This is a genomic window from Halomonas sabkhae, assembly GCF_030409265.1.
GTDB lineage: Bacteria > Pseudomonadota > Gammaproteobacteria > Pseudomonadales > Halomonadaceae > Halomonas > Halomonas halmophila.
This window is the reverse complement of record NZ_JAUFPM010000021.1, coordinates 1-57,266: the sequence shown is the minus strand read 5'-3', so window position 1 is coordinate 57,266 and position 57,266 is coordinate 1. Positions and strand designations below refer to the sequence as shown.

Here is a 57,266-nt window from a genome sequence, read left to right as displayed (position 1 = left end):
GGTGTCTCCACCGAAGCTGGCCAGGTCATCGACCGGGTTCACGGTCACATTGACGGTGGCGGTCTCGGTCACGCCGCCCGAGGTCACCGTATAGGTGTAGCTGTCGCTGCCATGGAAGTCGTCGTTCGGCGTATAGGTCACCTGACCATTGCCGTCGATGCTCACCGCACCATTGGCGCCCTGGGTCACCGCACTGACAGTCGGCGAGCCCTCGAAGCTATCATTGCCCAGCACATCAGTAGTCACCGGCGTGTCTTCGTCGGTGGTGGCGTTATCAGCCACGGTCTGTAACACGGAATCGTCGTCTTCCGCTGTCTCGGCATTACCCTGAAAGGAGGTGGTGGAAACGTCAGCCTGCCCGTCGAGCTGAAAGCCATCAAGGTCAAACGTCAGGGAACCAACCTGCTCCGTGATACGCGCAATGCGCACGAAGTCATGACCGCCGCCACCCTGGCCCCCGCCAGCACCAGCACCGCCGGCGGCAGGGTCCTCGAGGTATTGCAACAAGTCGCCACTTTCCTGCTCCAGAGCCGTCAGCATGGTCTGCAAGTCGTCGTCGCTGACACTCGACTCGTCAACCGATGCCGGTACTGAAGCATCCATCTCGGGGCTTAGAGAGACGACTTCGCCACCATCGATGGTGGTAGGACCGAAGGCATCTCCCATATCGAGCTGGACACTGCCATTGTCAGAAGTGACGAGCGTCTCGCCCTCCTCAAGGGTGTCACCTTCCTGAAGCTCTCGAAGATTTCCCTGACTGTCTCGCGCCCAAGCCTGACCCGTGATGGATACGATAGTGGCGATGGCCATTGAGTGGCTCCTCCAGCGCAGATGCAAGGCACTGCGCTTTTATAGGTATAGGTGTGATATCTACTAAAGGCTAAACCAAAAATCGACTTAGCAACATTGTCCCGAAGGACTAGATAACAAATTCACCAGAAACCACTAATTTAAGCCACAATAAAATATTAGAACTAATTCATGGAGTGATACAGCTCAGCCTTCGGCACCGAAAGCTTGACCAACAACTGGGTCCGCCCGCGCAGGCCCAGCTTACGATATATCGCGCCGAGATGTGCCTTGACGGTCCTCTCGGCAATACCCAATTCCTGTGCGATTTCCTTGTTGCTGCGTCCACGCGCCACCAGCAAGGCCACCGCCCTCTCGCGCTGTGTCAGGGCCTGAAGAATTTCAGACTCCTCGGGCTCCGGCTCCCCAAGTGCTTGCCAGGTAGTTCTAAGAAACTGAGCCATTAATTCCGGATACACCCAGACACCATTATGCGATGTAACAAGGCTCATCTGACGCAGAACCTCGGGGGATGACAAGGCATGAGCATATCCCCGCGCACCGGCACCCAAGGCATCCAGCGCCTCCCGAGCATCGGGAGCAAGACTCAGCACACATACGATGGCCCCTCGCTGACTCAAGGTCGCTACCAACTGGTGCCAATTGGCCAGTCGGCTGGGGACCCAGACACAATCACCCGACGCCACCTCCTGTAGCGCCTGGTCAGGGTCTTGCGTCAAGGCATCCCCGAAGGCCTCTCGCCAACGCGGCACCTCCTCTTTGCCCGAGGGGCAAATGAAGACTTGAACCATCTGAACTGTCTCCCTGGTATTGAGTGGCCCACTCGACACTGAGCCTCGAATTCGCTGCCAGAGGCGTAACGAACCTCAGATGTTTACAAACCACGGCACTCGCCCATGTGGCGTTGACATCAGCCTCGCCCTCGAGCCCGATCACAACGCTCATTTACCCGCTCGTAAACGCCACCCTTACGGTTGGTGTCATCTGGCCTGGCCATTGCTCGTGACTTTTGTAAACCATTTATAGTGTAAACAAGAATATTATTATGCTTTTAAGCGCCAACGCCAATCTGGCCCTTGCGCAATGCATCGACCACCTTGTCCCGCGGGCCATCTGCCACGACGTGGCCTGCATCCATGACCACAACACGGTCTACCAGCGGCAGCAAGGACGTTCGATGCGTCACCAGCAGCAACGTCTTGTCATGGTCATACTCATCGAGGCGTTCCCTAAGCGCCCTTTCGGACGAGTGGTCCATCGAACTGGAGGGTTCATCAAACAGCAGAATCCTTGGGTCATGCACCAGCGCCCGCGCCACGGCCACTGCTTGTCGCTGGCCGCCCGAGAGCCGCTGACCACGTTCTCCCACCTCCAGCTCAAGCCCCCGAGGGTGGCCATTGACCAACGAATCCAGGCCACTCAACTTCACGGCGCGCAGCAACGCGGCCTCGTCGACGGCATCGCTGCCGGCTCCCACCAAGATGTTTTCCCTCAGGGTGCCGTAGAACAGGCTGATATCCTGCGGCACATAACCGATGTGACGGCGCAGCTGTGACGGATCCAGCTGACGGATATCGACCCCATCGACGCGCACATCGCCCGCCGAAGGCTCATAGAGCCCGAGGATCAGTTTGGCCAGGGTGCTCTTGCCACAGCCTACCTTGCCGAGTAGCGCCACTTTCTCCCCTGCACGGAAGGATAGCGCTATATCACGCAGCGCATCGCGCTCTTCATCCGGATAGCGGAACGTCACGTGATCGAATTGGATATCCCCTTCCATGACGGGACGATCGATATAGCTCCGTTCAGCAGAGCGCTCCACGGGGCGCTGCATGACATCCTCGAGTGATTCCAGGGCCGTGGAGGCATGATGATACTGGGCCAGCAGTGAGGCCGCCTGACTCACCGGTGCCATGGCACGGGATGACAGCAGGTACGCGGCAATCAGGCCACCCTGGGTCAGGTTACCCGCCATGATCTGGTAGACCCCCACCAGGATGACGCAGACCGCCACACTGTTCTGGGCCCAGAGAGCCACACTCGAAACCGAGGAGCTGATCAGCCTGAGCCTTGCCGAAGTACGCGACAGAAAGGCTGACGCCTTTTCCCAACTTGACTGCAGGCGACCTTCACGGCGCATTGCCTTGACGGTCTCGAGTTGCGACACCATCTCGACCAGGCTGGCATTTCGCTGGGCACTGATGCGCCAGGTCGTCTCGGACAATTCATGCAGCTTGGATTGGGCCGCCAGGGCATAAAGCAGCACGAACACGATACCGACCAGCACGGGTATAACCAGCGGTGGCGCTATCAGCGCGATGATCCCCGCGAACAGCAATACGAAGGGCAGGTCGACAAGCCCGACGACGGTAGCCGAACCGATAAAGGCACGGATGGATTCATAGGACTGCAGAGTGGCCGCGAAGGATCCGGTGGAAGCCGGTCGCGAGGACATTCTGAGCCCCAGCACCTGTTCGATGATCGAAGATGATAGCTTGACATCGGCGCGACTGGCGGCCAGATCGATAAAGGCACTGCGCAACAAGCGCAACACCAGGTCGAAACACAGCACGATAAAGATCCCGGTCGCCAGGACCCACATCGTTTCCGTTGCCTGGTTCGGTACAACCCGGTCATAGATATTCAGAACGAACAGCGGCATAGCCACGGCGAACAGGTTGATGGCTAGAGACCCCAGCACGACATCCCGGTACAGACGCCGATTCTCCCGGATGACACCCCAGAACCAGTGGTGATCTCTGCGACTGCGACGGCCCTCAGTGCGGTCATCGAAGCGAAAGCGCGGGCGAACATAGATGGCACGACCGCTGTAACGAGACTGCAAGCTATCCAACGCGACTGTCGCCTCGGCATCACCGATCTCCGGATAGATGACCCGCGCGGCGCCTCTGGCAAGGTCCAGGTGAACCAGTACACAGGCCCGTCCCGGCTCCAGCAGGAGCACGGCGGGCAACAGTGCCGAGTTGAGCGTTTCCAGCGGCGCCTTGACCAGGTTGGCGGCCATGCCGGCATTGTCCGCCGCCCGAGGAAATACACTCGGAGTAAGGCACCCCTCTTCGAGAGGCAAGCCGGCAACCAGTGTATCGGCACTCGCATCATGCTCATGCAGATGCGCGATGCTCTGTAGACAGGCCAGCAGCTCATCGCGAACCACGGACTCGTCATCAACAGGGCCATCATCATGTTGCTGTCGTGTCACGTCCGCTCCCTAGGCCGACTGGAAACGAGACTGAATCGGCCTCGTCGCTATTGCATGGCATGATTCATCATCCAGGAACCAGGAATATGCATTTCACGATTCCCTTAAGGATGTCATGGCTAAACACGGAGGTGACAAACACCACTCATTGCATATCACTAACATATCATCATGCACCAGTCCGTTTCAGAATCGCCAGGCGGACAAGATAGACTTTGCGCCACGGCCAATCATGGTATGGTGGCAACAGTCTGGAACGTGCCGCACAAGGAGCACCGCCATGTCCTCATCGGAGATTCAAAAAACACGCATCATCAATGAGCTACGTGGGTTCATCAAAAAGCTTCTGCAGGATCCGAAGATTCTGGAGCAGTCCCTCGAAGTAGCGAGGCAGGAGCTGTACAGGGATGAATTGACCGATGCCATGGTGCGCATCGCCAATCAGATATCGGACACCACCAGCGTCCACATCCCGGAGGACCCGGCCGAACATTCGGAGGCCGACAAGCTCTTCCTGGAGCTGCTCAAGGAGGTGGTCGACGAGGACCAGGCCTTGTTCTAGGCCCGCTTCGCTGCGACGACAACCCCAGCCGCGCTGCGGACCCTTTTCATGTTCTGACGCAACAGGGGCCTGTGCCGCAGCGCCCCCGCTGGTAAAATGCCGGGCACATTTACCATTTACGCCGCCGCATGACCTATCTGATCAAGCTCTACCCCGAGATCACCATCAAATCGAAGTCAGTGCGCCAGCAGATGACGCGCTGTTTGACATCGAACATACGCAATACACTGCAGCCCCTTGATGAAAATATTCGCGTACGCCGGCGCTGGGACGCCATTCAGGTACAGCTGTCCGACGGACTGAGTGCCCAGAGGGTCAGTGACATCGAAGGGAGCCTGAGCCGGATCAGCGGCATCGATCAGATCCTGGCGGCAGAAGAGGTCACGGCCCGCGACATGGCGACCATCGCCGAACATGTCGTCCCCCTCTGGGGGCCTGTCATCGAAGGGCACAGCTTTCGCGTCAAGGTCAAACGACGCGGCCGCCATGACTACACTTCCATGGACCTGGAGCGCTACCTGGGCGGCCAGCTCCTGCAAGCCGCTCCCGGAGCGAGCGTCGACCTGAAGTCCCCGGACATCACCGTCCCCGTGGAAATCACCAATGACCGTCTCCAGCTGATCCGCGCCAAATGGGACGGCCTGGGCGGCTTTCCCATGGGCATCCCGGGCCAGGTGCTGACCCTGATTTCCGGTGGCTTCGACTCGCCGGTCGCCGCCTGGCGAATGATGCGGCGCGGCATCAAGTCGCACTATATCTTCTTCAATCTCGGAGGGCCGGCTCATGAGGCCGGGGTCCGTGAAGTCACCCAGCACCTGTGGCAACAATACAGTGCTTCCCATCGGGTCAAGTACATGTCGGTGCCCTTCGATGCGGTAGTGGGAGAGATCCTGCGCACGATTCCCGACGGCCTGATGGGGGTAGTGCTCAAGCGCATGATGGTTCGCGCTGCCAGCCGCATTGCCCAGCACAATGGCATCTCGGCCCTGGTCACCGGCGACGCCATCGCTCAGGTGTCCAGTCAGACCCTGAACAACCTCGGGCTGATGGACGCCGCCAGCTCACTGCCGATCCTCAGGCCGCTGCTGACCGATGACAAGCAGTCGATCATCGACCAGGCCCGGCAGATTGGCACCGCGCGCCATGCCGAGGTCATGCCGGAATATTGCGGCGTCATCTCGCGGCGCCCTGACGTCAAGGCCAGGGCCGAGAAGATCGAGGAAGCCGAACAGGGCTTCGACTTCAGCGTGCTCGACGCCGCCATCGACCGCGCCACCACCACGCGCAGCGACCAGCTGGCGCCGCAGCACGGCACCATCTCTGATGACGACCTCCTGATCGTCGACTCGACATCGGCCCTGCAACGACTCGATCATGCCTGCGTGATCGACATCCGTGCCCCGCATGAGCGCGAGGACGCCCCCCTCGAGCTCGAGCGGACACCCCAGCTGCAGATTCCGTTCTACGAGCTTCAGGAGCGCGCCCCTGACCTGGCCTCGGACCAGCACTACCTGCTGTTCTGCGACCAGGGAGTGATGAGTCGCATGCAGGCCCTGCACCTGCACGATCAAGGTCTCACGCACTTCGGGGTGTACCGCGGCCATTGAAGGCAGGCCAGTGCAGTCGGCACCGAAAATGCTACAATCCAAGCCCTGATTTCACGGACATTTACCGTGGCGCCCCGCTCACCGAGCCCGGGATTGCCGCGTCACGCTTCACGGGAAACCCAACGTCGCCATGTCGAACACCGATCCGCGCCAGATCCTGGTCACCAGCGCCCTTCCCTATGCCAACGGCGCCATTCACCTGGGCCACCTCCTGGAATACATCCAGACCGATATCTGGGTGCGCTTTCAGAAGAGTCGCGGCCACGATTGCCACTACGTCTGTGCCGATGACGCCCATGGCACTGCGATCATGCTGCGCGCCGAACAGGAAGGCATCACCTCGGAAGAGTTGATCGACCGCGTTTCGCGCGATCACCAGGCGGACTTCGCCCGCTTCGGCGTCGGCTTCGACAACTACCATTCGACACACTCCGAGGAAAATCGCCACTTCAGCGAGTTGATCTACACGCGACTGCGCGACAAGGGCCATATCGCGACGCGTGATATCGAGCAGATGTACGACCCGCAAAAGGGTCTGTTCCTGGCGGATCGTTTCATCAAGGGCACCTGCCCGAAATGTCACACCCCGGACCAGTACGGCGATAACTGTGAAGCCTGTGGCGCGACCTATACCCCGGCCGAACTGATCGACCCGGCGTCGGCCATCTCCGGGGCCACGCCGGAAGTCCGCGGCTCGACCCATTATTTCTTCAAGTTGCCGGATTTCGCCGACTTCATGCACGAGTGGATCAATGACGGCCATGTACAGCCACAGATCCGCAACAAGCTGCAGGAATGGTTCGAGTCCGGCTTCAACGAATGGGACATCTCCCGCGATGCCCCCTACTTCGGCTTCGAGATTCCCGACGCCCCCGGCAAGTACTTCTACGTCTGGCTGGACGCCCCCATCGGCTACCTGGCGAGTTTCAAGAACCTGTGCGAACGCCAGGGGATCGATTTCGACGCCTACTGGCGGCAGGACTCCAGCGCCGAGGTCTATCACTTCATCGGCAAGGATATCGTCTACTTCCATGCCCTGTTCTGGCCGGCCATGCTGCATGGCGCCGACTTCCGCACGCCGACCGCGGTCAACTGTCATGGCTTCGTCACCGTCAATGGTGCCAAGATGTCCAAGTCGCGTGGGACCTTCATCAAGGCCGCGACCTTCGCCGAACACCTGAACCCGGAGTACCTGCGCTACTACTTCGCCGCCAAGCTCACGGCCGGTGTCGATGACCTGGACCTCAATCTCGAGGATTTCGCCCAGCGCGTGAACTCGGACCTGGTCGGCAAGGTCGTCAATATCGCCAGCCGCTGCGCCGGCTTCATCAGAAAGCTGGGTAACGGCCAGCTCGCATCCAGCTGTGCCGAACCCGCACTGCTCGAACGCTTTATCGACGCCGGCGAGGAAATCGCCGCGCACTACGAGAGCCGTGAGTTCGGCCGCGCCATGCGCCGGGTCATGGACTTGGCCGATGAGGCCAACACCTATATTGCCGAAGCCGAGCCCTGGGTGCTGGCCAAGCAGGACGGACGCGACCAGGAGGTGCTCGACATCTGCTCGGTCGGCATCAGCCTGTTTCGTCAGCTGATGGTCTACCTGGCCCCCGTGGTACCGGCCATGGCCGAGGATGCACGACGCTTCCTGCAGCTCGACAGCCTCGACTGGCACAGCCGAACGCAGGGACTCGAGGGCCACACCATCGCCAAATTCAAGCCCCTGATGACCCGCGTCGAAACCGATCGCATCGATGCCATGATCGAAGCATCGAAGGAGGATCTGGTGGAAGAACAGAAGCTCAAGGACAGCGCCAAAGGCCCGCTGGCCGATAACCCGATTGCCGACGAAATCACCTTCGATGACTTCGCCGGAGTCGACCTGCGCATCGCCCGCATCGCCAAGGCCGATTACGTCGAAGGCGCCGACAAGCTGCTCAAGCTGACACTGGACCTGGGCGGCGAGACACGCACTGTCTTCGCCGGTATCCGCTCGGCGTACTCCCCGGAGGCCCTTGAAGGCCATCTGACCGTTATGGTCGCCAATCTCGCGCCGCGCAAGATGCGCTTCGGGGTCTCGGAAGGCATGGTGCTGGCGGCCGGTGACGATGACGGCATCTACCTGCTGGAACCTCATTCCGGCGCCAAGCCGGGCCAACGCGTCAGTTGATGATCTCATGCACGCATCCGAGCTGATCGAGGCCGTCGACGCCGCTCTGCCGCAGACCCAATGCGGCAAGTGCGGCCATGACGGCTGTCGCCCCTATGCCGAGGCCATTGCCGAAGGCGAGGCGATCAACCGCTGCCCGCCCGGTGGCGACGAGACCCTGGCGCGTCTCGCCGAACTCACCGGGCAAACGCCGCTGGCCCTCGAGCCACCGGCCCAGTCCCCGCTGGTCGCCCGCATCCGCGAGGATGAATGCATCGGTTGCACCAAGTGCATCCAGGCCTGTCCGGTAGACGCCATCCTGGGTGCTGCCAAACAGATGCATAGCGTGATCGAAAGCGAATGTACCGGTTGCGAATTATGTGTCGCGCCCTGCCCGGTGGATTGCATCGACCTCTTGCCACACCCCGAGTGGCAGGCCGCCGACAGCGAGCCGGCACAGCGCGATTACCTGGCGAAGCGTGCCCGCCTGGGGCGCCAGCGTCACCAGGCACGCAACCGGCGCCTGGCCCGCGAAGCCGAGGAGAAAAGACAGCGCCGCCTGGAACGCCAGGCCAGGCGTGCTCAGCCCAACCAACAGCCCTCGGCCAGCTCGTCGTCCGCGAGCCAGTTGCGCACGACCCGCGTCAGCCTGGTCGCCAGTCTCAGAAAGATTGATCGACAACGCCGGGATGACAGTCTCGACGATGACACCAGAGGCGAGCTCGACCAGCGTGCCGCTGACCTCGAGACACGCCTGAACGACATCGACCGTCAACTGCAAGCCACGCCGGACGCCTCCAGCTCGAGCAGCAGCGAGCGCCAGCAACGCTTTGCCGTCAACGCCGCCGAGCAGGCCTGCCGCCGGGCTCGCCAGCAGATCGCTCATGCCGAACGCCATGGCAGCCAGGACGACGTCCAGGCTGCGCGGCAGCAACTGGAGCAGGCGCAACAGGTGCTCGACGAGGCGCGCCAGTCCCAGGCCTCTTCCACCCACTGACTGACGCCTTCCACCCACTGACGTCTTCCCGTCACCCACCCGACTTCTGGAGCCAATCTGTCATGAACGCTCAGAAACGCCACGAGATCTTCGTCAGATTGCGCGAGCACACCCCCGAGCCGACCACCGAGCTGGTCTGGCAGACGCCCTTCGAGCTATTGACCGCCGTGCTGTTATCCGCCCAGGCCACCGATGTCGGCGTCAACAAGGCCACCGCACGGCTCTTCCCGGTGGCCAATACACCGGGCGCCATACTGGCGCTGGGCCTGGATGGCCTCAAGGAGCACATCAAGACCATCGGCCTCTACAACACCAAGGCCGAGAACCTGATGAAGACCTGCCGCATCCTGGAAGACCGGCATGGTGGCAATGTCCCCCGCTCGCGGGCCGCCCTCGAGGCACTGCCCGGCGTCGGGCGCAAGACCGCCAACGTGATTCTCAACACGGCTTTCGGCGAACCCACCATTGCCGTGGATACCCATATCTTCCGCGTCTCCAACCGGACCGGCCTGGCCAGGGGCAAGACGGTCAACGAAGTCGAGCACAAGCTGTTGCGTCATGTCCCCAGGGAGTTTCGCCAGGACGCCCACCACTGGCTGATCCTCCACGGCCGCTACACCTGCCTGGCACGCAAGCCACGCTGTGGCAGCTGCGTGATCGAGGACCTGTGCGAATTCCCCGACAAGGTCGAGCCCTGACGGGCCTCACCCGCCGTTCAGCACTTGCCGATACGCCGACTGCAGTGATGGCCAGGTCCAGTCATCCGTCACCGGCGGATGCGGCCGGCTACCGGGCGACGTCAGCCAGGCTTCGAGACGGGCCACCAGTTGATCATCATCGGCATAGAGGAATGGCGCGGCATACAGCTCCGGGTAGCACAATCGATCGGGCACCAGCGGCACACAGCCCCGCCGCACCGCCTCCATGATTGCCAGCCCCTGGAACTCATGGTAGCTGGTGGAAACCACCACGGCGCCTCGATCCAGCCAGTCCTGATAGGCCGCGGCCGTCTGTGGCCCCCAGCAGACCAGTCGGTCGCCGAGCCGCTCTCGGGCCTCATCGAAGACCGCCGGCCAGTCACCAAAGCGCTGCCCCATGACCGCCACACGAAAGGACACACCGCGGGCAGCCAGTTGAAACAGGGCGGCGAAGAACGACTCGGGGTTCTTGTCATATTCCCAGCGGTGATTCCAGACGATCAGGTCGCCCGCCGTCGACCCCTGGCCGGTTGAGGTCGCGATAGGCACCGGCACCACCCGGGCGCGCCGACGCAGCGCCTCCAGTGGTTCATAGGCCGGCAGGTTCTCGGGCATGCGCTTGAGCAGGGCGCGCGCGCCATCGATGAAAGAGTCCCGGTTGTAGACGGTGTTGAACACCACCTCATCGGCCGCCAGAGCCGTATAAAGGTTCACCATCTGCGGCCCGACCCGAGAGCCTTGCGCGGACGAGGCTGGATAGGCGAACTGGTTTTCATGGAAATAGACCACCTTGCGGGCGCCGGCGAGATGCGGATACAGCCCCACCAGCGTCGCCAGATCAACCATCGAGGTCGCCAGGATGACATCATAGTGGCGTGACAGGGCCGCGCTTTCCCGCAGCATCCAGGTCAGCGGGTTGCCGCGAATCCGCCAGGGGAAATGGCGCGCGGGTAGTTCCAGTCGAGTCCAGCCGATCTCGTCCAGCCACTCCACGATCCCCTCAGCCCAGTGCTGATGACTCGCCGCCGCATAGGCGGAAAGCAAGAGTCCGCGCATCACTGCTACCTCATATCGCCGACAGATCACCGCCTGTCTCGCTGGCGCGCTGGTACGCCTCGCGGGCACGACAGCGCTCGAGAAACGCCTGCAGATTGGGCAGGGTATCGAGGCCGCCCCGCCCCTCCAGTGCCTGGATCGGGAAGCTCATCTGAATATCCGCCGCCGTGAAGGTATCCCCCGCAAACCACGGCGACTCGGCCAGGGCATCGTTCCAGAAAGCCGAAAACTCGCGGATTCGCGGAGTCAGGAAGCTGCGCTCGATCCCCTTGGCGAACTGCCGGCCCAGGGGACGCATCGGCCAGGGAACGGGAGGCTTGTCGAGTCGCGAGAACACTAGACGCATCACCAGCGGGGGCATGGCGGAGCCTTCGGCATGATGCAACCAGAAACGATAACGCTCGAGAGCCTCCGTGCCGGCTTCGGGCTTCAGCTGCCCCACGGCATCCGGATGCTCGACCAGGTACTCGAGAATGGCACCGGACTCGGCGATAACCCGATCTCCCCGGCTGGCATCGCTAATGATTGGTGCCTTGCCCAGAGGATGCACCTGCTTGAGTGAGGCCGGCGCCAGCTTGGTTTGCGGGTCGCGCTGGTAGTTAACCAGCTCGTAGTCCATGCCGAGTTCCTCGAGGCACCAGATCACCCGCTGCGAGCGCGAGCTTTCCAGATGATGCACATGAATCATGATTCACTCCTTGTTCGATGCAGCCCGCAGTCTACCGGACAACCCCGACAGCGACGAATCATCGCCCGCCAGCCGCGGTCACCTTGTCCCAAGGTCGACTTGGCCGGCTAGAATGGAAGCGTAGACTTCAATCAATGCGCCAAGACCGGCTCGGAGCAGCCCTACACGGCAGACGGGAGAGCCATGACGACGATTCACTCGACACCATGGTGGCCAACGCCGGCGGCTGCCCCGAACGGGCGAGCGGAATTCGACCTGCGAGGTAACGCATGAACACACGCCTGGCGGGACTGCCTCGCCGACAACGCCTGACCGGACTCTGGCTGCTCCTGTGTGGCGTCGCGCTGCTCGGTGGCATCGGCTTTGCCGCCTGGCTGGACCAGCGCTACCACCCCCAGGGCCTCGCCCAGTGGCTGCTCTGGTCGGGGTCATTGTCCGGCGGCATGACCCTGGTGCTGGCAGGACTGGCCCTCGAGCGCTGGTTGTTCCAGCCGCTGCGCCACCTCCATGCACAACTGGCCAGACTGGTGGCGAACCCGGATGCCGACTGCGATCAAACACCGGACGGCTGGTTGCGCGGCCTGGGGCCGGATCTGGCCAGAATACACTCTGCCTGGCGCGACGACCGTCGACGCCTCGCCGATGCCCGCGCCGAGGGAGCTTGCGATACCGCCAGGGTACTCGGTCGCTTCGAGTCGCTGCTGCAGGCCCTCAATACCCCGGTGCTGCTGTGTGATCGGCACCAGCGATTGCTGCTGATCAACCAGGCCGCGGAGAGGCTCCTGGCACCGCATCCCGGCCTGGGGCTGGGCAAACCCCTGGACCAGTTGTTGAACCTCCGGGAGTTGGACTGCCATCTGACCGCGCTGCCCGAGGATGGCAGTGCGCTGGAAGTGCCCATCACGCACGGCAACCAGCGGCTGAACGTGGAAGTGTGTCGACTGGACCAGGATCAGATGCTGTTGACCCTGAGTGATGCCGCTCAGCGGCCTCAGCGAGTCATGCCTCCCGCTGGCCAGGAGCACGCGTCACGACGGCGCATACCGCCACGTCCGGAATTTCATGACTTCGCCATTGCCGACCTGCCGCCACCCCAGGCGGATCTGGCAGACTGTCCGCTGCCGGCCCTGAACATCGTGGCCTTCGATACCGAAACCACCGGATTGGCGCTGCGCGAGGGCGATTGCCTGATCAGCCTGGGCGCCTGTCGCGTCGTCAATGGCAGACTGCGCCACACGGAGACCTTCGATCAGCTGATCGACCCGGGTCGACCGATCCCCGCTGCCAGTACTGCAGTGCATGGCCTGACGGATCAGGACGTGGCCGGACAGCCCGCCGCTGCTACGGTTCTTGCGGACTTTCATGCCTATGTGGGACATGCCGTGCTGGTCGCCCACAATGCTTCCTTCGACATGCTGGCCATTCAGCCCGACCGACATGGTCCGAGCTTCGACATGCCGGTTCTCGACACCCTCCTGCTGTCCCGAGCCCTCGACCCGGGCCTGGAGGGCCATGGGCTCGACAGCCTGGCCGAGCGTTATGCCCTGCTCTTTCCGGAGGGAGCCCGCCACACCGCACTGGGCGACGCGCGTGTCACGGCACAGCTGTGGCTGGCGCTGTTGCCGCGGCTCGAGGCACGCGGCATACACTGCCTGTCCGACGCCCTGGCATTCCAGCATGCCGGCGCTACCACCCAGGATGCCTACGCATCATGAGTGTCAGCGGTATGCAGCGACCAGGCTAGGGGCACCCAGCATCCAGCAGACGCCAGGCCGGACAGGCAAACGGAAACGGCGCCCCGCAGGGCGCCGTCCGTCGATGAAGCTCACATGGAAGCCAAAAAGCGGGCGAGTCAGTCGCGGGCCTCGAAGATGGCATCCCCCAACTCGTCAATGAAGCGTTCCGCCTTGCTGACCATCAGTGCATCGCAGGCCTCGCGGCCAGGGACCACGTCTGAACGCTCGAAGCGATGTTCGAGTGGCTCGCCACCTTCGGGGTCCGGCTTGCGGATCCAGCCGCTCACCCTGAATTGCCCGCCCATATCCTCGGACTGCGGCACAATGGTGTAACCATGATACTCGACCGACTCGCCCTCGCGAGACGTCGATCCCGCACCACCTTGCCCTTGGCCCAGCAGGCCGGATAACAACTTTTTCAGCATGGCGCTTTCCCCCTCACGTATTCATCCCCAGCGGATGGCACAGAGCCCTCCCCGGAGATGAAGGGAAAGCTCGCAACCCGATCATCAGCCCTGCTGACGCCCCTTGCCGGCCGCAATGCGCAGCCGCAGCGCATTGAGCTTGATGAAGCCCTCGGCATCCTTCTGGTCATAGGCGCCGGCATCATCCTCGAAGGTCGCGATGGACTCGTCGAACAGCGACGCATCGGACTTGCGCCCCGCCACTGTGGCGCTGCCCTTGTAGAGCTTGACGCGCACGACACCGGAGACATTGGTCTGCGTCTCGTCGATGGCCGCCTGCAGGGCGCGGCGCTCGGGGCTCCACCAATAGCCGTTGTAGATCACTTCAGCGTACTTGGGCATCAGCTCATCCTTGAGATGCGCCTCTTCGCGATCCAGGGTCAGCGATTCGATGGCCCGATGCGCCTTGAGCATGATGGTCCCGCCGGGCGTTTCATAGCAGCCGCGTGACTTCATGCCGACATAGCGGTTCTCGACGATATCGAGGCGGCCGATGCCATTGTCCCCACCCATCTGGTTGAGCTTGGAGAGGACATCATGCGGCCGCATGGGGACCCCGTCGATGGCCACGATATCGCCCTTGTCGAACGTCAGCTCGACATAGGTCGGCTTGTCCGGCGCCTCTTCCGGCGAGACGCTCCAGCGCCACATGTCTTCCTCGGCCTCGATCCACGGATCCTCGAGGTTGCCGCCCTCATAGGAGATGTGCAGCAGGTTGGCATCCATGGAGTATGGCGACTTCTTCTGCTGGGACGAGAAGTCCACCGGGATGTCATGCTCCTCGCAGTAGGCCATCAGCTTCTCGCGGGAATTGAGGTCCCATTCACGCCACGGCGCAATCACCTTGACGCCCGGCTTCAGCGCATAAGCCCCCAGCTCGAAACGGACCTGGTCATTGCCCTTGCCGGTAGCGCCGTGAGAGATGGCATCGGCGCCGGTCTGGTTGGCGATCTCGATCAGCCGCTTGGCGATCAAGGGGCGCGCGATGGAAGTGCCCAGCAAGTACTCGCCTTCATAGATGGTATTGGCGCGGAACATCGGATAGACGTAATCACGCACGAATTCCTCGCGCAGGTCCTCGATGTAGATTTCCTTGACCCCCAGCGCCTCGGCCTTGGCCCGCGCCGGCTCGACTTCCTCGCCCTGGCCGATGTCGGCAGTAAAGGTCACTACCTCGCAGTCGTATTCTTCCTGCAACCACTTGACGATGACGGATGTATCCAGGCCGCCGGAATAGGCGAGCACGACCTTCTTGACATCGGACATGCTGGGGCTCCTTTGCGCTAGAGGTTAAGGGCAACACGGCCTGAATGACGGCGCATGCCAAACGCTTCGTTGCGCTTGACCATGCCTGGCGATGCATTCAGCGGTTCCCGAGAACTGGTAAAATTCAACAGGATTGGATTATAGCGCGGCACACCTTTCGCGAATACCGGCAGCAGGACGACGCCTGCACGAAATGCTAGACTGAGGCGCTTCGGGACTCCCCTGCCCCCAGTTTTTTTCATGCCAAATTAAGGAGAGGCGCATGACCGAGGCGGTCACCCGCGAACTCATGGCGCAGCGTTTTCGCAGCTTTCTGCCGGTCGTGGTGGATCTGGAAACCGGCGGTTTCAATGCCCAGGGCGACGCCATCCTGGAAATTGCCGCTGTGACGCTGACCATGGATCCCGAGGGCAACCTGATGCCCGACGCCACCTATGCCTATCATGTCACGCCTTTCGAGGGGGCCAATGTCGAGCAGTCGGCACTCGATTTCACCGGTATTCGCCTCGACGATCCGCTGCGCAAACAGGTGGCGGTCAGCGAGACAGAAGCACTGGGCGAGGTATTTCGGCCGATTCGCAAATCCATCAAGGCCCATGGCTGCACCCGCGCCATCCTGGTGGGCCACAACGCCGCTTTCGACCATGGCTTCCTGAATGCCGCCGTGGAACGCTGTGCCATTAAGCGTAGCCCCTTCCATCCCTTTTCCAGCTTCGACACCGCCTCGCTGGCCGGGCTGGTCTACGGGCAGACCGTTCTCGCCCGGGCCTGCCGCGCCGCCGGCATCGAGTTCGACAACAGCGCCGCCCACTCGGCCCGCTACGATACCGAACGCACCGCCGAACTGTTCTGCGCCATGGTCAACCGCTACAAGGACCTCGGCGGCTGGCAACTCGCCCAACGCGAGCAAGGGGTCGAGGAGCTGTAAGCATACGAGCGGCGAGATGCGAGATGCGAGATGCGAGGGACACTGCCGCCGAAGCTCGAAGCTCGAAGCTCGAAGCTCGAAGCTCGAAGCTCGAAGCTCGAAGCTCGAAAGCAGTGTAAGTTTGTCTTGCCCCATAGCAAACACCCCCGCAGCCAGGCTGCGGGGGTGTTCTTCTTCCAGCTTCAAGCTTCCAGGCGCGAAGCGCCGCGCTTCGAGCTTCAGCCTTCCGCTTGCTCGCCGTCCTGATGCTTGGCGGCGGTTTCCTTGACCAGGGTTTCCAGCTCACCGTTTTCATACATCTCGACCACGATGTCGCAGCCGCCGACCAGCTCGCCTTCGACCCACAGCTGCGGGAAGGTCGGCCAGTTGGCGACCTTGGGCAGCTCGGCGCGGATGTCCGGGTTATCCAGCACATTGACGAAGGCGAAACGCTCGCCACAGGACATCAAGGCCTGCACGGTCTGGGCGGAGAAGCCGCATTGCGGCAGCTGGGGCGTGCCCTTCATGTAGATCAGAATGGGGTTTTCGCTGATCTGCCGCTGAATGTTCTCGACAGTAGTACTCATGTTCGTTACCTCTGGATCGCGGTGTGGACCCGTCGCCACGGAAATACCCGAGCGTACGGGTCGGCCTTGTCATGCAGCCATTCTACTGATGCAAGTCGCATTGCGCATCCCCCGAGGGCTGGCTAGGATGGGCGTCTTTGCGTGGAGCGACACCATGGCCACTCGCCATTTCCTCACCCTGCTCGACCTGAGTCCGGATGAGTCCCGCTATCTGATACAGCGTGCCATCTCGATAAAGAACAGCCTGAGGGCCCAGGGGCCGACCTATACGCCCTTTGCCAACCGCACCCTGGCCATGATCTTCGAGAAATCTTCGACACGCACCCGTGTGTCCTTCGAGACGGCCATGGCACAGTTCGGCGGGCACGCCCTGTTTCTCTCGCCGCGTGATACCCAGCTCGGCCGTGGCGAACCCATCGGCGATACCGCCCGGGTACTCTCCGAGATGGTCGATATCGTGATGATTCGCACCTTCTCTCATCAGGGAATCGAGGAATATGCTGCCGCCAGTCAGGCGCCGGTCATCAATGCCCTGACCGATGACTACCACCCCTGCCAGTTGCTGGCCGATGTCATGACCTGGACCGAACGGCGCGGCAGCGTTCGCGGCCGCACGGCCGTATGGATCGGCGACGGCAACAACATGTGTCACTCCTGGATCAATGCCGCCCGGCAATTCGACTTCCAGTTGCGCGTGGTCTGCCCCGAAGGCTACGAACCGCGGGCGGACATTCTCGACGCCGCCGGAGATCGCGTGACCATTCATCGCGATCCGATGAGCGCCGTGGAAGGTGCCGACCTGGTGACCACCGATGTCTGGGCGTCCATGGGTCAGGAAGAAGAGCAGGCCAGCCGCGAGGCGGACTTCGCCGGCTTCCAGGTCAGCGAGAGCATGCTCGACAGGGCCGCCGAGGATGTGCTCTTCCTCCACTGCCTGCCCGCCCACCGTGGCGAGGAAATCAGCGACACCCTGCTCGATGACCCACGCGCCGCGGTCTGGCAGGAAGCCGGTAACCGACTCCACGCCCAGAAGGCCCTGATCGAATTCCTGTTGCTGGGGCGTGTCGCCGAGTAGCTCGGCGCTGTCGTTCGCCCCGGCCCGGCCGGGGCGCGCCAGCACACAGACCTGCCCCTTGCATTACAGCCGCGGCGGTCAATCTCGACACTGCGGCGCTTAACGTCAAATTGTTGTCGTTTTGTGTCGATACGCGAACGCCACCCTCCCGGACACTCCTCATAGATTCACACAGGAGGTCCGACCATGAATCGCAACGTCATCCTGACCTGCGCCGTCACCGGCGCCGGCGACACCACCGCCAAGAACCCCAATGTCCCGGTCACCCCCAGGCAGATCGCCGACAGCTGCATCGAAGCCGCACGCGCCGGTGCCAGCATCGCCCATATCCATGTGCGCGATCCGCAGACCGGCGGCATCAGCCATTCCCTGGATCACTTCCGTGAAGTGATGGAACGCGTGCGCGAGTCCGACACCGATATCGTCATGAACATCACCGCCGGTGGCGGTGGCGACTGGATTCCCGACACCGAGGACCCCACCCGCGGCGGCCCGGGCACCGACATCCAGACACCGACGCAGCGTCACGAGCCGGTCGGCGAGCTGCTTCCGGAGCTGTGCACCCTGGACTGCGGTAGCCTCAACTTCAGTGACATGGTCTACATCAACACCGCCGACTGGCTGCGCGAACATGCCCGTCTGGTACAGGCCGCCGGCGTCAAGCCCGAGCTCGAGTGCTTCGATCTCGGCCATATCTGGTTCGCCCGCCAGCTCCAGCAGGAAGGACTGATCGATGGCGACCCGCTCTACCAGCTGTGCCTGGGCATTCCCTGGGGCGCCGAGGCCGATACCGAAACCATGCTGGCCATGCGCAACAAGTTGCCGGCGGGCGCCAACTGGGCCGCCTTTGGCATCGGCCGCCAGCAGATGCCGATGGTCGCGCAGGCCGCGTTGCTCGGCGGCCATGCCCGCGTCGGCCTGGAAGACAACCTGATGCTGAAGAAAGGCGTCCTGGCCACCAACGGCGAACTCGTCGACAAGGCCTCCGGTATCATCGATGGCCTGGGAGGGCGCATCATGACGCCGGCCGAGACCCGCGCCCACCTCGGATTGCGCGACCCCGACACCGGTCGGATCGCCGGAGGTGACGCATGAGCCAGCAACTCACCGTGATCGGTACCGGCGTCATCGGTAACGGCTGGATCGCCCGCGCCCTGGCCAATGGCTGGGATGTCGTCGCCTTCGATCCTGCCGAAGGCGCTGAGGCAAGGACCCGCGCCTTCGTTGCCAACGCCTGGCATGCCCTCGAGAAAGACGGCCTGCCCGCAGGCGCCTCAGCGGATCGCCTGCGCTTCATGCCGAGCCTGGAAGAAGCCGTTGCCGGCGCCGACCTGATTCAGGAAAACGTCCCGGAGCGCCTGTCGCTCAAGCAGGAGATCCTGGCGGCCGTCGATGCGGCTGCCGACGCCCGGGTGGTGATCGGCTCCTCCACTTCGGGCTTCAAGCCGACCGACTTGCAGCGCGACTGCCGCAAGGCGCCAGGCCGCGTCATCGTCGCCCACCCCTTCAATCCGGTCTACCTGCTGCCGCTGGTGGAGCTGGTGGGGGGTAACGCGACTCAGGCCACTCACATCGAGCAGGCCCGGACGCTCTACCAGTCGCTGGACATGCGTCCACTGGTGGTACGACGCGAGATCGAAGGGCACATCGCCGACCGCCTGATGGAAGCCTTGTGGCGTGAGGCCCTGCACCTGGTCAATGATGGCGTGGCCACCACCGAGGAAATCGACGCCGCCGTGGTCTATGGCTGCGGCCTGCGCTGGTCGTTGATGGGTACCTTCCTGACCTTCCATCTGGCGGGCGGCGAACAGGGCATGCGCCACATGCTCGAGCAGTTCGGCCCGGCGCTGAAGTTGCCCTGGACAAAGCTGGAAGCACCGGAGCTGAGCGATGAACTGATCGACAGGGTCGTCGAGGGCTGTGAACATCAAGCGGGAGGCCGTCCGGTGGCCGAGCTCGATCGGCGGCGCGACGACTTCCTGGTGGAACTGCTGGCCCTGACCCGCAAGTACTGGCCGGAGGCCGAGGGCCTCGAAGGACGCATATGATGAAACTGCTGGATCTCCAGGTACCCCACGACTGGGTCGACTACAACGGCCACATGAACGACGCCGAATACGCCCGGGTATTCTCCCTGGGCGTGGAGGCGCTGATGGACACCATCGGCCTCGACGAGGCCGGCCGGCGTCAGCATGGCTATACGCTTTACACCCTGGAGACGCACCTTTGCTATCGTCGCGAGGCGCACGAAGGTCAGTCGCTGTGCCTTGAGGTAATGCTGCTGGAGCGGGATGCCAAGCGGTTGCATGTGTTCTTCGAGATGTACGACGCCGAGCGTACCTTGCTGGCCACCAGCGAGCAGATGCTGATGGGGATCGATGTCGAGGCCGGTCGACCGGCGCCCTTCCCGGCACCCATCGACGCCGCCATCGGGGCACTGCCGAGTGCCGAGCCCGAGGCCTGGCCGGAACAGGCAGGGCGTCGCATCGGCTTGCCACCGGCCAAGCGTTGAGCCGAGACATCACGGCCCCACATGCCAGAACGGCCGACCCCATGATGCAGCGTGACAGCTTTCGCCGCCGCTTCGAGCGCGGCCTCGACGCCCTTGCCGGGCTGCCGATGGAGGCGGCCCGGAAGCGCTACGATGCACTCTGCACGAGCTTTGCGCCCGCCGACCCCACCGGCATGACGTTTCGCGACGAGTACATCGCCGCTGTCGGCGTACGACGCTTCCACCCTGCCCGCATTGCCGAGGCTTCCCCCATCCTCTATGCCCACGGCGGCGGCTGGAACCTCGGTTCACCGCGCAGTCATCACGGCATCGCCGCCGACCTGGCCGAACGGCTGTGCCGCGAGGTGATCAGCGTCGACTACCGATTGGCCCCGGAAGCCGGCTACGCCGAGGCCCTCGACGACTGTCGTCGCGTCGCCGAGGCCTGCTCGCCCACAGCCCTGGTCGGCGACAGCGCCGGCGGACGACTGATCATGGATGTCTCACGGCAGTCGCACTGGCACGGCATACTGGGCCTGATCTACCCACCAGCAGGTCGCCCGACAGCGGCCAGCCTGGGGCCTGACGCCCCGCTGCTGACGCGGGACGATATCCTGGCGCTGTGGGAGAGCATCGCCGACGAGATACCGATGTCGGATGCCACCTCGGCCCCCGGAGAGTCCATCGAAGTGCTGGCAGTGGAACATGATCCCCTCACCGTCCCCCTGGAGCGCGCCGTGGCAGACTGGCGTCGCGACGGCGCCGACATCGGCTACCGCTGTGCCCCGGACATGCTGCATGGCGCACTGCATGCCCATGCCGAACTGGCCTCGATACACGATGCCTGGCGGGATTTCTGTCGGGGCCTGGAACAACACTTATCGAGGACATAAACGAAAGCGGCCTACCCTTTTCGGGTTTGCCGGGGTGACTGGCCGTAACGACCGCGAAATGCCCGCGAAAAACTCGAACTCGACCCGAAGCCGCACGCCAGCGCTACCGCCAACACATCGAGGTCGGTCTCCTCGAGCAGGTAGCGAGCGCGCTCCAGCCGCAATCCCAGGTACCAGTCACGCGGCGACTGCCCCAGCTCGCGTTCGAAGAGTCGCTGCAGCTGACGTAGCGAGACGCCACTGAGTCGCGCCACTTCTGTCAGGCTCAATGGAAATTCGAGGTGCTGTTCCATCACATCGACCGCCTCGACGAGATGGCGACGATGCGTGCCGAGCCGACGGGCCAACGTCATGCGCTGCTGGTCATGGCGGGTACGAATGCGCTCGTGCACCAGCTGTTCCGAGACATCGATGGCCAGCTGGTTGCCATGGCGCCGGGCGATCACGTCCAGCGCCATGTCCATGGCCGCCGCGCCCCCGGCACAGGAGAAGCGCCGACGCCCGAGCTCGAACAACTCGTCCGAGGTCGCGATGGCCGGAAAGCGCTCCTGAAAGGCCGGCAGGCTCTCCCAATGGAGGGTGACGCACTCGCCTTCCAGCAAACCGGCCGCGGCGAGCACAAAGCAACCGGTGTCGAGACCGCCCAGCACGCAGCCCGACTCGTTGAGCCGATGCAACCAGCGCATCAGGGCTCGACTCAGGCAGGACTCGGGGTCGAAGCCGCTGCACACCGCCAGTGAAGGGAGGTGGTGGACCGCCTCGATGGACTGGTCAGCCAGCAGCGTCATGCCGTTGGAGGCCGTCACCGGCTCGCCATCCTGACTGAGCAGCGTCCAGTCAAAGAGGGGCCGGCCGCTGATTCGATTGGCAATCCGCAGTGGTTCGACCGCGGAAAAGAAGGCCATCATCGAAAAACGTGGCAGCAACAGAAAACCGACGAGCTCCGGCGCGGGTCCGTTGTAATCGAGGCGCATGACGGCAAGCCAAGGAGGTGAAGGGGCCGGTCATGATGACCGGCCGGCCACTGTCGGGCAAGCTTGCCTCAGTCGAACTGCGCTTCGACCGCCTCGATGGCGGAACGCCCATCACGCGCCTCGACACCCTCGAGCCAGGCCGCCACGGTATCGTGGTTGGCCGCGATCCATTCGCTGGCCACCTCATCGGCGGGCCGCTCCTCGTGACTGTAGGCATGCACCCAGTCGTTCTGATCGGCGGTGTCCACCACGTATTGGGTCATGAAACGGTGCACATCGGCATCCCGGTCCTTCAGATCGTCCGGCACCACGGTCCAGACCGTGCTCTCGATCTCCGCCACACCGGCATCATCGGCATCCTCGAGATAGACGAGATCGAAGCTGACGTTCATCCAGTGCGGTTCCCAGCCGACGAAGGTCACCCATTCGTCGTTGCGCATCTTCTGCTCGGCCTGGGCCAGCATCGCCGCCGTGGAACTCTCGCGCAGGTTCCAGTCGCCCAGATCGGCAAGATCCTCATCGATGGCCTCACCGATGGCGGTATTGATGCCGGTGCCAGCTTCGATGCCCAGAATGGTGCCGTCGAAACGCTCGCGGTGCTCATTCAGGTCCGCCACCGTCTCGATGCCCGCCTCGTGCACATAGCGCGGCACCACCAGACCCGAGATGGCGCCCTGGATATTGGCGACGGCTTTTTCCACCTTGCCGTCGGCCACCAGTGGCTCGACCATCTCGGTCTGCACCGGATACCAGCCCCCCAGGTAGGCTTCCAGATCACCCTCGGCCACGCCATTGAGGATCACGCTCACCGCCAGGTCATTCTGCCGGGTCTCGTAGCCCATGGCCTCCAGCAACTGGGCGGCGATTTCGGACTTGACGGTAACCCCCGGCCAGGGCGGTACACCGAAGCGAACTTCATCGAGATCGGCCTGGGCCATGGGCGCGGCCAGGGAAGTCAGCGCCAGGGTGGCGCCCAGCAGGTGGCAGCGGTGATGCGACATCGGCATGGTAATCTCCTGTTGCTTGGGTAACCTTCACAGTCTGACGCCTTTCATCAGGGCGACTTTTCACAAGTCGCCCCATAGGCGACACAATGCGACATAACGAATACTTCTTGCGTCCCTTGCACGGCCATTGCAAAGGAAGCGTTCCGACCTACAATCGTCACTGCTATCCGATCATCCCCGATGCCCACCGGCCAGGTTTGTCGTCCATGCGCCTACAACCCCAGGTTCCCGAGCCGGAATCCATCGGCTTCTTGCTGCTGCCGCGCTTCGCCATGGTGGCGTTCTTCTCGGCCATCGAGCCGTTGCGCATCGCCAACCGCATCAGCGGTCGCACCTTGTTCCACTGGGACGTGATCAGTCGCGATGGCGGCCCTGTTACCGCCTCCAACGGCATGCCGCTTGCCGCCACCTGGTCGTTGCAGAAGGCACCCGAGACCCCGAGCCTGGCGGTCTGCGCCAGCTTCGCTCCGGAGCAAGCCCTCGACACCGAACTGCTGGAATGGTTGCGGGCTCGCTCCCGAGCCGGCTGCGTCCTGGGCGGCATGGACACGGGCTGCTTCGCACTCGCCGCCGCCGGCCTGCTCGATGAGCAGACCGTGACCCTGCACTGGGAGTCCCTGCCCGCCTTTCGCGAGCGCTTCCCCGGGATCGAGGCGGTCGAGTCGCTCTACGAGATATCGGCCGAAGGATTTTCCTGCGCCGGCGGCAGCTCGGCCATCGACATGAGCCTGGACCTGATCGCCCGTCGACACGGCGACGAACTGGCCGGCCAGGTGCGTGAACAGCTCGTCCACGACCAGGGCCGCCTGCCTGCCAGCCGGCAGCGCCACATCGCCCGGCCGGCCAATGATGTGGACCCTGGGCTCCATCGAGCCATTGTGTTGATGGAGACTCACCTGGAGGCCCCACTGGGCATCCAGGCACTGGCCGATGAGCTCGGGCTTTCCTGGCGACGGCTCGAGCGTCTCTTCGCTCGCCACCTGGGCCAGACGCCGTTGCATTTCTACCAGGAACGTCGCCTGGCTCATGCCCACCAGTTACTGATCGATACTCGTCACGGCATCATGGACATCGCCCTGGCAAGCGGCTTCGCCTCGGCCTCCAGCTTCACCCGGGCCTTCCGCAGGCGCTACGGCCTGACACCCAGCCAGCTGAGGAGACGCTGACTCGAGACGAATTGTCGAATCGTGCATAGTCGATGTCGAATCATGTCGCATGGCGTTGCCTGTCGGTTGGCATCCTGAGCCGCATCATCACGCTGCCATCTCAGGAGATGCCCCATGACCGACACCGAACTGCCACGCACGCCGGATTACGACGCCTGGCCGATCGACGCCGATCTCGACGCCGTCTCCTTCACCCCGCGACTGGTCACGGTGCGCTGGAGCGACGGCCGGGTCAGCCGCTACCACGGCATCTGGCTGCGCGAGAACGCCGCCGACGACACCACCATCAACCCCGCGACCCGGGAACGCATCCTGGACCTCTCCACCCTGCCCGCCTGGCCGGAGGTCGAAGGCGCCGAGATCGACGACAGCGGCGCGCTGTGCGTGGACTTCGCCCCCGAGGATCGCCGCCTGCGCTTCCACCCCGGCTGGCTGCGCGCCCACGACTACGACAATGCCAGTGATCCCGAAGCGCCGCTGGTGCCGGTGACGACCTGGCAGGGCGGCCCGGAGGCCGGCCCCGACACCCTGGACGCCACTGGCCTGCTCGATACCGATGCGGGCGACGACGCCGAAGAAGCGATCCTCGCCCCGGCCCTGGAGAGCGTACTCGGCAAGGGGCTGGTACGGCTGCGCAATCTACCGACCGAACCCGGCTCGCTGGAAGCTATCGCCCGGCGTATCGGTCCGGTGCGTCCCACCAACTTCGGGCAACTGTTCGACGTCAAGGCCAAGCCGGACCCGGACTCCAACGCCTATACCTCCATCGCCCTACCGCCCCACGTGGACCTGCCGACCCGCGAGTACCACCCAGGCCTGCAGATGCTCCACTGCCTGGAGAACAGCGTGGAGGGCGGCCAGGCGGTGATGCTAGACGGCTTCGCCGTGGCCGAGGCGCTGCGTGACCGTCACCCCGAAGCCTGGTCGACGCTTACCCGGGTGCGCTGGTGCTACGCCAACACCGCCAGGACCACCGACTACGTGTGGTACGAGCCGATGATCCGTCTCGACGCCCGGGGCGAGCTGCTCGAGGTGCGCATCGCCGATTTCCTGCGCGGCCCGCTGCAGACGGCCTTCGAAGACGTGGAGCCGGCCTATGAGGCACTGATGACACTGCAGCGCCTGCTGCGCGACCCGGCCTTCGCCATCCGCTTCACCTACGCGCCCGGCGATCTGGTGATCTTCGACAACCGCCGCCTGTTGCACGCCCGTGACGCCTTCGAAGGCGCCAGCGGCCACCGCTGGCTGCAGGGCTGCTACATGGAGCGCGACGAGATCCGCTCGCGTTACCGCATGATCCAGCGGACACGGCGCCAGCGTCGTCTCACCACCGATGCCTGAGAAGCGACTAATGCTCGGCACCCCTGCCGCCGACATCGACCTTGGCTGAGCGTCCCGCCGGCCGCTTTCAGCCGCGTTCAGCGGTCACACTGGGCGCCTCCCCGAATCTCGCCCGGTAGGCCCGGGAAAAGTGCGCCAGGTGCGCGAAACCGGTGGCCAACGCCGCCTCGGTGACCCGACAGTGGCTGGCGGCCAGCAGGCGCTGGGCCTGGTCGAGCCGCATGCCCAGGTAGCATTGCTTGGGCGTCTCGCCGAAATGGGCCATGAAGCGCCGCGTCAACTGGCGCTGTGACTGTCCCACCAACCGGCAGATCTCGGGAATGGGCAGCGCCTGGGCCAGGTTCGCCTCCATGACCGCCAGGGCTCGCAGCACGCTGCGCGGCAAATGCGCATAGCGCTCGTCCCGACTCGGCGAAGGGTCATCATCACCGCGCTGGTGCACCAGTTGACGGCCCACCGCATTGGCCAGCGCCGGTCCATAGAGCCGTTCCATCCAGGCCAGCATCATGTCGATGCTCGCCGACCCGCCCGATCCGGTCAGCCGGGACGCATCGAGCTCGAAGCGTGCCTGGCTGACCCTGAGCTGCGGGAATTCGCGTCGAAACGCCGGTACGCTTTCCCAATGCATCGCGACCCGATGCCCTTCCAGCACGCCCGATCGCGCCAGGATGAAGGGGGCCGTGTCCAGTCCCCCCAGCCAGCCGCCATGGGCCGCCACTCGCCTCAGCACGGCAAGATCCTGCCCGCGGATAGTCGCCTCCGCCGCATAGGAAGACACCACCATCAGATGCGCGTCATCGGCCACGGCATCGAGCTCGCCATCGACATCGATGCCCACGCCGTTACTGGCCACCAGCCCTTCTCCATCGGCAGACAACAGCCGCCAGGCAAACAGGTCCCGGCCGAAACGATTGGCCACACGCAACGGCTCCAGCAGACAGAACAGACTCAGCATCGAGAACTTGGGCACCAGCCAGACATCCAGGGTGTGCTCCGCTTCCTCGGGCGCCAGCAGCGGCGGAGAATCCGGTCTCGGATAGGGCCAGGCGTCGGTAAACTCACTCATTATGGCCAAAAATATCAAATATAGGGCGAATTTATGCAAATGGTAGCGGCACAGCGGCGTTAGGGTAAAGCCAGTCGCGCATCGGCGCCGGTGGCGACACTTCGTCACGGTCCACGCAATACCCGGAGATAGATCGTCATGACCGCAAGCGGCAAGCTGTGGCTGTCCTCGGATGGACAGCGCCTGAACCTCGACACCCAGGGCCAGACCCGCGAATTCGCTGCTCTCTGGCTGCGCGAACGCGCCCCCGATTCCACCACCCTGGATCCCCGCACCGGCCAGCGCCTGATCGAGGCCGCCGAGCTGCCTCTCGACCTGGCCCTGGAAAGCGCCGAACTTAGCGGCGAGCATGTAGCGCTGCGTTTCAGCGATGGCCACGCCACCGACTTTTCGCTCGAGGAACTCGTCGAGGCCAGCACCGAGATCGCTACCAGCGTGCCCGGCCGTACTCTCTGGGATGCCAGCCTGGCCGAGCCGCCCAGAGCGGACTTCGCGGCCGCTCGCCAGGACGATGCCGCCCTGCTCGACATGCTCGAGAACCTGCATCGTTTCGGCTTCGTGCTGGTCTCGGGCGTGCCCACCGAAGAAGACGGCATGCAGGCCCTGATCGACCGTATCGGTCCCCTGCGCCGCACCAACTGGGGCGGCATCGCCGACGTCAAGTCGGTGGCCAACGCCTATGACCTGACCATGACCCAGCGTGGGCTCGAGCCGCACACCGACAACCCCTACCGCGATCCGATTCCCGGCTACATCTGGCTGCATTGCCTGACCAATGCCGCCGACGGCGGTGCAAACACCCTGGTCGACGGCTATCAGGCGGCGCTGACGCTCAAGGCACGCGACCCCGAGGCCTTCGACTGCCTGACCCGTGTCGCCCCGGGCTTTCTCTACCATGACGACACCACGCGCCTGGAAGGTGAGGGGCCGCTGATCGAACTCGACAGCCACGGCCGCCTGGCACGCGTGCGCTTCAACAACCGCACCGAACGTGTCGATGCCCTGTCGGCCGATGAACTCGAGCGCTACTACGCCGCACGCCGGGCCTTCTACCACCTGATCACCTCGGACGAGCTGACCGTTCACCTCAAGCTCGACCCCGGCCAGATGTTGATCATGGACAACTATCGCCTGCTGCACGGGCGACGCGCCTACCAGCTCGCCGGCGGCGTTCGCCATCTGCGCCAGGGCTACGTCGACCGCGACAGCACGACCAGCCGACGCCTCGTGCTCCGCCGACAGCTCTCCGGCCAACCATCAAAGGAGGCCAGCGCATGAACCAGGCCAGTTTCCGACGTTTCGACGAAAGCCGGCTCGACGAGTGGCACTTGATAGACGCCCGCTTCCGTGACTACCAGGCCGACGCCCCGCGCCGCGTGCTCGACCATCTGCATCGGCTGGCCGGGGACCACCACGGCTACCCGGTGGATCGCTTCGAGCACAGCCTGCAGACAGCGACCCGCGCCCTGCGTGACGGTGCCGACGAGGAAATGGTGGTGTGCGCCCTGCTGCATGACATCGGCGACGACCTGGCACCGGCCAATCACGCCGAGATCGCCGCGGGCATCCTCGAGCCATTCATCGATCCCTTGAATGCCTGGATGATTCGCCACCACGAACTCTTTCAGGGGTTTCATTACCGTCACTTCTTCGGCCAGGATCGCCACGCCCGGGAGCAGTTTCGCGACCATCCGGCCTATGCGCGCACGGTGCGCTTCTGTGACCACTGGGACCAGGCGAGTTTCGATCCCGACTACGACACCCTGCCACTCGAGCACTTCGTGCCCATGGTCGAGCGCGTCCTGAGCCGTCCGCCCTTCGGTGGCCTGCCCGATCCGATCGAGGAGAATTCGCCGCGATGACTTGCGCCCAGCGACTGATTCAACTGCTCGAGGCCTACGGCGTCGAAACCGCCTTCGGCATCCCCGGCGTGCACACCATCGAACTGTACCGTGCCCTCGGCGAAAGCCGGCTGCACCACGTCACGCCGCGTCACGAACAGGGCGCCGGTTTCATGGCCGACGGCCATGCCCGGGCGAGCGGCCTGGCCGCTGCCTGCTTCATCATCACCGGTCCCGGCATGACCAATATCGCCACCGCCATGGGGCAGGCCCTGGCCGACTCGGTGCCGATGCTGGTGATCTCCAGCGTCAACCAGCGCGCCAGCCTGGGGCGTGGCCAGGGGCGCCTGCACGAGATGCCCCACCAGCGCGAGACGCTGGCCGGCGTCAGTCTGTTCAGCCACACCCTGCACGACCCCGAGGCGCTTCCGGAGGTCATGGCCCGTGCCTTCTCGATATTCCACAGTGCCCGCCCCGGCCCCGTGCATATCGAGATCCCCCTAGACGTGATGGGCGCCCCGGTATCCGACGAGCCCATCACGCCGACCCGCGCCTACCCGCCGGCACCGGCTCCCGAGGCACTGGCACGAGCCGCCGAGTGGCTCGGCGCGGCTTCGCGTCCCATGGTCCTGCTCGGCGGCGGCACCGCCGACGCGGCGGACGCAGCCCGCGCCCTGGTCGAACGACTCGATGCCCCGACCTTTACCACCATCAACGCCAAGGGCGTGCTCGGGCTCGACCATCCGCTAGACCTGGGCGCCACTGCCAGCCTGCCCGCGGCCCGTCGGCTGGCCCGCGAGGCCGACGTGGTACTGGCCATCGGCACCGAGCTCGGCGAGACCGACTACGATCTGGTGTTCGATGGCGGCTTCGTCCTCGACGGTCGCCTCATTCGCATCGATATCGACCCCCAGCAGCTCGGCCGCAACCAGGCCGCCGACCTGGCCCTGCTCGCCGAAGCCGGCCAGGCCATGGCGGCGCTCGCCGAACGACTGTCCGAGTCGACGCAACGCGACGGTGCCGGACGCGCCGAGGCCGTGCGCCGAGCCCTGGCCCTCGACGAGGATGCCGAGGTGGCCCCCTACGCACCGCTCTTCGCCATCCTGCGCGAGGTACTGCCGGACGCCATCCTGGTCGGCGATTCCACCGGCCCGGTCTACGCCGGCAACTTCCTGGCCTCGCTGCCGGTCCCGCGCCGCTGGTTCAACGCCGCCACCGGCTTCGGCACCCTCGGCTACGGCCTGCCCGCCGCCCTGGGCGCCGCCCTGGCCCGGCCGGAACAACCGGTGGTCGCCCTGGTCGGCGACGGCGGCCTGCAGTTCGTGCTCGGCGAGCTGGGCACCGCCCGCGACCTCGGCCGCCCCGTGGCAATCGTGATCTGGAACAACGACGGCTACGAAGAGATCCGTCGTTACATGGCCATGAGCGAGATCCCGAAGCTCGGTGTCGATCTGGCCGCCCCCGACTTCCAGGCCCTGGCGCAGGCCTTCGCCTGTCGCCACCTCGGCGTGACCGACCCGGCGAGCCTGCACGACGCCCTCGGCCGCCTCGATGAAGCGAGTTCTCCATTGATCATCGAGGTCGATGCCACCGCCTGGATCGCCTCGCTCTGACGGCTCGTCACCTCGACCGAATCACTCTGAGGAGGAGATGACTGTCTCATCCTCCCTGCAAAGGGAAGCATTGATATATGAAAACGCATACCACGACCCTGACCATGACCCTGATCGCCGGCCTGACCCTGGCCGGCCCCGCCACCGCCACCGATCGCGACGATCAGCTGCGCCTGGTCGTGCCGCCCTGGCCCGGCGTGACCGTCAAGAGCGAGATCTTCGCCCAGCTCATCGAGCCGCTGGGCTATACCACCAGCAAGCAACAGCTCAGCTCGACGGTCGGCTACAACACCCTGCAGACCGGCGACAGCGATGCCTTTCTCGCCGGCTGGATGCCGGCACAGCAGGAGAGCTACGACGCCGCCATGGAGGCCGATGCCATCGTCGACCTGGGCAACAACGTCAACGGTGCCCGCATGGGCTTCGCGGTACCGGAATACGTCTACGAGGCGGGCATCACCAGCGCCGAACAACTGGCCGACCCCGCGGTGGCCAAGCGCTTCGACAAGACCGTCTACAGCATCGAGAGCGGCTCCACCGTCACCGACATGCTGAACCAGGCCATCGAGGCCGACACCTACGGGTTGGGTGACTGGGAAGGCATGTCCTCGTCCACGCCCGGCATGCTCAGCGAGGTCGAGGCCGCGGTCGACGAGGACCGCTGGATCGTCTTCTACGGCTGGACGCCCCACTGGATGGTGCCGGAATACAACACCCGCATCCTCGACGACCCCGAAGGCGTCTATGGGGCCGACAACGGCCGCAGCGACGTCAAGACCATCGTCGCCACTTCCTACGCCGAGGCCAACCCCAACCTGACCCGGCTGCTCGACCAGTTCGTGATCAGCGCCGACGAGCAGAGTGAATTCATTCGCGACTACAGCCTCAAGGAGCGCAAGCTGGAAGCCGTGGCCCACGATTGGCTGGCGTCCCACCCCGAGCGAGTCGCCGAATTCCTCGAGGGCGTCGAGACCCGCGACGGCGGCAATGCGCTCGATGCCGTGGAGGCCAGCCTGTGACGACACCTCGTGACGAGGAAGCCATGCAGCGCCGCGACCTGGCCGCCGCCTACCGGCTGGTCGCACTGGACGGCATGGATGACGGCATCTCGACGCATATCTCGGCACGGCTATCCGGCGAGCGCTTCCTGCTCAACGCTTTCGGCCTGCGCTTCGACGAGGTACGTGCCGACAACCTGGTCACCGTCGACGCCGAGGGCGAGATCCTCGACGACCCGACCGGGCTCGGCATCAATCCCGCCGGTTTCACCATCCACAGTGCCATCCATGCGGCGCGTCCCGAGGTCGCCTGTGTACTGCACACCCACACGGTCGCCGGCGTCGCCGTTTCCTGCCTCAAGGAAGGCCTGCTGCCGCTGAACCAGTGGGCGATGCAATTTCATGACCGGCTCGGTTATCACGACTATGAAGGCATCGCCCTGGACCTCGACGAACGTCGACGGCTGACCGCCCATCTCGGTCGCCACATGGCGATGCTGCTGCGCCAGCACGGCCTGCTGACCTGCGGACGCAGCGTGGGCGAGGCCTTCCTGCGCATGCGCGACCTGGAACGCAGTTGCCAGGCCCAGCTGGCCGCCCAGGCCACCGGACGCCCCTTGCGTCAGGCCAACCCGGAATTGTGCGAGCACGTCGCCCGCCAGTACGAGGCATGGGCCGCCAGCCCGCAGGGCACCGACCTCGCCTGGCAGGCCGAACGCCGCCGCCTGCCAGCCGATGACACTTCCCCTCAGGCCACCTAGCGAGACTTTCATGCGTTATTCCCGACTGACCGACCGTATCGCTGGCGAAGGCGCCGCGGCCTGGGACATCCATAACCGGGCCTTGGCCCGACAGGCTGCCGGCGAAGACATTACCGTGCTGTCGGTGGGCGACCCGGACTTCGACACGCCGGCGACGATCGTCGAGAGCGCCGTGGCCAGCCTGCGTGACGGCGCCACCCATTATCCCGACGTTCAAGGCAAGCACGGCCTGCGCGATGCCATCGCCGAGCGCTACCGCCGGCACGGCGTCGAGGCCGACCCCGAGCGCATCATCGTGATGGCCGGGGCCCAGTGCGGGCTCTACGCCGTGGCCCAGTGCCTGCTCGACCCGGGCGACGAGGTCATCGTGCCCGAGCCCTGCTATGTCACCTACGAGGCAGTATTGCGCTCCACCGATGCCACCATGGTACGCATCCCGCTACGCGGCGATGCCGGCTTCCGCCTCGACCCGGCCGATATCGAGGCGGCGATCACCCCGCGCACCCGGGCGATCATGCTCAACAGCCCGCACAACCCCACCGGGCAGCTCATCGACGCCGACACCTGGCACGCCATCGCCGAGCTCTGTCGCCGCCATGATCTGTGGCTGATCTCCGACGAGGTCTACGCCAACCTGATCTTCGAGGGCGAGCACCAGTGCGCTGCCGCCCTACCCGGCCTGGAGGATCGCAGCGTGGTGATCGACAGTCTCTCTAAGTCCCACGCCATGACCGGCTGGCGACTGGGCTGGGTGCTCGGTCCCCGGGAGCTGATCGAGCACCTCGGCAACCTGGCGCTGTGCATGCTCTACGGCTGCCCGGACTTCATCCAGGACGCCGCCCGGGACGCCCTGACCCGACAGGCCCCGGAACTCGAGACCATGCACCAGGGCTATCGAGCCCGACGCGATGCCGTCTGCGCGGCCCTGGCGGACTGTCCGACCGTAGAGGTCATCCCACCGGCGGCGGGCATGTTCCTGATGGTCGATATCCGCGCCACCGGTCACTCGTCCCAGGCCTTCGCCGACCGACTGCTCGATGAACACGGCGTGTCGGTGCTGTCCGGCGAGGCCTTCGGCCCCTCCGCCGCCGGCTTCGTGCGCCTGAGCCTGACCGTCGACGAGGCCCGCCTGACCGATGCCTGCCAACGCCTGGCCCGCTGTGCCGAGACGGCACGCGACGGCGCCGGCCTCCTTTCCACCGTCCAATGACTCGCCTATGACATCATCGCTCGACGATCACACTCCGCAAGCTACCGCCGCCCCGGCGGTGCAAGCGCACCACCTCGTCAAACGCTATGGCGACCTCGAGGTGCTGCGCGATGTCTCCCTCGACGTTCCCGAGGGCAGCGTTACCTCCATCATCGGCGCCAGCGGGTCCGGCAAGAGTACCCTGCTGCGCTGCCTCAACCTGCTAGAACGCCCTGACCAGGGCGACCTGGCGATTGCGGATGAGACGATCCAGTTCGACCGCAATTCCCAGGGCGACGTCGTCGGCCTTAACCGGCGCCAGCTGCAGCGGCTGCGCGCCAAGGTCAGCATGGTCTTCCAGCAGTTCAACCTGTGGCCGCACTTCAGCGTGCTCGGCAACGTCACCGAGGCCCCGATGCGGGTACAGGGGCTATCGCGCCGACGCGCCACCGAGGTGGCCGAGCACTACCTGGCGCGTGTCGGCATGGCCGACAAGCGCGATGCCTACCCGGCGTTCCTGTCCGGCGGCCAACAGCAGCGCGTGGCCATCGCTCGCGCGCTCGCCATGGAGCCACGCCTGCTGCTGTTCGACGAGCCGACATCGGCGCTGGACCCGGAACGCGTCAACGAGGTCCTCGGCGTGATCCGCGACCTGGCCGGCGAAGGCCGCACCATGGTGCTGGTCACCCACGAGATGGCCTTCGCCCGGGAAGTCTCCGACCAGGTCGTATTTCTCGATCGCGGCGTCATCGGCGTCGCCGGTCCCCCTGGAGAGGTCTTCGACGACCCGCGCTGTCGGCGCTTCGCGGCTCCCGCCGCCTGATCGGCCACAGTCCCCACTTTCGAACAACGAGTCAGGAGAACACCATGCAACGCACCCTCATCCCCGCCATCGCGCTTTCCATCGTCAGTCTCGGCGGTACCGCCCAGGCCGCCGAGCCCCTGCAGATCGGCATTTCTGCCGAGCCCTACCCCCCTTTCACCTACACCTCGTCCGAAGGCGAGTGGACCGGCTTCGAAGTGGAACTGGGCATGGCCATCTGCGAGGCCATGGAAACCGAGTGCGAGATCAAGCCCACCGGCTGGAGCGGTATCATCCCCTCGCTCAAGGCCGGGCGCATCGACATGATCATGAACTCCATGTCGATCACCAAGGCCCGCCAGAAGGTCATCGACTTCACCGATCCCTACTACTTCACCCCTGGTGCTTACGTGGCCGCCGGCGACCAGGAGCTGAGCCTTCCCGAAGGGCTGGACGGCCTGGTACTGGGCGTGCAGAGCGCCACCACCAACGCCACCTATGCCCGCCGCGCCCTGCGTGACACCGGCGTCGATATCCGCCTCTACGACCAGGCCGAGCAGGTCAACCGCGATCTGCTCTCCGGCCGCCTGGACGTGATCCTGGCCGACAAGATCGCCATGAACGAACTGGTCGAGCGCGACGAGGCCGAAGGCTTCGAGATCAAGGGCACCGCACCGCACCATGAAGCCTATGGCGAGGGCGTCGGCATCGGTATCCGAAAGGCTGACGACGACCTGGAGGCCAAGCTCAACGCGGCCATCGAAAAGGTCCAGCAGGATGGCACCTGCACCCGACTTTCCGAGTCGTACTTCGGCACCGACGTCTGCACCGGCTGAGTACCATCGATTGCCATCGTGATTCGAACCACCGGGCGGTGACGCTGTCCGGCGGCTTCGCCATGTCCATGCAAGGATGTCAACGCAAGTGTGACACGGTACGCGCCGGTCGATCCCCGAAGAGACCGTGCGACGTTATTCCGTCCCGGCGCGCACTCCGTGTCTTCTAAGGTGCTTTTCGACCATGAACAACCTCTCGCAAGAAGGCTTGGCCGACTGGTCCGGTCCCATCTTACAGGGCGCGCTGACGACCCTCGAGATTGCCGTACTGGCCTATGCCATCGGCCTGCTGCTCGGCCTGATCGGCGCCAGCGCGCGCCTCAGCCCCTGGGCACCGATACGCGGCCTGGGTATCCTGTACTCCACGGCGGTGCGAGCCGTGCCAGAGCTGTTGCTGATCATCCTGCTCTACTATGCCGGTTCCCAGGCACTCACCGCCCTGACCAATGCCATGGGCTTTTCCGGTCAGGTATCCATCAACGGCTTCGTGACCGCCGTGGGCGTGCTGGCATTCGTTCAGGGCGCCTACATGACCGAAGTGCTTCGTGGCGCCATCCTGGCCATTCCCCGAGGCCAGCTCGAGGCCGCCGATGCCTTCGGCTTCTCGGCCTGGGCGCGCTTCCGACGCATCGTCGTGCCGGCCATGCTGCCCAATGCCCTGCCGGGCATGTCGAACCTCTGGCTGATCCTGATCAAGGATACCGCCCTGATCAGCGTCATCGGTTACAGCGAGCTGTTCTTCACCATCCAGCAGGCGGCCTCCAGCACGCGTGCCCATTTTCTGTTCTATGCCGCCGCCGGCGTCATCTACCTGGCGATGACGCTGTCGTCCACGGCGCTGTTCGCGCGCCTGGAACGTTACCTGCGTCGCAGCCAGCCGACCACCGAGGAGGCCTGACATGGACTTTTCCTGGCTTGGCGACCCCTTCTATCAGGAATACCTGATCGAGGGTTTTATCAACACCCTGTGGCTGATCGCCGTATCGGCGGTCGGCGGCCTGGCGCTGGCCGTGCTCGTTGCCATCACGCGGCTCAAGGCACCCCGTCCCCTGGCACTGGCCGTTCAGGGCTTCACCACAGTGATGCGTGGAACGCCGCTGCTGGTGCAGCTGTTCTTCTTCTACTACGGCGTGGGGCGCCTGCTCGAGGGTATCCCCGGCATCCAGGACAGCGTCATCTGGCCATTGCTGCGCGATCCCTTCTTCTATGGTGCTCTGACCTTCATCCTGAGCGTCGGCGCCTATTCCGGTGAGGTCATTCGCGGCGCCCTGTTGAGCGTGCCACCTGGCGAACGCGAGGCCGGCCGCGCCTTCGGCCTGACGCCCCTGCAGGTCTTTTTCCGCCTCTGGCTGCCCCGTGCCATCCAGCAATGCCTGCCGACCCTGACCGGCGAAATGATCCTGCTGCTCAAGTCCGTGCCGCTGGTCTCGACCATCGCCATGATGGACCTGCTGCAGGCCGCCAACATCATTCGCGACGAGACCTTCCTGGTCTATGAACCCCTGATGCTGATCGGAGGGATCTATCTGGCCATGACACTGGTGCTCACCCTGGTACTGCGCCAGGTGGAACGTCATTTCCCCGGCATGAAGCCCGAACGCGGCCGGGGCTGGCTGCCACGCCGCTCCCTGCACCCCCATGGAGAAGCCCCATGAGCACACTGACACGACACTTCATCGACAACGCCTGGGTGGAAAGCCGTGCCACGCGATGCCTGGACGTCCTCGACCCTTATCGCCAGACGCGCATCGCCACCGTGACCGCCGGCGACCCTGCCGACGTGAACGATGCCGTGGCCGCCGCTCGCCGTGCGCTGGCCGGTTGGCGAGACCTGCCGGGCGAACGTCGCGGTCGCTTCATCGACGCTATCGCCGACGCCCTCGAGGCCCGTCGCGCCTCGCTCGTCGAGCTTTCCAGCCGCAACAACGGCAAGCCGCTGACCGAAGCCGACCAGGACCTGGCCGACGCCATCGACTGCTACCGTTACTATGCGGGCGAGGCCCGGGTACTGGATGCGCGCCAGGGCGAGGCAGTCGCCACCGGCGAGGCGGACATGGTGTCGCGACGCTACCAGGACCCGGTCGGCGTGGCCGGCTTGATCACCCCCTGGAACTTTCCGCTGGTCAGCAGCGCCTGGAAGGTCGCCCCGGCGCTCGCCGCCGGCTGCACGGTGGTCTTCAAGCCCTCCGAGGTCACGCCGCTGCCCGAACAGGCACTGGCCGAGATCGCCCTCGAGATCGAGCTGCCTCCCGGCGTCTTCAACCTGGTGCACGGCGACGGCCGAGGCGTGGGCGAGGCGTTGACCGCCCACCCCGGGGTCGACAAACTGTCCTTCACCGGCAGCAATCCCGTGGGCGAGGCCGTGATGGCCGCCGCCGCCCGGGGAACCCGTAACGTTTCCCTGGAACTCGGCGGCAAATCACCGATCCTGGTCACCGAAGATGCCGACCCGGACCTGGCCGCCGAACTGGTACTGGCAGGCTTCGCCTACAATGCCGGCCAGATGTGTTCGGCGACCTCGCGTCTGCTGGTCCACGAGTCACTGGCCGATACCCTCCATGAGCGCCTCGACGCGGCCATCGCCGACCTCGTCCCGGGCAACCCGCTGGACAACGCCACCACGCTCGGACCACTGGTCAACACCGCCCAGTACGAGCGGGTCCTCGGCTATCTGGCCGCCGCCGAGCAGGAAGGACTCGATGCCGGTAGCGCCCCGGTCTCGCCCCTGCCTGATCACGGCTATTTCATTGCCCCCCGGGTCTTTCGCGATGTGCCCACCACGAGCCGGCTGTGGCGCGAGGAAATTTTCGGGCCCATCCTGTGCGCGCGTCGCGTGACCAGTGACGACGAAGCGATCGCCCTGGCCAACGATAGCGCCTTCGGCCTGGCCGCCACCGTGGTCACCGGCGACAAGGGCCGCGCCACCGATATCGCCGCACGGCTCCAGGCGGGCAATGTCTGGTGCAACACTCATCAGGTGGCCCCGCCAGGACTCGGCTGGGGCGGCATGAAGGGCAGCGGCATCGGCCGCGAACTTGGCCGCGCGGGCCTCGACGCCTATCTGGAGATGCGGCACGTCACTCTGGCGAACAACATCTAGCCGCAAGCTAACTGCCAAGCGCACGACTGCCAACGCCTAGTGACTTCCCCATCATTACGATGCTCATTTAGAGCACTGGGTCTTTCATTCAGCCCAGCAACAAGATAGAGCGACGACAGCCTCAAGCACTGACCGTGCACAACTCAACAGACGCATAATCAAGCGCAGATAGCCGAAAATATCGTGTCGGTGCTCGGAGCACCCGGGTTATAGACAAGAATCGGAACTGCCATCCTGGCCACCAGGAGCAGTCCCTTGAGTGCCGAAAAGAGGAAACTGCCCCACGCCGCTGAATTCGGCATGGGGCACGACGGCTAGTACTCGCCCAGCTTGGCTTCGAGCTTGAACATGCTGGCCGAAAGTTCGCCCGGTGTCATGGCCGGTGTCTCAGGCGCCACGGCGGAGGGCCAGGCCTTGAGGGTATCCTCATAGGCAGCGAGCAGGGTGCCGTAGGTCTCGTTGTCGTACAGCCCCTTGTGCTGCTCGAGAACCGACTTGGCTACCTGAACGAAGCCACGGCTGTCCTGATACTCGACGACGTTGACGAATTCGCCATCCTCGATGGCCGCCTGATATTCATTCATGGCCTTCTTCAGCAGGGCCAGCTGAACGCGGCTCTGGAAGACCACATCGTCGCGGATTTCGCTATCCACGTCCTGCATGGCCGCCTTGATGGCCTCCTGGGCCGCCTGGTAGGCGTCGGTATGCTGGTCCCAGTCACCACCCTCACGGGTGCTGTCCACCAGGCCTTGCAGGGCGTCATCCAGGCTATCGATACCCCGCGTTTCCAGGGCGGAAGCCAGCGGCTCATAGTGTTCATTCAGCGGGTGACCGAAGTGCGGCTGGGCGGCCGTCTGCTCATCAGCCTTGTAAAGGTCGCGCGCCACGGCAAGATGCCCCTGCATCATGGCCAGGCTGGCCGTGAAGACACCCGGATTGCTGGCGTTGACGGTATGGCCGGCTTCGCCGCCTTCACCGCCTTCACCGCCTTCGCCACCTTCTCCGCCTTCGGATTGGTGACCGGCTTCGCCGCCTTCGCCACCTTCTCCGCCTTCACCGCCTTCACCGCCGGAGCTGGCATTCAAGTAGGCAAAGACCGCATAGGGGTCAGTGGCGCTGGCTGAACCGCCTTCGCCACCTTCACCACCTTCACCACCTTCTCCGCCTTCACCACCTTCTCCGCCTTCGGATTGATGACCGGCTTCACCACCTTCGCCACCTTCTCCGCCTTCGGGTTGGTGACCGGCTTCACCACCTTCACCACCTTCACCACCTTCTCCGCCTTCGGATTGGTGACCGGCTTCACCGCCTTCGCCACCTTCTCCGCCTTCGGATTGATGACCGGCTTCGCCGCCTTCACCACCTTCTCCGCCTTCGGATTGATGGCCGCCTTCGCCACCTTCTACCTGCACGGCCTCCTGGCCCTGGGCGGATTCACTGGAGGCATCGGTATCCTGGCTTTCTGCCCACACTGAAGTGCTGGCGCCCAGTAGTACCGAGGCACCAACGCCCATCCAGAGTCGCGTTCGGGTGCTGTGTGTCATGCAACCTCCCTTTTATCGTCAACAAGACTATCCAATCCGCCACGCCTGCCGGGTGGCGAGCAACTCAATTGCTGGTATAGTCTGCCGTGATCTCTGACATCAACGCAAATCATTCACATTATACTTTGTAAACACCGACAGGGAGGTTCGGCACCATGATCCTTTGCATCGAGCAAGCCATTTCCGCGGACTTGCTTCAGGAAGTGCACGCCACGCTGAGTGACACCTCCTTTCAGGATGGCCGCAAAACGGCCGGCTGGCATGCCCAGACGGTCAAGAACAATCAGCAGGCCGACGGCAAGGATGCCCGCATTGCCAAGCTGCGTGAGTCCATCACCGGTGAGCTGAACCGCCACCCCCTATTCCAGATGGCCGCCCGCCCGCGACGCCTGAAGCCGCTGATGTTCAGTCGTTATCAGTCCGGCATGAACTACGGCAATCATGTGGATGATGCCATCATGCCCACACCCGACGGCGCCATGCGCACCGACCTGTCCTTCACGCTGTTTCTCGAAAGCCCCGACACCTATGAGGGTGGCGAGCTGCTCATCGACACGACCGCCGGCGAGCAGACCTACAAGTTGCCCGCCGGTGCCTTGATCCTCTACCCGTCATCCACCCTGCATCGCGTCGAACCGGTCACCCGGGGGCAGCGCCTGGCGGCGGTCGGCTGGGTACAGAGTCAGGTGCGCGATCCACAGCAACGCGAAATCCTCTTTGACCTGGATCGGACACGCCGCCAGATGTTCGAACAGGATGGCAAGTCCCAGGACTTCGATATCATTTCCAAGAGCCTGACCAACCTGCTGCGCATGTGGGCCGAGGTATAAGGTAGGCCGCCCTCACGACCGATCAGCGGCGGCTTTCCCGCGCCCTCCAGTGCCACCCAGCATGCCGCTGCCGATCAGTGCGCCGCCGCAGATCAGCAACGCGGCGATCAGCAGGCTGGGGCTGGGCGTCGCCAGGTCAAAGGCGATCAACACCAGGGTCGAGCACAGCGGCGTGGCATAGGACAGCAGTCCCAGCAGGCGCACCTGGCCACGCTTCATGCCGATATCCCAGGTAAAGAAGGCACTGCCCACCGGCCCCAGCCCCAGGGCCAGAATGGCCCACAGATTGGCCCCTTGCGGCCAGCCCGCCGGCTCCCAGATCAGATGGCAGATCAGGGCGAGGATGGCCGCGCCCAGACAGTTCCAGGCCACCGCCGTGGTCGGAATGCGCGCCAGCAGGCGTGACGCCACCGAATAGCCGCTCCAGATGAAGGCCGCCAGCAGCGCCACCAGATAACCGAGCGTGTATTCCCCGGACCAGTCGAAGCCACCGGGGCCGACCAGCAAGGCCGCTCCGACAAAACCGCAGACGCCACCCACCAGATGAATGACACGCAGGCGCTCGCCGGGCAGGACCAGCCCCGCCAGAATGACGATCAACAATGGCCACAGGTAGCTGATCAAGCCGGCGCTGGCGGCGGGCGCATTCTGCTGGGCGATAAAGTAGAAGAGGTGGTAGCCGAACAGGCCGCCGACGCCGAGCAGCCAGCCCATGACCGGCTGCTGGAAGGCCGCCTTGAGCGCCGCCCCTTCACCACGCCACAGGAACATCAGCACCGCCAGAATGCCGGCGAAGCCGAAACACAGGGCCGTCAGCAGAAAAGGCGGCACCGGCCCGGCCCATTGCGTGAAGAGCGCCAGCGTGGCCCAGTTAACGACCGTGGTCGCGCCCCACAGGGTCGCCCGGCGTGATGCAGCACTTGCGGTGGTCATTGCGTGTCTCCTCGCCAGTTTGCCGAGGAGTATCCGACAGCCGGGGCATCAAGACTTGTCGATTTCGGCCATCAGCGCCGCGGCCCCTGCCGAAAGGCAGCCGGTGACTGACCCTGCCAGGCGCGAAACAGGCGACTGAATTGCGCCGCATCATGAAAGCCGCAATCCAGGGCAATCGCGGTCAGGGACGTGCGCTCTTCCAGCATGCGCCGGGTGGCCCGCCGGAGTCGCTGCTGTTGCAGCCAGCGCCAGGGGGTCAGGCCAGTGAGCGCCAGCAGACTGCGCCGCAGCTGTCGTTGCGAAAGATGCGTGATAGCGGCCAGCCGCGCCAGGTCCCAGGGCTCGGCCAGATCGGCTTCGACCATGCGCGTCAGGCGTGCCAGGTTCAGGCGCGGACCGACGAGCGCCGGCGCGCTGGTCAAGCTGGCCAGCAAGGCCTGATCGCCCCGGGTCTGGAGATCCGACAACGGCAGACGCAGAAAACGGATGCGTTCGAAACAGGCATCCAGCGTCGCATCCCCGGTGGCCAGGTCAAGCACTCGGCAACGGTTGGCGGCTTCGATGCCCAGATAATGATGGGTCGCCCCGGCCGGGATCACGCAGGCCCCACCGGGAACCACGGCCGCACCACGCCCCTCGATCTCGACATCGACGCGCCCGGCAAGCCCCACCAGCAACTGATGAAACCCGTGGGTATCGCTCAGGCATTCCAGGGGGTAGGACCGCTCTTCACCCCTTGCTTCCAGCATGATTTGCCCTCATCTATCCTGAGTACGGCACGACACTCGGCATGCGCCAACCGGCATACATGGGCGAGGCTATGTGCATCTCGTCATGCGCGCTCTGGCCCTGCTAGCCCCGTCATTCTGCCGTACGCAGCCAACTACCACCAACCTGCAGGAGCGCAGGATGTTCGATAAACTCATGGCCGCCGTGGGCATCGGCAATGCTCGCATCGATACCATGCTCGATACCGATACCGCCGAGGCCGGCAGCGTCCTCAAGGGGGAGATTCACATCGTCGGCGGCGAAGTCAGCCAGGAGCTGGACGCCCTGGTGCTGGATCTGGCCAGCGAGGCCATTCAAGAAGTCGACGACGAGAAGGTCAAGGTCCCCCACGCCTGGGCGACCCTGCGCCTCTCGGAACCCATGACCATTCAGCCGGGCGAGGAACGCACCCTGCCCTTCGAGATGACGCTACCCCTGCTGTCTCCGCTGTCTGTCGGACGCGAGCACCCCAGGACCTGGGTGGCGACTCGCGCCGATATCGCCATGGCGATCGACCCGCGCGACAAGGATCCGCTGCGCATCCTGCCCGGCGAGCTGCAACGCAATGTCTTCGAGGCCATGGATCAGCTCGGTTTCACCATGACCTCGGCACCGCTGGAGCTGTCGCGCAAGAACCCGGCGACCGGCTGCCTCCAGGAGTTCGAGTTCAAGCCCACCACCGGCAGCCGCTTCAGGCACCTGGACGAAGCCGAGATTGCCTTTCTGCCCTCCGCTCAGGACGGTGAGGGGCTGGACCTGCTGATTCAGCGCGATACGCGCGCCACCGGTCTGGGCTCGCTGCTCTCCGAAATGGCGGGGACCGACGAGCAGTTCACGCGGATTTCGCTGGCGGGCAACGAGACCACCGAGACGCTGCGTAAGCAGCTGGAAAGCGTGCTGACCTGATAGCGGCAGCGGGTTACCCGGCAGATCAACGCCGGGTCACGCGGGGCTCTTCCAGGCCCGGCGTGGATACCCGCAGCGACAGCAGACTGCCCGCCAGCGGATAACGCTGCAACGCCGCCTGGTCCATCTCCTGGCGGGCGGTGGTAATGAACAACGTCTTCAGGTCGGCGCCACCGAAGGCCACCATGGTCGGGTTCGGGCATGGCACCGGATACTCGGCCACCAGCTGGCCATCAGGGTCAAAGCGTGCGATGCGGGCACCACCGTATAGCGCGCTCCAATAGTGACCATCCTGATCGACCGCAGCGCCATCCGGCACACCGGGCAGATCATGCGCATCCAGGTCGACCCAGACTTCGCCCTCCCCCAGCTCGCCGCTCTCGGGATCGAAGGCATGGCGCAGCACCCGGCGTGACGGCGAATCGGTGTGATACAGCCACCGCGCATCCGGGCTGAACGCCAGGCCATTGGCGATCCGCAGCTCGCGCTTGGCCGCCACCAGCTGTCCTTCACGCCAGCAGTACAGCGAGGCACCGCCGTCCTCGGGGTTCAGGGTACCGACCCAGAAGCGCCCCGCCGGGTCGCAGCGGCCATCATTGAAGCGATTGCCTCCATCACCCGCCCATTCGGGATTGACCACGTTCGTCGGCCAGCGCTCTCCGGAGCGTGGGTCCAGCCAGACCAAAGCCGGCGCCTCGGCCACCAGGAGTCCCTGTTCACTCAGCGCCAGGCACCCCACGCTATGCGCGAAGTCATGCTGATGTGGCGCGGCTTCAGCGGGTGCCCAGGCATGAACCCGCCCCCGATTGATATCCACCCAGTAAAGCATTTGATCCGCCACCGACCAGACCGGGCTTTCCCCGAGATCCATATCGAGCTGCAGGGCGACTTCGACGCTATTCGACGCTCTTGTCATGGGGCCTCTCATCTGCCTTGTCAGATAATACAAAGGGTGCCGAAAGCAACCTAACAGACACGCACCGGGACGGGTAGCCTGTAGTGCGCGCCTGAAATCGCCCGGCGCGGCTGCCGAAGCACCATCTCGAGGGACCGCATCACGCCTTGCTGCGCCGCGTCTGCTTCCAGCGATCGAACATGACGGCGAGCAGCAGGATGGCGCCACGCACCAGGTACTGATAGAAGGTCGGCACGTTGAGCAGGCCCATGGCATTCTGCACACAGCCCATGATCATCACGCCGACCAGCACGCCGGTGATGGAGGCGATACCGCCGGACAGTGCCACCCCGCCCAGCACACAGGCCGAAATCACCGCCAGCTCCAGGCCCAGGGAAGTATTGGGATCGCCGAGCCCCATGCGCGAAGTCAACAGGACCCCAGCGATGCCGGCCACCACGCCCTGCAGGCCGAAGACGATGATCTTCAGGCGGCGCACGTTGACGCCGGCCAGGGCCGCCGCCTCCGCATTGCCGCCGGTCGCCAGAACATTGCGACCGAAGGAGGTCATGTTGAGCAGTACGCCGAAGACCACGAAACAGCCGATCATGGTCCATACCGGCAGAGTGAGGCCCAGGAAGGAAGCACTGCCCAGCTCGAAGAAGGCGGGCACGGTAATCATCACCGCATCACCGCCCGAGGTGATGTAGGCCAGGCCACGCACGAACTCCATGGCCGCCAGGGTGGCAATCAGGGAATTGATCCCGAACCTGGCCACCACGAAGCCATTGAAGGCACCGACTGCCCCGCCGGCGGCCACTCCGCCCAGTACGCCGATGACCACGCTGCCGGACGCACTGGTGACCACGGCCGCGACCACGCCGGCGAAGGCCACGATGGAGGCCACCGAAAGGTCCACCTCCCCCAGTGCCAGCACCATCATCATGGTGGTGGAAATCGTGCCGATCAGCGTCACCGACAACAGCAGGCCGACCATGTTGCGGCCGGTGAGGAAGTCGGGAATCATCACCGACAGGCCGATGAAGAGCACGGCAAAGATGGCAAACAGTCCCGACGTATCGAGCAACGTCCTCAGCGGCTTGGCCAGCCCCTGGCGCCCTGCGGGTGTCTCGGCTTGAACGTTATCCTGGCTCTGGGCCGTCTTTTGGGTTGTCATCGTTTTGTCTCTCTTGCGTTATGGTGCGATCTTCAAGCCACTCAGGCCGGCAGTGCCAGGCTCAGCAGACGTTCCGGGGTCGCCTCGTCGCGAGGCACGATATCGATCAGCTCGCCGTCACGCATGACGCCGATACGGTCACAGATGGCACTGACCTCGGCCAGATCACTAGAGATGACCACCACCCCCTTGTCATCCTCGGCGAGGTCATAAAGCAGGGAGTAGATGTCGCGCCTGGCCCCGACATCGATGCCGCGAGTCGGCTCGTCCATGACGAACAGCTCGATGCGCTCCGACAGCCAGCGGCCCAGAATCACCTTCTGCTGATTGCCGCCCGAGAGATTGCTGATGCGCGTCCGCGGACCGGGGGTCTTGATGCTCAGCTGCTGAATGTAATCCCGGGTGTTCGCCAGCTCCCGGGCCGGATCGCGGAAGCCGCCCAGGCGCTTGAAGAAACGTCGACAACTGATATTCAGGTTGTCGGTGACGCTGGCAATGGGAAAGATGCCCTGCGACTTGCGATCTTCCGGACACATGGCGATCCCGGCGCGGATGGCCTGGCCCGGCGTGGCGAAGCGACGTGCCTCGCCATCGATACTGACCTGCCCCTCGCTGGGCGAGGCCACACCGCACACCAGCCGCATCAACTCGCTGCGCCCGGCCCCGACCAGGCCGAACAGCCCGAAGACCTCGCCACGATGCACACTGAAGCTGACCGGTGCGCTGACGCCCGGCCCTTTCAGCCCGGCGACCTCCATCAGTACCTCGCCCCTGGGGCGCGCGCGGTAGCCGTAGACATCATCGATGTCCCGGCCCACCATCTCACTGACCAGGGTGTCGTGATCCAGGCCCTGCATGGTCGCGTGAGTGCGGATATGCCGACCGTCGCGAAAGACGGTCACCGCATCGCACATCTCGAAGACTTCTTCCATGCGATGGGTGACATAGAGCACGACCCGACCTTCATCACGCAGTCGCTTGACGATGCGCTTGAGCTGCCGTGTTTCCTGAACCGACAGCGAACTGGTGGGCTCATCGAAGGCAATGATCCTGGCATCACGCAACAGCGCCCGCCCGATCTCGATCATCTGCTGCTGGCCGATGGACAGCTCACGCACCTTGGTGGCCGGATGCACCGAGTTTTCGCCGAGCTCGGCGAGGATTTCGCGAGCACGCTGATAAAGCCGCCGCCGATCCAGCATGCCGTGGCGCTCCGGCAGTTGTCCCAGCAGCAGGTTCTCCGCCACCGAGAGGTTGGGCGACAGCGTCAGTTCCTGGTAGATGATGGCGATGCCCTCGGCCAGCGCCTGGCGCGCATTGGTGAAGACACGACGCTCGCCATTCAGCGAAAGGCCGCCCTGACTGACGCGATTCACGCCACTCAGCACCTTGAGCAGGGTCGACTTGCCCGCGCCATTCTCGCCCATCAGGGCGTGCACCTCGCCGGCTCTCGCCGAGAAGCTGACGCCATCCAGCGCCTTGACCCCGGGAAACTCGACCGTCACGTTGTCGACCTCGAGGTAGGCGTCGGCGTTGGCGCCGACGCTATCCTTTCCGGTTGTCTGAGCGCTATCAGAGACCGAGCTCATCGCGCACTTCCTCCCAGTTGTCACGCGTCATCAGGGTACCGGTGGTTTCAGTATTGGCCTTCGGCTTGTCGCCCTCGGTCACCCAGGTATAGAGGTTCTGTGCCGTCTGGCGACCATGCATGGTGGAGCTCACCGCCACGGTGCCGTGGAAGCCGGTCGGCTTTTCGCGGGAGAACTCGGCGAAGGCGGCGCCGGAGCCATTGATGCCGACCCCGATGACATCCTCGGCTGCCAGACCATATTGCTCGGAAGCGCGCACGCCACCCAGTACGCTCTCCTCGTTGAGGGCATAGATCACCCAGTGCTCATAGTCGCTGTTCTTGGACAGCACCGGCGAGGCTGCCGAGAAGGCGCTGGAAGTATCGGTGTTCTCCTGGGGGGCATCCAGGATGTTGCCCTCGGCAAAACCGCGTTCGAGCAGGGCATCGGTCGCGCCATCGGTGCGTTCCTTGGCCGTCGGCAGTTCATAGTTGGTGATGCGCAACGCTGCAACCTCTTCGGGATCCCAGCCACGCGCTTCCATTTCGTCGGCGATGGCATTGCCGACCTGCTGACCGATCTTGTAGCCCGACATGCCGAGGTGCGGCACGTCCTTCATGGGTTCCCCATCGGCATTGACGAAACGATCATCCACCGTCACTACCTTCATGCCGTACTGCTCGGCACGATTCATGATGGCAGGCCCCAGACGCACATCCGGCGGGCAGATGACGAAACCCTGGGCGCCCTGCGAGTGGAGGTTGTCGATGGCGCTCAGCACCTGCTGACCATCCTCACCGGCCAGGCGCACGACGTCGAATCCCTTCTTTTCCCCCAGTTGCGTGGCGGCGTCCTGTTCATTGATGAACCAGGCCTGCTCGGGTTTCTTGACGATGAAGCCCAGCTTGATGTCGTCCTGGGCCTGGGCCGCTGTCGGCAAGGCGAGGCAGGCACCAAGGGTGAGGGAAGCAAGGGTCGGAAAGCGAAGCATCAGGCGTCTCCTTTGCCCTGTACGGGCACTTGTTGTTGTGACGTTGGTAAAAGCAACTCCGGGCCATGACAGGCTTTTTCCGGATACATCAACCCTATGCATGTGCAACATAACCATCCAATGCTGCAATGGTCATAAAGTCATGCCTTTTTGTATATCAAATCAGCAAGAGAGTCCGGTCCATCAGGTGGTGCCGTGACCCGATGCCCTGACGGCCTGAGACTAAAGTGTGTCGAGACTTTGGCCGTATCGAGCCGCCCACCGGGAGATGGACGGCTCGTGGCTGGCAAGAGACCGCGCTTGGCGGGGTCGCTGCCCGGGCTATCGGGCAGGCTCAGCGAGGTATCAGTCGGCGCTAGAGTGCGTGGATGTCGTGGAGAACACGTAGCGCGTCCGGCTCTCGTACACCTCTCCGGGCTTCAGGATGGTGGAAGGAAAGCCATCCTGATTGGGGGAATCCGGAAAGTGCTGGGTTTCCAGCGCCAGGCCGAAACGGTGCCCGTAGCTGGTGCCCGACTTGCCTGTCAGGGAGCCATCGAGAAAATTGCCGGAATAGAACTGCAGCCCGGGCTCGGTGGTCTGCACTTCCATCACCCGCCCGCTGTTTTCGGCGACGACGCGAGCAGCGGTGGTCAGCTCGCCATCGGCGGAGCGATCCGCATTGAGCACGAAGTTGTGGTCATATCCCTGGCCGCGTGACAGCTGGGTATTCTCGCTGTCAATGCGCTCGCCGATGGCGGTCGCTTCACGGAAATCGAAGGGCGTTCCCGCCACGTCGCGCATTTCTCCGGTGGGAATCAGGCCTTCATCGACGGGGGTAAAGCGATCCGCATCGATCATCAGCCGATGACCGAGGATATCGTGGCCCTGCGCCTCTTGCCCGCTCACGCCATCCAGATTGAAATAGCTGTGCTGGGTCAGGTTGACCGGCGTGGCCGCATCGGCGGTGGCGCGATAGTCGATGGTCAAGGCGTTGTCGTCACTCAGCGTATAGCGCACCCGCGTCTGCAACTCCCCGGGATAACCCTGGTCACCATCGGCACTGGTCAATGTCAGGATGATCCCCACACCGCGCTCGTCCTCGACGGTTTCTGCCTGCCAGAGACGCCTGTCGAAGCCCGTGTCACCTCCATGCAGGTGGTTGTCGCCATCATTGGTCGGCAACCGGTAGGTCTTGCCATCCAGCGTGAAGCGTCCATCGGCAATACGGTTGCCATAGCGCCCGATCAGGGCCCCGAAGTAGGGATTGGCCTGGCGATACGCCGGTGACCGATAGTCATCCAGGCTGTTGAACCCCAGCACCACGTCCCCGACGTTGCCTTCGGCATCCGGCACCTTCAGCGCGACGATGGTTCCCCCGTAGGGCGTCACCGAGAAGCTCGCGCCCTCGGCATTGGTCAGGGTATACAGGGCCACTTCACGCCCATCCTCCAGACTGCCGAACATCTCCTGCTCGATACTGCGCTCTTGTTGCGACATATCCCCCTCGGTCGACTTCGTCTCATTGGCCAGTGCGACACCGGCCACCAGCGGTAGAACGGCCAGCAGCATCGCCTTACCGGCGCGATGCCCTGTCAGCCGCTGATCCGGTTGCGTAGTACACGTCTGCGCGTTGAATGTCAGCATTTGTTGTTGTCTCCTCTGGCGTGCCTTGCAGGTCAGCAAACGCCGGAAACATTAGACAGCAAAGGAGTTAACCGCTAATACTGTTTTGCTGACTCATCCATGCCAATCTGGTTATCGACACATGACACAACGCACGACCATGGGAACATTGCCCCCGGACTGGTTTCTCAAGGTCCGACTAAAGTTACGCCATCTGCAGTTGTTTCTGGCGCTGGACGACCACCGCAACCTGCATCGGGCTGCGGCCAGTCTCGCGATGAGCCAGCCTGCCGCCTCCAAGTTGCTGGGCGAGCTGGAAGGCCGACTGGGCGTGCAGTTGTTCGAGCGTCATTCGCGCGGCATCGAGCCCAACTGGTACGGCGAAGTGGCAGTGCGCCATGCCAGGCACATCCTCTCGTCACTGCAGCAGACCGGCGATGAACTGAACGCCCTGGGCGCCGGCAATGCCGGGGCCGTCTCGATCGGTACCGTCATGGCCCCGGCCGTGACCCTGATTTCACGGGCCCTGGAACGGGTCCATCAGCAATTGCCGAACCTCAAGGTCAGCGTCGATGTCGACGTCAGCCCGGTCCTGGTCCCGAGGCTTCTGGAGGGCGAATTCGACATGGTCATTTCGCGCATCCCTACCGATCAGGACCCGAGTCGCTTCGTCTTCGAGGAAATCGGGGAGGAAGCCATCAGCATCGTCTGTCGGCGTGATCACCCCCTGGCCCACAAGGCCTCGCCGAGCCTGGCCGAGATGGCTACCTATCCATGGTCACTGCAGCCACCCGGTGCCCTGATGCGCCAGCGTGTCGATCATTTGCTGATGTATCACAATGTCACGCCACCCGCGCGGATCATCAACACCTCGGACATCCTGGTGTCACTGGCCCTGGTCGCACGCTCCGACACCCTGACCGTGATCAGCCAGGATGTCGCCGAGCTGCTCTGCGACCCGGAACGCTTCCGCGTACTGCCCACCGAAGAAGCCCTGAGCGTCCAGCCCTATGGCCTGATCACGCTGCGCCAGCACCGGCTGTCGCCGGGCGCCGCCGCGCTGACCACGGTCCTGCGCGAGGTCATGGCCGAGCAGCCCCTGTCACGTGCCTCTCAGGCTCCGGACGCATCGTGAAATGCCGTGGTCGCCTGGCGGTGCCCCAGCATCATGGCATCCGCCACGTGGCGCAGCGGCACGACATCCACATCACGCCGGCCAGTGGCCAGCAGCGCCTGGAAGTGGGCATACAGCCCCGGATATTCACGCTCCGTCTCGTCGAGCACAACGTCCCCGTCCACTGACATGCGACATCCGCCGCCACTCAGTTCGAGGCGCCCCTGGTCGGTGGTCAGGGTCATGTTCCAGCAAGGCGGGTCCTCGTGACGGAAGTCGAAGTCCGCCTCCAGGGGCACCCCTCCACCATCACGCAGCTGCAGCTGGGCGGCAATCGGTGTCTGACAGTTCTCGGGCACCTCGAGCCTGGCCTGCTTGAGGAAAAACGACTGGTCCACCAGCCGGGTGACGATCGACAAGGCATTGATGCCCGGATCGAACACCCCCATGCCACCGGCTTCCCAGAGCCAGGCCTGCCCCGGATGCCAGACCCTGACATCCTCGTGCCAGGTGATCTCGATGGCGCTGATGCGACGCTCGCGCAACCATTCACGCGCGGGTTCGATGGCCGGTGCAAAGCGCGAATGCCAGGCCGCGAACAGCACGAGATCGCGCTGCTCGGCCAGCGCCTTGAGATCCTCGACCTCGGCCAGGGTGGCACCGGGCGGTTTTTCCAGCAGCACCGCCTTGCCTGCCTCGAGCGCCTGGCGGGCCAGTGCATGGCGCAGATGCGCTGGCGTACAGATCGCCACGGCGTCCAGTTCGGGCTCGGCGGCCAGCATGGCCTCCAGGGAGGCGTGGCCGGGAACCCCTTCCAGCCCGGCATGAGGATCGGCCACGGCGACCAGCTCCAGCCCCGGTGTAGCCTGAATGGCGGCGAGATGCTGGTCACGGACGATCTTGCCGGCCCCGACCAGCCCCAGACGAAATGACGACATGGAAGCTCCTGTTGGATGGTGAATCAGCCCAGGGTGGCGACCCCGTTCAATGATTATCCCTGGGCGGACTCCGGCGCGCCACATCCCGATAGGCCGTGGCGTCGCGCAGCGTCATGCCATCCGCCAGGGGTTCCACCAGGCTGCGCTGAATCTGCTGCCAGGGGGTCTGGTCAGCCGGATAGCCATAACCGCCCGCCGCCTCCAGCCGTTCGCGGCGCACCGCCAGTTCCGCGTCGTCGACCTGCAATCTGACTTCACAGCGCCCCAGGTCGACACGCAGACGATCGCCGCTCTGCAACAAGGCCAGCGGACCACCCGTGGCGGCTTCCGGCGAGGCATTGAGAATGGACGGCGAGCCCGAGGTGCCGGACTGACGGCCATCGCCCAGACACGGCAGCGACTCGATGCCCCGGCGAAGCAGCGCCGCCGGTGGCTGCATGTTGACCACCTCGGCACCGCCGGGATGGCCCACCGGGCCGGCGCCGCGCATCACCAGAATGGTGCGCTCATCGATCGCCAGCTCTGGGTCATCGATACGCGCGTGGTAATCCTCGGCACCATCGAAGACCACCACTCTGCCCTCGAAGGCATTCGGATCTTCTGCATCCTCCAGAAAACGCTCGCGAAAGTCGCGGGCGATCACGCTGGTCTTCATCAGTGCCGAGTCGAAGAGGTTGCCCTTGAGGTTGAGGAAGCCGGCATGTTCCACCAGAGGATTGGCATAACGGCATATCACGGCCTCGTCCCGAGTCATGCGGCCGCTCAGGTTATCGGCCAGGGTGGCGCCATTGGCGGTGACGACGTCGCCATGCAGGCGCCCTGCCTCCAGCAGCTCGTGCATCACGGCGGGCACCCCGCCCGCCCGGTGGAACTCCTCGCCCAGATAGGCGCCGGCCGGCATGACATTGGTCAGCAGCGGGATTTCGTGACCCAGTCGTTGCCAGTCATCGTTGTCGAACGCCACCCCGGCATGTCGGGCAATGGCATTGATGTGAACCGGCGCATTGGACGAGCCTCCCAGCGCCGAACAGGTCACCACGGCGTTCTCGAAAGCCTCGCGGGTCAGGATGTCGCTCGGCCGCAGGTCTTCCCAGACCATGTCCACGACCCGCTCGCCCGTGGCATAAGCCACCGCGCCGCGTTCCTTGTAGGGGCCGGGGATCATGGCCGAGCCCGGCAGGCTCATGCCCAGCGCCTCGGCCAGGGAATTCATGGTCGAGGCCGTCCCCATGGTGTTGCAGTGGCCGACCGAGGGGGCCGAATCGGCGATGCGCGAGAGAAATTCCGGGTAGTCGATTTCCCCGGCCGCCAGGCGCTTGCGCATCTCCCAGACGATGGTGCCCGAGCCGACGCGCTCGGCGCCGCGCCAGCCATTCAGCATGGGGCCGCCGGACAGCACGATGGCCGGGACATTCACCGTGGCCGCCGCCATCAGGCTGGCCGGTGTCGTCTTGTCGCAACCCGTGGTCAGCACCACCCCATCCAGCGGATAACCATGCAGCACTTCCACCAGGCCGAGATAGGCCAGGTTGCGATCCAGGGCCGCCGTCGGTCGACGCACATTCTCGTGAATGGGATGCAGCGGGAATTCGAACGGCACCCCGCCGGCGGCGCGAATGCCATCCTTGACCCGCTGCACCAGCTCGACATGGTGCCGATTGCACGGCGTCAGGTCGGAACCGGACTGGCAGATGCCGATGATCGGCCGACCACTGGTCAGTTCCTCCAGCGTGATGCCCTGGTTCATGTAGCGCTCGATACACAGCGCCGTGGTACCGGGATGGTCCGGATTATCGAACCAGTCGCGGGAGCGAAGCTGATCGGATGTGATCTTGTGACTCGTCATACCAGACCTCGTCGCTACTGGCTCGGCCAGCAGATTGATGAACCACTACAATGCTCGCGATCTTGTCATGCATCGTGGTAGACAACACTTCGCCCCCCATCAATGGTCAGACAGGTGGCGTTGATGAAGGGGGCTTCGTCTGACGCCAGAAACACCACGGACATGGCAACTTCTTCGGGCCGCCCCAACCTGCCGGGCGGCAATATGGCTTCGATTCGTGCCTTGGCGCCAACGGGATCCTCGAAACTCCGCCAATGCGCCTCCACCGCCGGGGTGGCAATATAGCCTGGCGCAATGGCGTTAACACGCACCCCCTGGCCTGCATATTCGACGCCCAGCGCGCGAGTCATGCCAATCAGACCATGTTTGGCAACTGGATACGGAAAACAGCCGGGAATGATGGAAAAAGCATGTGTGGAAGCGATGTTGATGATCGAACCATCGCCATTTGCCAGCATGTCGGGAAGCACCGTACGACTGCATGTCCAGGCTCCTTCAAGGTCTACCCTGAGACACTGCTCCCAGGCTGCATCAGGCATTTGCAGCGGAGCATGAAATACATTCACCCCCGCATTATTGACCAATGTCGTCAACGGCCCCCACGCCTCACGAGCCCGTGACACGGCAGCTTCCAGCGCTTGCCGATCCGTGATGTCGCCGAGCTCAGCCAGCACATCATGGCCATGATCGCGCAATGCATCCGCCAACTGGCCCAGTGCCTCAGCTTCCCTGTCGTACAACAGAACGGCGGCACCCTCACGGACACATGCCTCGGCAATGGCTCGGCCAATGCCATGGGCGGCCCCCGTTATCATGATGCGCTTGTTCGACAACCGCCCCATTGAACCCTCTTCCCGGTCAGCCTAGCGACAATCCTCACGCGATATGTCACCGGAAGCTCGGGACATATCAGTGTCAAAATGCGTCTCAACCGCTGATCAATGCGAATGGCGCGGCACCTCGGCACCCCGGCAGCCGACCAGAAAGTCGAAGTCACAGCCCTCGTCCGCCTGCAGCACATGCTCGATGTAAAGCTGGCGATAGCCGCCGCTACTGGCGATCCGGCGCGAGGCCTGGGTGGGGTCGTGGGCGGCCAGGCGGGCCTGGAGCTCGGCGTCCTCGATGTCCAGATGCAGCTTGCCGGCGTAGGCATCCAGCTCGATCCAGTCGCCATCTTGAACGGCGGCCAGCGGACCACCCGCCGCGGCCTCGGGCGCCACATGCAACACCACGGTGCCATAGGCGGTACCGCTCATGCGGGCATCCGAGAGGCGCACCATGTCGGTGACACCCTGCTCGAGCAGCTTGGCCGGCAGCCCCATGTTGCCCACTTCGGCCATGCCGTGATAGCCGCGCGGCCCACAGTGCTTCATGACCAGTACACTGTCGGCATCGACGTCCAGATCCGGATCATTGATGCGCGCCTTGTAGTCGTCGAAGTCCTCGAAGACCACGGCACGACCACGATGTTTCATAAGCTCGGGACTGGCCGCCGATGGCTTGAGTACCGCGCCCTTGGGTGCCAGGTTGCCGTGCAACACGCACATGCCACCGTCCTCGACCAGCGGCTTGTCCAGTGGCCGGATGACCTCCTCGTTGTAGAGCGGTGCATCGGCGACGTTTTCCCACAATGTCCTGCCGTTGACGGTCAGGGCGTCCTTGTGGGGCAGTCGGTCGTTCTCACCGAGGCGGCGCAGCACCGCAGGCAGGCCGCCGGCATAGTAGAACTCTTCCATCAGGAAGCGCCCGGACGGCTGGAGATCGACCAGCGTCGGCGTACCGCGGCCGATACGAGTCCAGTCATCCAGGGCCAGATCCACGCCCATGCGTCCGGCGATGGCCTTGAGGTGAATGACCGCATTGGTCGAGCCACCGATCGCCGCATTGGTCCGAATGGCATTCTCGAAGGCGCCGCGGGTGAGGATCTTCGACAGCCGCATGTCTTCATTGACCATGTCGACGATGCGGTTGCCCGACAGGTGGGCGAGCACATAACGACGCGAGTCCACCGCCGGAATCGCCGCATTGTGGGGCAGCGAGACGCCCAGTGACTCCGCCATGCAGGCCATGGTCGAAGCGGTGCCCATGGTGTTGCAGGTACCCGCGGAGCGTGACATGCCGGCCTCGGCCGCCATGAAATCATGCATCGAGATCTTGCCGGCCTTGACCTCTTCGGAGAGACGCCAGACCACCGTGCCGGAACCGATATCACGCCCTTCCTGCTTACCGTTGAGCATCGGCCCGCCGGTCACGACGATGGTCGGCACATCACAGCTCGCCGCCCCCATGAGCAGGGCCGGCGTGGTCTTGTCGCAACCGACCAGCAGCACCACCGCATCGATGGGGTTGCCGCGAATGGCCTCTTCCACATCCATGCTCGCCAGATTGCGCGTGAACATGGCGGTAGGACGCAGATTCGACTCGCCGTTGGAGAAGACCGGAAACTCCACCGGATAGCCCCCGGCCTCGAGCACCCCCTGCTTCACATGATCGGCTATCTTGCGAAAGTGAGCGTTGCATGGCGTCAGCTCGGACCAGGTGTTGCAGATGCCGATGATCGGCTTGCCCTGAAACTCATGATCGGGGATGCCCTGATTCTTCATCCAGCTGCGGTACATGAAGCCATTCTTGTCGGCCGTGCCGAACCATTGGGCACTACGCAGTGCCGGCTTGCCTGATGTCTCGGATGAGGCCATAGCGGTAACTCCTCGCGGCATTTCGGGGCGATGGGCCTAGCCATCGATGTGTGTCCAGAAGCCTACGACGAGATCCAGGACAAGTACACACATACGAAAGTATATGTTGAACATATTTACTATATGAGCAACATTTCTCCCTGCCCGGTCACGATAAACCACGAGATCGGGACGGCCCGACTTGCATCAACGGCCTTCCCGCGTGGGACCGAAGAGGCACCCGTCAATCCAGGGCTGTGCCGACACATCGACAACAAACACTATTGACTCGAGCAACACGCCGAACGGAGAGCATCATGTCCCATCTATCCCCGAAACTGCTGCTGGGCGCTTCCGCTCTGCTGCTGAGCGTAACCGGCGCACATGCCGCCGAGTACGAATGGACGTTTCAAGCTTCGGAAACGGCTGGCGAACCCAGCTTCAAGGTCAAGCAGGAATGGGCCGATCGCATCAGCACCATGACCGATGGTCGCGTCGAGATCGAACTGCTGCCCATCAATGCCGTCGTCGGTCCGACCGAGACCCTGTCGGCCGTGAGTTCCGGCATCCTCCAGGGCCACATGACCGACCCGAGTTATTTCTCCGGCCAGAACCCGGCCTTCGGCATGCTGGGCAATCTGGTCGGGGCCTGGAACGACCCCTACGACTTCCTGGAATTCATGAAACAGGGTGGTGGTGAAGACCTCTACAACGAGCTGTCCGAACCCTATGGCAGCCACCTGATCAGCGCCGCCACCTTCCCGCTGGAGTCGGTGCCCTCCACCGTGCCCATCAAGAGCCTGGACGACTTCGAAGGTCTGAAGATTCGTGCTCCCCAGGGCATGGTCTACAACATCTTCGAGCGCATCGGTGCCACACCGGTCAACCTGCCCGGCTCGGAGGTCTACACCGGCCTGGAAAAAGGCGTGATCGATGCCGCGGATTCCACGGTACTGTCGAACAACGACGCCCAGGGGCTCCACGCCTTCGCGCCCCATCCGCTGTATCCGGGCTTCCACTCCATGCCCATGATCGCCGTTTCCATCAACAAGGACATCTGGGATGACCTGCCGGCGGGGCTGCAGACCACGCTCGAAACCGCCTTCGATGCCATGGCCTATGACCTGATCGCCAAGCTCAAGGAACAGGACATCGAGACACTGGCCAAGCTGCGCGAGAATCCCGACGTCCATCCGTTCGATCTGCCGGCCGAAGAACGCAAGAAGTTCCGTCAGGCCGCCGAGAAAGAGTGGAAAGAGTGGGCCGGGCGTAACGAGATGACCCAGAAGGTCTACGACGCCGCCACCAGCTTCCTCGAGGCACGCGGGCAGCTCTGAGACACCCCGACGCCGCCGACCACCCGGTTCACGGCCGGGTGGTCGAGTGCGTGCTGAGGGCTTGCCTGTTCCTGTCACTTCACTTGTCCGACTCGCTCGGCACGGAGTCACGATGTCCGCTAAGCAAGACAATGCTGGCGATCCGGTTCGCAATGCCTTCGACCGCGGCGTGGTGGCCTGCGGTCGTGTGGCCGCCTGGCTGGTGTTCATCGCCATGGTCATCAGCGTCTATGAAGTCATCA

52 protein-coding genes (1 of these 52 running past the window's edge) are annotated in these 57,266 nt (G+C 64.1%); 29 read left to right on the top strand and 23 right to left on the bottom strand.

Translation table 11 applies throughout. The features are described 5' to 3' along the window. From QWY79_RS13735 to QWY79_RS13725, 3 genes are all read right to left on the bottom strand, one after another. Positions 1–810, bottom strand: part of the annotated coding region (locus QWY79_RS13735; RefSeq protein ID WP_290273878.1) for a retention module-containing protein (this coding region is incomplete at its 3' end). Its footprint begins 1,485 nt before the window's first position; 810 of its 2,295 annotated nt are in view. A 164-nt stretch (positions 811–974) separates the two neighbouring features. Further along, positions 975–1,601, bottom strand: coding sequence for a helix-turn-helix transcriptional regulator (locus tag QWY79_RS13730; protein WP_290273876.1), 627 nt, complete (start codon positions 1,599–1,601; stop codon positions 975–977). A 260-nt stretch (positions 1,602–1,861) separates the two neighbouring features. Further along, positions 1,862–4,030, bottom strand: coding sequence for a type I secretion system permease/ATPase (locus QWY79_RS13725; RefSeq protein WP_290273873.1), 2,169 nt, complete (start codon positions 4,028–4,030; stop codon positions 1,862–1,864). A 280-nt stretch (positions 4,031–4,310) separates the two neighbouring features. On the opposite strand from QWY79_RS13725, the gene QWY79_RS13720 reads away from it, so the two are divergent. The 5 genes from QWY79_RS13720 (at position 4,311) to nth (ending at position 10,040) form a co-directional block, all read left to right on the top strand. Beyond that, positions 4,311–4,592: a hypothetical protein gene (locus QWY79_RS13720; protein WP_290273870.1), complete on the top strand. Its 282-nt coding sequence runs from the start codon at positions 4,311–4,313 to the stop codon at positions 4,590–4,592. A gap of 128 nt (positions 4,593–4,720) precedes the next feature. Next, on the top strand, positions 4,721–6,199 hold the full coding sequence (gene thiI / locus QWY79_RS13715) for a tRNA uracil 4-sulfurtransferase ThiI (protein WP_290273868.1): 1,479 nt from the start codon (positions 4,721–4,723) through the stop codon (positions 6,197–6,199). Positions 6,200–6,329: 130 nt separating this feature from the next. Beyond that, a complete protein-coding gene (metG, locus tag QWY79_RS13710) occupies positions 6,330–8,366 on the top strand; it encodes a methionine--tRNA ligase (protein WP_290273864.1) in 2,037 nt (678 codons plus the stop codon). 7 nt (positions 8,367–8,373) lie between these two features. Then, positions 8,374–9,342 (top strand): RnfABCDGE type electron transport complex subunit B, encoded by a 969-nt coding sequence (locus tag QWY79_RS13705; RefSeq protein WP_290273862.1) that lies wholly within the window; start codon positions 8,374–8,376, stop codon positions 9,340–9,342. Between the two features lie 62 nt (positions 9,343–9,404). Next, on the top strand, positions 9,405–10,040 hold the full coding sequence (nth, locus tag QWY79_RS13700; protein ID WP_290273859.1) for an endonuclease III: 636 nt from the start codon (positions 9,405–9,407) through the stop codon (positions 10,038–10,040). Positions 10,041–10,046: 6 nt separating this feature from the next. Here nth and QWY79_RS13695 read toward each other — a convergent pair whose 3' ends face one another. Both QWY79_RS13695 and QWY79_RS13690 read right to left on the bottom strand, forming a co-directional pair. Further along, positions 10,047–11,096 carry a tRNA-queuosine alpha-mannosyltransferase domain-containing protein gene (locus QWY79_RS13695; RefSeq protein ID WP_290273856.1) on the bottom strand — a complete coding sequence of 350 codons (1,050 nt, stop codon included), beginning with the start codon at positions 11,094–11,096 and terminating at the stop codon, positions 10,047–10,049. Between the two features lie 10 nt (positions 11,097–11,106). Continuing rightward, on the bottom strand, positions 11,107–11,784 hold the full coding sequence (locus QWY79_RS13690) for a glutathione S-transferase (RefSeq protein WP_290273853.1): 678 nt from the start codon (positions 11,782–11,784) through the stop codon (positions 11,107–11,109). Between the two features lie 269 nt (positions 11,785–12,053). On the opposite strand from QWY79_RS13690, the gene QWY79_RS13685 reads away from it, so the two are divergent. After that, positions 12,054–13,499, top strand: coding sequence for a 3'-5' exonuclease (locus QWY79_RS13685; protein ID WP_290273850.1), 1,446 nt, complete (start codon positions 12,054–12,056; stop codon positions 13,497–13,499). A 137-nt stretch (positions 13,500–13,636) separates the two neighbouring features. On the opposite strand, the gene QWY79_RS13680 is transcribed toward QWY79_RS13685, so the two are convergent. Continuing rightward, positions 13,637–13,945 (bottom strand): HlyU family transcriptional regulator, encoded by a 309-nt coding sequence (locus QWY79_RS13680; RefSeq protein ID WP_290273847.1) that lies wholly within the window; start codon positions 13,943–13,945, stop codon positions 13,637–13,639. Positions 13,946–14,029: 84 nt separating this feature from the next. Next, the gene (locus QWY79_RS13675) at positions 14,030–15,250 is read right to left on the bottom strand and encodes an argininosuccinate synthase (protein ID WP_290273844.1); all 1,221 of its coding nucleotides are present in this window, start codon (positions 15,248–15,250) and stop codon (positions 14,030–14,032) included. Between the two features lie 262 nt (positions 15,251–15,512). On the opposite strand from QWY79_RS13675, the gene rnt reads away from it, so the two are divergent. Beyond that, positions 15,513–16,178: a ribonuclease T gene (gene rnt / locus QWY79_RS13670; protein WP_290273841.1), complete on the top strand. Its 666-nt coding sequence runs from the start codon at positions 15,513–15,515 to the stop codon at positions 16,176–16,178. A gap of 218 nt (positions 16,179–16,396) precedes the next feature. On the opposite strand, the gene QWY79_RS13665 is transcribed toward rnt, so the two are convergent. Beyond that, positions 16,397–16,744: a Grx4 family monothiol glutaredoxin gene (locus QWY79_RS13665; RefSeq protein ID WP_141320583.1), complete on the bottom strand. Its 348-nt coding sequence runs from the start codon at positions 16,742–16,744 to the stop codon at positions 16,397–16,399. 154 nt (positions 16,745–16,898) lie between these two features. On the opposite strand from QWY79_RS13665, the gene argF reads away from it, so the two are divergent. From argF to QWY79_RS13640, 5 genes are all read left to right on the top strand, one after another. Next, complete coding sequence (gene argF / locus QWY79_RS13660) at positions 16,899–17,819, top strand: ornithine carbamoyltransferase (RefSeq protein ID WP_290273838.1); 921 nt, start codon at positions 16,899–16,901, stop codon at positions 17,817–17,819. Between the two features lie 186 nt (positions 17,820–18,005). Further along, on the top strand, positions 18,006–18,914 hold the full coding sequence (locus QWY79_RS13655) for a beta-keto acid cleavage family enzyme (RefSeq protein WP_290273836.1): 909 nt from the start codon (positions 18,006–18,008) through the stop codon (positions 18,912–18,914). After that, complete coding sequence (locus QWY79_RS13650; RefSeq protein WP_290273833.1) at positions 18,911–19,867, top strand: L-carnitine dehydrogenase; 957 nt, start codon at positions 18,911–18,913, stop codon at positions 19,865–19,867. Before QWY79_RS13655 ends, QWY79_RS13650 begins: the two co-directional genes overlap by 4 nt. Further along, on the top strand, positions 19,867–20,331 hold the full coding sequence (locus tag QWY79_RS13645; RefSeq protein WP_290273830.1) for a thioesterase family protein: 465 nt from the start codon (positions 19,867–19,869) through the stop codon (positions 20,329–20,331). The genes QWY79_RS13650 and QWY79_RS13645 overlap by 1 nt, the downstream gene beginning before the upstream one ends. 41 nt (positions 20,332–20,372) lie before the next feature. Beyond that, the gene (locus QWY79_RS13640; protein ID WP_290273827.1) at positions 20,373–21,203 is read left to right on the top strand and encodes an alpha/beta hydrolase fold domain-containing protein; all 831 of its coding nucleotides are present in this window, start codon (positions 20,373–20,375) and stop codon (positions 21,201–21,203) included. Between the two features lie 11 nt (positions 21,204–21,214). Here the strand turns inward: QWY79_RS13640 and QWY79_RS13635 are convergent, their stop codons facing one another. Beyond that, positions 21,215–22,177, bottom strand: a complete 963-nt coding sequence (locus QWY79_RS13635; RefSeq protein WP_290273825.1) for a GlxA family transcriptional regulator — start codon at positions 22,175–22,177, stop codon at positions 21,215–21,217. A 68-nt stretch (positions 22,178–22,245) separates the two neighbouring features. Then, entirely contained in the window at positions 22,246–23,184 is a 939-nt protein-coding gene (locus QWY79_RS13630) for an ABC transporter substrate-binding protein (protein WP_290273823.1), read from the bottom strand. A gap of 206 nt (positions 23,185–23,390) precedes the next feature. Here QWY79_RS13630 and QWY79_RS13625 point away from each other — a divergent pair, with 206 nt between their 5' ends. Together QWY79_RS13625 and QWY79_RS13620 are read left to right on the top strand one after the other, a co-directional pair. Next, positions 23,391–24,350: a GlxA family transcriptional regulator gene (locus QWY79_RS13625; RefSeq protein ID WP_290273820.1), complete on the top strand. Its 960-nt coding sequence runs from the start codon at positions 23,391–23,393 to the stop codon at positions 24,348–24,350. Positions 24,351–24,464: 114 nt separating this feature from the next. Continuing rightward, positions 24,465–25,691, top strand: a complete 1,227-nt coding sequence (locus tag QWY79_RS13620) for a TauD/TfdA family dioxygenase (protein WP_290273817.1) — start codon at positions 24,465–24,467, stop codon at positions 25,689–25,691. 67 nt (positions 25,692–25,758) lie between these two features. On the opposite strand, the gene QWY79_RS13615 is transcribed toward QWY79_RS13620, so the two are convergent. Beyond that, entirely contained in the window at positions 25,759–26,757 is a 999-nt protein-coding gene (locus tag QWY79_RS13615) for a GlxA family transcriptional regulator (protein ID WP_290273813.1), read from the bottom strand. Positions 26,758–26,895: 138 nt separating this feature from the next. On the opposite strand from QWY79_RS13615, the gene tmpA reads away from it, so the two are divergent. The 11 genes from tmpA to QWY79_RS13560 all read left to right on the top strand — a co-directional run bounded on the left by tmpA (position 26,896) and on the right by QWY79_RS13560 (position 37,897). Further along, positions 26,896–28,035 carry a 2-trimethylaminoethylphosphonate dioxygenase gene (tmpA, locus tag QWY79_RS13610; protein WP_290273810.1) on the top strand — a complete coding sequence of 380 codons (1,140 nt, stop codon included), beginning with the start codon at positions 26,896–26,898 and terminating at the stop codon, positions 28,033–28,035. Continuing rightward, complete coding sequence (locus QWY79_RS13605) at positions 28,032–28,619, top strand: HD domain-containing protein (RefSeq protein WP_290273807.1); 588 nt, start codon at positions 28,032–28,034, stop codon at positions 28,617–28,619. Before tmpA ends, QWY79_RS13605 begins: the two co-directional genes overlap by 4 nt. Beyond that, positions 28,616–30,211: a 5-guanidino-2-oxopentanoate decarboxylase gene (locus QWY79_RS13600; protein ID WP_290273804.1), complete on the top strand. Its 1,596-nt coding sequence runs from the start codon at positions 28,616–28,618 to the stop codon at positions 30,209–30,211. The genes QWY79_RS13605 and QWY79_RS13600 overlap by 4 nt, the downstream gene beginning before the upstream one ends. Positions 30,212–30,288: 77 nt before the next feature. Beyond that, positions 30,289–31,230, top strand: a complete 942-nt coding sequence (locus QWY79_RS13595; RefSeq protein ID WP_290273801.1) for an ABC transporter substrate-binding protein — start codon at positions 30,289–30,291, stop codon at positions 31,228–31,230. Further along, complete coding sequence (locus tag QWY79_RS13590; protein ID WP_290273799.1) at positions 31,227–31,970, top strand: class II aldolase/adducin family protein; 744 nt, start codon at positions 31,227–31,229, stop codon at positions 31,968–31,970. The genes QWY79_RS13595 and QWY79_RS13590 overlap by 4 nt, the downstream gene beginning before the upstream one ends. A 10-nt stretch (positions 31,971–31,980) precedes the next feature. Continuing rightward, positions 31,981–33,180 carry a pyridoxal phosphate-dependent aminotransferase gene (locus QWY79_RS13585; RefSeq protein WP_290273796.1) on the top strand — a complete coding sequence of 400 codons (1,200 nt, stop codon included), beginning with the start codon at positions 31,981–31,983 and terminating at the stop codon, positions 33,178–33,180. A 7-nt stretch (positions 33,181–33,187) separates the two neighbouring features. Continuing rightward, positions 33,188–33,982, top strand: a complete 795-nt coding sequence (locus tag QWY79_RS13580) for an ATP-binding cassette domain-containing protein (RefSeq protein ID WP_290273793.1) — start codon at positions 33,188–33,190, stop codon at positions 33,980–33,982. A 44-nt stretch (positions 33,983–34,026) separates the two neighbouring features. Then, the gene (locus tag QWY79_RS13575) at positions 34,027–34,797 is read left to right on the top strand and encodes a transporter substrate-binding domain-containing protein (protein ID WP_290273791.1); all 771 of its coding nucleotides are present in this window, start codon (positions 34,027–34,029) and stop codon (positions 34,795–34,797) included. A gap of 184 nt (positions 34,798–34,981) precedes the next feature. Beyond that, the gene (locus QWY79_RS13570; RefSeq protein ID WP_290273788.1) at positions 34,982–35,695 is read left to right on the top strand and encodes an ABC transporter permease; all 714 of its coding nucleotides are present in this window, start codon (positions 34,982–34,984) and stop codon (positions 35,693–35,695) included. A gap of 1 nt (position 35,696) precedes the next feature. Then, positions 35,697–36,452: an ABC transporter permease gene (locus QWY79_RS13565; protein WP_290273784.1), complete on the top strand. Its 756-nt coding sequence runs from the start codon at positions 35,697–35,699 to the stop codon at positions 36,450–36,452. After that, a complete protein-coding gene (locus QWY79_RS13560) occupies positions 36,449–37,897 on the top strand; it encodes an aldehyde dehydrogenase family protein (protein WP_290273781.1) in 1,449 nt (482 codons plus the stop codon). The genes QWY79_RS13565 and QWY79_RS13560 overlap by 4 nt, the downstream gene beginning before the upstream one ends. A 314-nt stretch (positions 37,898–38,211) precedes the next feature. Here QWY79_RS13560 and QWY79_RS13555 read toward each other — a convergent pair whose 3' ends face one another. Further along, positions 38,212–39,441: a 4-helix bundle domain-containing protein gene (locus tag QWY79_RS13555; protein WP_290273778.1), complete on the bottom strand. Its 1,230-nt coding sequence runs from the start codon at positions 39,439–39,441 to the stop codon at positions 38,212–38,214. Positions 39,442–39,596: 155 nt separating this feature from the next. On the opposite strand from QWY79_RS13555, the gene QWY79_RS13550 reads away from it, so the two are divergent. Next, positions 39,597–40,271 (top strand): Fe2+-dependent dioxygenase, encoded by a 675-nt coding sequence (locus QWY79_RS13550; RefSeq protein WP_290273774.1) that lies wholly within the window; start codon positions 39,597–39,599, stop codon positions 40,269–40,271. A gap of 12 nt (positions 40,272–40,283) precedes the next feature. Here the strand turns inward: QWY79_RS13550 and yddG are convergent, their stop codons facing one another. Both yddG and QWY79_RS13540 read right to left on the bottom strand, forming a co-directional pair. After that, a complete protein-coding gene (yddG, locus tag QWY79_RS13545; RefSeq protein ID WP_290273772.1) occupies positions 40,284–41,204 on the bottom strand; it encodes an aromatic amino acid exporter YddG in 921 nt (306 codons plus the stop codon). A 71-nt stretch (positions 41,205–41,275) separates the two neighbouring features. After that, the gene (locus QWY79_RS13540; protein WP_290273769.1) at positions 41,276–41,953 is read right to left on the bottom strand and encodes a helix-turn-helix domain-containing protein; all 678 of its coding nucleotides are present in this window, start codon (positions 41,951–41,953) and stop codon (positions 41,276–41,278) included. 160 nt (positions 41,954–42,113) lie between these two features. Here QWY79_RS13540 and QWY79_RS13535 point away from each other — a divergent pair, with 160 nt between their 5' ends. Further along, on the top strand, positions 42,114–42,878 hold the full coding sequence (locus tag QWY79_RS13535; protein ID WP_290273767.1) for a sporulation protein: 765 nt from the start codon (positions 42,114–42,116) through the stop codon (positions 42,876–42,878). Positions 42,879–42,903: 25 nt separating this feature from the next. On the opposite strand, the gene QWY79_RS13530 is transcribed toward QWY79_RS13535, so the two are convergent. The 5 genes from QWY79_RS13530 to QWY79_RS13510 all read right to left on the bottom strand — a co-directional run bounded on the left by QWY79_RS13530 (position 42,904) and on the right by QWY79_RS13510 (position 49,135). After that, on the bottom strand, positions 42,904–43,794 hold the full coding sequence (locus QWY79_RS13530) for an SMP-30/gluconolactonase/LRE family protein (RefSeq protein ID WP_290273765.1): 891 nt from the start codon (positions 43,792–43,794) through the stop codon (positions 42,904–42,906). A gap of 139 nt (positions 43,795–43,933) precedes the next feature. Beyond that, entirely contained in the window at positions 43,934–44,950 is a 1,017-nt protein-coding gene (araH, locus tag QWY79_RS13525) for an L-arabinose ABC transporter permease AraH (protein WP_290273761.1), read from the bottom strand. 41 nt (positions 44,951–44,991) lie between these two features. Next, complete coding sequence (gene araG / locus QWY79_RS13520) at positions 44,992–46,539, bottom strand: L-arabinose ABC transporter ATP-binding protein AraG (RefSeq protein ID WP_290273758.1); 1,548 nt, start codon at positions 46,537–46,539, stop codon at positions 44,992–44,994. Continuing rightward, a complete protein-coding gene (locus tag QWY79_RS13515) occupies positions 46,523–47,509 on the bottom strand; it encodes an arabinose ABC transporter substrate-binding protein (protein ID WP_290273755.1) in 987 nt (328 codons plus the stop codon). The genes araG and QWY79_RS13515 overlap by 17 nt, the downstream gene beginning before the upstream one ends. A gap of 345 nt (positions 47,510–47,854) precedes the next feature. Beyond that, the gene (locus QWY79_RS13510; protein WP_290273753.1) at positions 47,855–49,135 is read right to left on the bottom strand and encodes an aldose epimerase family protein; all 1,281 of its coding nucleotides are present in this window, start codon (positions 49,133–49,135) and stop codon (positions 47,855–47,857) included. Positions 49,136–49,256: 121 nt separating this feature from the next. Here QWY79_RS13510 and QWY79_RS13505 point away from each other — a divergent pair, with 121 nt between their 5' ends. Beyond that, positions 49,257–50,249: a LysR substrate-binding domain-containing protein gene (locus QWY79_RS13505; protein ID WP_246053887.1), complete on the top strand. Its 993-nt coding sequence runs from the start codon at positions 49,257–49,259 to the stop codon at positions 50,247–50,249. Here the strand turns inward: QWY79_RS13505 and QWY79_RS13500 are convergent. From QWY79_RS13500 to QWY79_RS13485, 4 genes are all read right to left on the bottom strand, one after another. After that, a complete protein-coding gene (locus QWY79_RS13500; protein ID WP_141320655.1) occupies positions 50,228–51,166 on the bottom strand; it encodes a Gfo/Idh/MocA family protein in 939 nt (312 codons plus the stop codon). The genes QWY79_RS13505 and QWY79_RS13500 overlap by 22 nt on opposite strands. Positions 51,167–51,212: 46 nt before the next feature. After that, complete coding sequence (locus QWY79_RS13495) at positions 51,213–53,012, bottom strand: IlvD/Edd family dehydratase (RefSeq protein WP_290273742.1); 1,800 nt, start codon at positions 53,010–53,012, stop codon at positions 51,213–51,215. A 65-nt stretch (positions 53,013–53,077) separates the two neighbouring features. Next, on the bottom strand, positions 53,078–53,854 hold the full coding sequence (locus QWY79_RS13490; RefSeq protein WP_290273739.1) for an SDR family oxidoreductase: 777 nt from the start codon (positions 53,852–53,854) through the stop codon (positions 53,078–53,080). Positions 53,855–53,950: 96 nt separating this feature from the next. After that, positions 53,951–55,708 (bottom strand): IlvD/Edd family dehydratase, encoded by a 1,758-nt coding sequence (locus QWY79_RS13485; RefSeq protein ID WP_290273737.1) that lies wholly within the window; start codon positions 55,706–55,708, stop codon positions 53,951–53,953. A gap of 296 nt (positions 55,709–56,004) precedes the next feature. On the opposite strand from QWY79_RS13485, the gene QWY79_RS13480 reads away from it, so the two are divergent. Beyond that, on the top strand, positions 56,005–57,024 hold the full coding sequence (locus tag QWY79_RS13480) for a TRAP transporter substrate-binding protein (protein ID WP_290273735.1): 1,020 nt from the start codon (positions 56,005–56,007) through the stop codon (positions 57,022–57,024). Positions 57,025–57,266: the final 242 nt, after the last annotated feature.

Excerpts from the sequence above, each read along its gene's own strand:
- QWY79_RS13730 (WP_290273876.1), bottom strand. The coding sequence starts at position 1,601 with ATGGTTCAAGTCTTCATTTGCCCCTCGGGCAAAGAGGAGGTGCCGCGT.
- QWY79_RS13720 (WP_290273870.1), top strand. The coding sequence starts at position 4,311 with ATGTCCTCATCGGAGATTCAAAAAACACGCATCATCAATGAGCTACGT.
- thiI (WP_290273868.1), top strand. The coding sequence starts at position 4,721 with ATGACCTATCTGATCAAGCTCTACCCCGAGATCACCATCAAATCGAAG.
- metG (WP_290273864.1), top strand. The coding sequence starts at position 6,330 with ATGTCGAACACCGATCCGCGCCAGATCCTGGTCACCAGCGCCCTTCCC.
- QWY79_RS13705 (WP_290273862.1), top strand. The coding sequence starts at position 8,374 with ATGCACGCATCCGAGCTGATCGAGGCCGTCGACGCCGCTCTGCCGCAG.
- nth (WP_290273859.1), top strand. The coding sequence starts at position 9,405 with ATGAACGCTCAGAAACGCCACGAGATCTTCGTCAGATTGCGCGAGCAC.
- QWY79_RS13695 (WP_290273856.1), bottom strand. The coding sequence starts at position 11,096 with ATGCGCGGACTCTTGCTTTCCGCCTATGCGGCGGCGAGTCATCAGCAC.
- QWY79_RS13690 (WP_290273853.1), bottom strand. The coding sequence starts at position 11,784 with ATGATTCATGTGCATCATCTGGAAAGCTCGCGCTCGCAGCGGGTGATC.
- QWY79_RS13685 (WP_290273850.1), top strand. The coding sequence starts at position 12,054 with ATGAACACACGCCTGGCGGGACTGCCTCGCCGACAACGCCTGACCGGA.
- QWY79_RS13680 (WP_290273847.1), bottom strand. The coding sequence starts at position 13,945 with ATGCTGAAAAAGTTGTTATCCGGCCTGCTGGGCCAAGGGCAAGGTGGT.
- QWY79_RS13675 (WP_290273844.1), bottom strand. The coding sequence starts at position 15,250 with ATGTCCGATGTCAAGAAGGTCGTGCTCGCCTATTCCGGCGGCCTGGAT.
- rnt (WP_290273841.1), top strand. The coding sequence starts at position 15,513 with ATGACCGAGGCGGTCACCCGCGAACTCATGGCGCAGCGTTTTCGCAGC.
- QWY79_RS13665 (WP_141320583.1), bottom strand. The coding sequence starts at position 16,744 with ATGAGTACTACTGTCGAGAACATTCAGCGGCAGATCAGCGAAAACCCC.
- argF (WP_290273838.1), top strand. The coding sequence starts at position 16,899 with ATGGCCACTCGCCATTTCCTCACCCTGCTCGACCTGAGTCCGGATGAG.
- QWY79_RS13655 (WP_290273836.1), top strand. The coding sequence starts at position 18,006 with ATGAATCGCAACGTCATCCTGACCTGCGCCGTCACCGGCGCCGGCGAC.
- QWY79_RS13650 (WP_290273833.1), top strand. The coding sequence starts at position 18,911 with ATGAGCCAGCAACTCACCGTGATCGGTACCGGCGTCATCGGTAACGGC.
- QWY79_RS13645 (WP_290273830.1), top strand. The coding sequence starts at position 19,867 with ATGAAACTGCTGGATCTCCAGGTACCCCACGACTGGGTCGACTACAAC.
- QWY79_RS13640 (WP_290273827.1), top strand. The coding sequence starts at position 20,373 with ATGATGCAGCGTGACAGCTTTCGCCGCCGCTTCGAGCGCGGCCTCGAC.
- QWY79_RS13635 (WP_290273825.1), bottom strand. The coding sequence starts at position 22,177 with ATGCGCCTCGATTACAACGGACCCGCGCCGGAGCTCGTCGGTTTTCTG.
- QWY79_RS13630 (WP_290273823.1), bottom strand. The coding sequence starts at position 23,184 with ATGCCGATGTCGCATCACCGCTGCCACCTGCTGGGCGCCACCCTGGCG.
- QWY79_RS13625 (WP_290273820.1), top strand. The coding sequence starts at position 23,391 with ATGCGCCTACAACCCCAGGTTCCCGAGCCGGAATCCATCGGCTTCTTG.
- QWY79_RS13620 (WP_290273817.1), top strand. The coding sequence starts at position 24,465 with ATGACCGACACCGAACTGCCACGCACGCCGGATTACGACGCCTGGCCG.
- QWY79_RS13615 (WP_290273813.1), bottom strand. The coding sequence starts at position 26,757 with ATGAGTGAGTTTACCGACGCCTGGCCCTATCCGAGACCGGATTCTCCG.
- tmpA (WP_290273810.1), top strand. The coding sequence starts at position 26,896 with ATGACCGCAAGCGGCAAGCTGTGGCTGTCCTCGGATGGACAGCGCCTG.
- QWY79_RS13605 (WP_290273807.1), top strand. The coding sequence starts at position 28,032 with ATGAACCAGGCCAGTTTCCGACGTTTCGACGAAAGCCGGCTCGACGAG.
- QWY79_RS13600 (WP_290273804.1), top strand. The coding sequence starts at position 28,616 with ATGACTTGCGCCCAGCGACTGATTCAACTGCTCGAGGCCTACGGCGTC.
- QWY79_RS13595 (WP_290273801.1), top strand. The coding sequence starts at position 30,289 with ATGAAAACGCATACCACGACCCTGACCATGACCCTGATCGCCGGCCTG.
- QWY79_RS13585 (WP_290273796.1), top strand. The coding sequence starts at position 31,981 with ATGCGTTATTCCCGACTGACCGACCGTATCGCTGGCGAAGGCGCCGCG.
- QWY79_RS13580 (WP_290273793.1), top strand. The coding sequence starts at position 33,188 with ATGACATCATCGCTCGACGATCACACTCCGCAAGCTACCGCCGCCCCG.
- QWY79_RS13575 (WP_290273791.1), top strand. The coding sequence starts at position 34,027 with ATGCAACGCACCCTCATCCCCGCCATCGCGCTTTCCATCGTCAGTCTC.
- QWY79_RS13570 (WP_290273788.1), top strand. The coding sequence starts at position 34,982 with ATGAACAACCTCTCGCAAGAAGGCTTGGCCGACTGGTCCGGTCCCATC.
- QWY79_RS13565 (WP_290273784.1), top strand. The coding sequence starts at position 35,697 with ATGGACTTTTCCTGGCTTGGCGACCCCTTCTATCAGGAATACCTGATC.
- QWY79_RS13560 (WP_290273781.1), top strand. The coding sequence starts at position 36,449 with ATGAGCACACTGACACGACACTTCATCGACAACGCCTGGGTGGAAAGC.
- QWY79_RS13555 (WP_290273778.1), bottom strand. The coding sequence starts at position 39,441 with ATGACACACAGCACCCGAACGCGACTCTGGATGGGCGTTGGTGCCTCG.
- QWY79_RS13550 (WP_290273774.1), top strand. The coding sequence starts at position 39,597 with ATGATCCTTTGCATCGAGCAAGCCATTTCCGCGGACTTGCTTCAGGAA.
- yddG (WP_290273772.1), bottom strand. The coding sequence starts at position 41,204 with ATGACCACCGCAAGTGCTGCATCACGCCGGGCGACCCTGTGGGGCGCG.
- QWY79_RS13540 (WP_290273769.1), bottom strand. The coding sequence starts at position 41,953 with ATGCTGGAAGCAAGGGGTGAAGAGCGGTCCTACCCCCTGGAATGCCTG.
- QWY79_RS13535 (WP_290273767.1), top strand. The coding sequence starts at position 42,114 with ATGTTCGATAAACTCATGGCCGCCGTGGGCATCGGCAATGCTCGCATC.
- QWY79_RS13530 (WP_290273765.1), bottom strand. The coding sequence starts at position 43,794 with ATGACAAGAGCGTCGAATAGCGTCGAAGTCGCCCTGCAGCTCGATATG.
- araH (WP_290273761.1), bottom strand. The coding sequence starts at position 44,950 with ATGACAACCCAAAAGACGGCCCAGAGCCAGGATAACGTTCAAGCCGAG.
- araG (WP_290273758.1), bottom strand. The coding sequence starts at position 46,539 with ATGAGCTCGGTCTCTGATAGCGCTCAGACAACCGGAAAGGATAGCGTC.
- QWY79_RS13515 (WP_290273755.1), bottom strand. The coding sequence starts at position 47,509 with ATGCTTCGCTTTCCGACCCTTGCTTCCCTCACCCTTGGTGCCTGCCTC.
- QWY79_RS13510 (WP_290273753.1), bottom strand. The coding sequence starts at position 49,135 with ATGCTGACATTCAACGCGCAGACGTGTACTACGCAACCGGATCAGCGG.
- QWY79_RS13505 (WP_246053887.1), top strand. The coding sequence starts at position 49,257 with ATGACACAACGCACGACCATGGGAACATTGCCCCCGGACTGGTTTCTC.
- QWY79_RS13500 (WP_141320655.1), bottom strand. The coding sequence starts at position 51,166 with ATGTCGTCATTTCGTCTGGGGCTGGTCGGGGCCGGCAAGATCGTCCGT.
- QWY79_RS13495 (WP_290273742.1), bottom strand. The coding sequence starts at position 53,012 with ATGACGAGTCACAAGATCACATCCGATCAGCTTCGCTCCCGCGACTGG.
- QWY79_RS13490 (WP_290273739.1), bottom strand. The coding sequence starts at position 53,854 with ATGGGGCGGTTGTCGAACAAGCGCATCATGATAACGGGGGCCGCCCAT.
- QWY79_RS13485 (WP_290273737.1), bottom strand. The coding sequence starts at position 55,708 with ATGGCCTCATCCGAGACATCAGGCAAGCCGGCACTGCGTAGTGCCCAA.
- QWY79_RS13480 (WP_290273735.1), top strand. The coding sequence starts at position 56,005 with ATGTCCCATCTATCCCCGAAACTGCTGCTGGGCGCTTCCGCTCTGCTG.